Consider the following 57388-nt stretch of genomic DNA (forward strand, 5'->3'; position numbering starts at 1 on the left):
TTTCAACCAACCAAAGGATCGTTCAACTGATCATTTGCTTAACTGATCGGAGTTAGCCGAAGTGGCGGGTTTTGAATGGTTGTTTATGTGGTGGCGTTCCTTATAGCGAGATAAAAATACCAGCCAAACATGCACTCATTAGGTTCGCTAGCGTACCAGCCGCTACCGCTTTCAGACCCATGTTCGCTACGTCTTTACGACGCTCAGGTGCCATTACACCAATAGAACCAAGTTGAATTGCAATAGAACCGATGTTCGCGAAACCACACAATGCAAACGTGATGATCACTTGCGTATGTTCAGTCAGCGTTGCTTTGTGTTGGACGAAATCGATGAATGCAACGAATTCGTTCATTACGATTTTCTGACCGATGTAAGAGCCTGCCGCTAATACTTCGTGACCCGGAACGCCGATTAACCAAGCTAGAGGGGCAAATAGGTAACCAAAGATGGCTTGTAGTGTGATGCCCGCAAAGCCGAACATTTCGCCTAGGTTTTCCAGACCCGTGTTCACCATTGCAATCACACTCACGAACGCGATCAGCATCGTACCTACCGCAACCGCGACTTTCATACCGCCCATCGCACCACTTGCTAGCGCGTCGATCACGTTGCTCTCTTCAGACTTATCCAACTCGATGTTGTTGTAATCACTTGGCGTTTGACGCTCTGGCACGATGATTTTCGCCATCAAAAGGCTACCAGGAGCAGCCATGAAGCTCGCTGCGATTAGATACTTAAGCTCTACACCTAGACCTGCATAACCACCCAGAACACTACCCGCGACTGATGCCATACCACCAGCCATTACCGCGAACAGTTCTGAACGAGTCATGTTTTGCAAGAAAGGGCGGATAAGAAGTGGCGATTCGCCTTGAGAGAGGAAGATGTTACCTGTCGCAACAAGTGATTCTGCTTTGCTGGTACCCAAGAATTTTTGGATTGCACCACCGATAAATTGAATCACTTTTTGCATGATGCCCAAGTAGTAAAGGGCAGAGATAAGAGCGCTGAAGAAGATGATGATAGGAAGAACGCGAACCGCGAAGATGAAGCCTGTAGAAGCAAGGTCACCGAAGAGGAATTTGATGCCTTCATCGGCAAAACTTAATAACCCTGCAACCCCATTACTCAAACTGGCTAGCGCCGCTTGTCCCCATGGGAAGTAAAGCACTAAGGCTGCAAAACCCATCTGAAGCAGCAATGCACGAGACACGGTTTTCCAATTGATTGAAGAACGGCTCTCTGACAGCAGGAACGCACAACCTAACAGTGCAACAATACCAAATAGACTAAATAGAACACTCATGAATCGGACCTACTGAACGTTGAAAAAGAAAGGAACGCCAAAAGCATTGGCAGAAGAAAGGGACAACGCATCGAGTGACAGCGCACTCGCAGATCCAGATTGGAGGAAGAACGGATAGTTCGACATCTTATTTTTACCTTATACAAGCAATTGAACGTAGCTGGTCCGGTCCGTGGGGTCATTCACTGCTGGAGAGTTCTCGACTCATCCCGCTCCATGTGACGGCTTGTATGGGTAAGGGTCCTGAACAATGAACCCTAATTCCCGCTTAAACGGGTCGCAAGTATAGCCATCAAAACGAGAGTTTCATCACATTTATTTACGCAAACGTTCAAGCGTTCATTATTTAAGCAAACATGCCATTTTGTGGTCATACTTGTAGGGAAAATAGGGGTATTGAGAGGACAAGTAATGGTAAAACTGCCAAAAGCGAACAATAAATGTTCAGTTGAACACCAAAGACCAAAAATGAGCAATTTTACTCTCGCCAATCTATGGATTTTGGATATACAATTTGGAACGCTTCATTCAGAAGCCTCTGTGTATTCAGAGCATCATGATGCCGAGATGGTGAAATTGGTAGACACGCTAGCATGAGGTGCTAGTGCCTTAGGTGTGAGGGTTCGAGTCCCTCTCTCGGCACCATTCCTTTCTTTCAAAGAATTTAGAGTGTAATGCAAAGTTCTAAACAGGCAAAACAATCCGCTGACGCTAACCAACTACTTAGCGAACTAGCGGTGCACGCCTTATTACACCTGCACTTCAAAATCCACGCATCATCGCGAACGCTTCCCCTTAAAGAACGTAACGATCTACTGCAAAAGTGGCTTAAGCCTAAGCTCAAAAGCAATCGCTACAAACTGATTAAAAAGCCATTAAAGTCTCTGACTCAACAGGCAAAAGGGGAAAATGGCAATTTAGAAGCTTTACTTGAACGTTGTGTAGGTGCCGATAAACCTGGTAACCCGCAGCCTCACCTTGATAGCTACCTGCTGCTGATCAACGAAGTCGAGAAAAAATTAGGCACGACGGTAATGCTATCTCGTCCTGAAGATGTCGACTTATCTCACGACCAACACGGTTGTTTGCTGTGTGTACTGTCTGATAACTTAAACCAACACTTCGACGATAATAACGCCCTAATCGCACCTATTTCGATGCTTTTCCGTGGCCCTATGAGTCAACGCTCTCTGTTCCTGGGTAGTATATACGCGAGCAACACCTTCAATTACGAGGTGCTGTACCAAGACGAGCAATTTGTGCGAATAACGCTAGATTTGGCGTAATACGACACTCAGATGAATCAAAAAAAGCCGCGAGATTCGCGGCTTTTTGCTTAGTTAACGTTTATCAATGTCAGTAGCGACCCACAGAGTTATCAATCCAGTTCGCGGAAACGAGCTGTGAAGTGGCGAAGCACTGGTGGTTCGTATTCAAACGTCAATCCTTTCAGTTCATGAGCACGGTTCTTCAACTCGATGATCGCATCAGCGATGTAATCCATGTGATCGTTGGTGTAAACACGACGTGGAATGGTCAAACGCATCAACTCAAGTTCTGAAGCTTTTTGTTCACCGGTTTCCGGATCGCGACCAAGCAACAGTGACCCAATCTCTACCGCTCGAATTCCCGCCTCTAAGTACAAAGCATTACACAACACTTGTGCAGGGAATTGCTCTGGTGGGATATGTGGCAGAATCTTAGCCGCATCAACAAAGACGGCATGACCACCTGTTGGGTATTGGATTGGAATGCCACCCTCGCGCAGACGCTCACCCAAGTATTGCACTTGGCTAATGCGGTAGTGAAGGTAATCCTCATCCGCACCTTCATACAGACCACGAGCCAAAGCTTCCATATCACGACCCGCCATACCACCGTAAGTCACAAAGCCTTCCATCGGAACGCATCGTGTTTGTACCGCTTGGAATAGCTCTTGGTGATCGCGAATACAACACATACCACCAATGTTCACCATTGGGTCTTTCTTCGCAGACATGGTGAGCATATCACCGAACTGGTACATCTCACGGATGATTTCCAGAATCGACTTGTTCTCGTAACCCGCTTCACGCTGCTTTATAAAGTAAGCGTTCTCGCAATAGCGAGCCGAATCGATCACCACAGGGATGTCGTACTTGGTTGCGATTTCGTACACGCTGCGCATGTTTTCCATCGACACAGGCTGACCACCAGAACTGTTACACGTGACCGTTGTGATGATCGCACAGATGTTATGAGAACCATGTTCTTCAATGGTTGCCACCAACTTATTAAGGTCAAAGTTACCCTTCCAGTCGTATGGCGTGGTGGTATCAAACGCTTCTTCCGTCACTACGTTAATCGCTTTACCGCCATTGAGTTCAATGTGGCCCGCTGTAGTATCGAAGTGGTAGTTTGAGATGAACACTGGTGTCTCACCTCCACGGACCTGACGCATACGCTCAATCAAAGCTGGGAATAAGATTTGCTCCGCGCCACGGCCTTGGTGTGCTGGCACTGTGAGCTTGTAACCAAAAAAGTGCTCTACCGCATCACACAAGTTGTAGTAGTTGCGACTCCCCGCATAAGACTCATCACCCATCATGATGCCGGCCCACTGATTGTCACTCATAGCACCAGTGCCAGAGTCGGTCAGCAGGTCGATATAAACATCATCACTACGAAGAAGAAATGGGTTAAAGCCCGCTTGCTTAAGGGCAACTTCTCGGTCAGCCAAGGTCGTCATTTTGATTGGCTCAACCATTTTGATACGGAACGGTTCTGGGATACGTTTCATTGTTAATTTCCTTATACGCATGACCCTACGCATTTAAGCGTAAGATTAAAAACAAACTGATAAATTGCTTTTCAATGCGGGAGCATTGAGGAAATTAACGCGCAGAGATTTTACTAAGAAGAGACAAGCAGTAGTCTAGGTTGTACCAGAACGACAGCACCAAACGGCTATCGAGAATATCCTTAATTCTCATCGTCTTCGTCCTCCTGATAAAAAGAAAAGCCAGAAACCCCATGTCTCTGACCTTTTCAATATAGTGCAGTTTTCAATCAAATTTCAGTGAAGCTTACCTCATTTTACGAAGGTCTCACCCTTTTCATTCTGCGTTTGATGTTGTTCTCTTTGACCATGTAGTCGAACAAAGGAGCAAACAAGTTGGCAAACAGAATCGCTAACATAATGCCTTCCGGATAGGCTGGGTTGAGTACACGGATAAATATCGTCATCACACCAATCAAGATACCGTAAGCCCACTTACCACCATTAGTAAACGCAGCGGATACTGGGTCTGTCGCCATAAAGAAGGTACCAAACGCAACACCACCGATCACGAAGTGCCAGTAGAACGGCATAGAGAACATGGGATTTGTATTCGATCCAATCGCATTAAGCAGTAGCGAAGTTACGGCTAAGCCAACAAAGACCCCTGCAACAATTCGCCACGAAGCGATCTTCATGAAGATCAGCACTAGACCGGTGAGCGCAATAAGTAAGGTCGAGACTTCCCCCATCGAACCGGGCAGATTGCCAACAAACGCGTCCATCCACGAGATAGGCTGCCCCGTCATGTTGTTCGTCAAGGCACTCTGACCACCTTCATACCATTGGCTCAGCGGTGTAGCGCCAGAGTAACCATCTGCCGCAACCCAAACAGCACCGCCAGACATGTTAGCGGGATAAGCGAAGTACAAGAAGGCTCGCCCTGCTAATGCCGGGTTTAAGAAGTTTCGCCCCGTGCCACCAAAGATTTCTTTCGCTACCACAATACCAAAAGTGATACCTAAGGCGGCTTGCCACAGTGGAATGGTTGGCGGCAGAATCAATGAGAACAAAATGGAGCTCACGAAGAAGCCTTCATTCACTTCATGTTTGCGGACGATGGCAAACAGAACTTCCCAAAAACCACCAACGATGAATACCGTCGCGTAGACAGGCAGAAAATAGGTCGCGCCAACAAGCATTTTGCTTGCCCAACCTGCTTGGCTCGCGGCTTCTACCGAACCCCAAACCCAGCTTAGCCCCCAAGAGGCATCAATAGCTTGCTGCGCTGCCGCTTGGTCAAGGCCATAGAGCAACGCGTCACTGGATTGCTGCCCTATGTTGTACATCCCCCAAAACATCGCAGGGAAAACGGCTAGCCACACCATAATCATGATCCGCTTTAAATCGATGCTGTCTCGAACGTGAGTAGCGCCGCGATTCACTTTACCTGGCGTGTAAAAAAGGGTTTCGACAGCTTCAAAAAGTGGGTAGAACTTTTGGTATTGGCCTCTCGGTTCAAACTTTGGTGAGACCTTCTCAAAATATTGCTTCAGACTCATAACGTCTCCTCCTCTAGAAGTGTTACGAGTGCCACTCAAAAGCGATCTTTTTTTACTCTTTTCACTCTTCTGTTCCGTACCTACAAGTTGAACCGTAATTCCTTGCAATTATGTAAACCGTGAAAGTCGTGCTTATACTCAATCAATAACAAAACAACGGAGTGAATTTATGAAGTTAAGGATGATGTGGACGACCATTGTGGCGATTACCGCGCTTCCATTCGCCAACAGCGCAACAGCAGTCGACAAACAAATGTCACCGGCTTTGAAAAAGAAAATGCAAGCGATATGCGGCGCACAAGGTGGCGTTCCAGGAGGGTGGCAAGTAGCGAAAGTCACCCCTGATGCAGAGCGTTCTCTCAGTATGATTTTGTATCAAATGAATGCCACGGATAAGCTAAAACAAATCAATGATGTGAGAACCCAAGTCGTCGGCGGCATACACTATGCGATGGAGTTTGAACTCAAAGACGGGCAAGTGTGGAATGCGATTGTTTTGCACAGTGCCCGAGGCGATTACATGATTGAAAGACACGCCAAGAAAGGCGAACTTTGCCCTAAAGAAGGCGAGTCATAAAGGCTCTTCCAAATACAGCAAAGGCGACAGTTACGTCGCCTTTGTTTTATACCGTTTTCGCCTCTATCTTCTCATTCACTTTATCGCAAATGTACTCCCCAATCGGCATTGCAGATGTCGCTGCAGGAGAGGGGGCGTTGCAAACGTGCAGGCTTCTTGCGCTCTCGGCAAACAAGAAGTCATGAACCAAGGTTCCATCGGATAACACTGCTTGCGCACGAATACCCGCAGGATATGGTTTGAGATCGTCTACCTTGATGCTTGGGCAATATTTGTTGACCAATTTCAGATAGCCCGGCTTCCACCACGAGTTCTTAAACTCATCCAGTCCGGTTTTTAGATGCTTTTGTGTCACCTTCCAAAAGCCGGAGAAACTGAGCATTTGCATGGTATCTTGCAGGCTGAAGTTAACCTTGTCGTACCCTTCTCGCTTCCAGCCTTGCACCGCATTTGGACCAACGGTCACACTACCATCAATCATACGAGTGAGGTGGACACCCAAAAAAGGCAAATCAGGATCTGGGATTGGGTAAATAAGATGATTCACGACTTGGTCGTGCTTACTATCCAAACGGTAGTATTCGCCGCGATAAGGGATGATTTGGAAATCGGTTAGAATACCCATCATCTTAGTCATGCGATCCGCCATCAAGCCACTGCAAGTAACCAAGAACTTGGTATTGAGCTGCATGGTTTGACCGTCTGAAATGCAGGTAAGTTGGACTTCTTCATCCTTCTCTTCGGCAGCCACTACTTTGGTTCTCAGGCTGATTTGACCACCGAGCTTTTGGAACTCTTCCGCCATCTGCTCAGTGACCAAACGATAATCGACAATACTGGTGGTTTTGACATAAATCGCGCCCAAGCCTGTGATGTTTGGCTCAGCCAGCTTGAGTTGAACTTCATCGAGTAGCTTTACGTCGATGCCGTTGACATGGCAGCGCTCATAGAGGGCATTCATACGTTCGACTTCTTGCTCATTGGTAGCAACCAGTAACTTGCCACAGTTCTCCACCGGAATATCGTGCTCGGCGCAGAACGAAATGGTTCGCTCTACCCCTCGCTTACAAAAATCTGCCTTTAAGCTGCCCGGTGCGTAGTACACCCCGGCATGAATCACGCCGCTATTGTGTCCGGTTTGGTGCTTGGCAAAACCGGACTCTTTCTCAACCAATAAAATGGATTTGTCTGGGTGACGTTGCTGCAGTTGCCATGCTGTCGACACACCAACGATACCGCCACCAACAATGATGTAGTCATAGACTGATTTCATACGACCTCTTATAAAACCGATAGTTGAGATTGTTGCAATTTGAACTTACGACCACTGTAAATAAAAATCGCGACAAATACTGCGCAGCTTGCTACACGAACCAACATTGGGATGTCGTGCCAAACAAGCAATGTACCCACCACAATCAACACAAGACGCATCAGAATGTTTAGTGGACCTTCCAAGTAGCCTTCAATCGCACCAATCAATGCATAGGTACCTATGATGGCAAAGAAGCCCACGGTAATCACCGACGTCACATCCCAACTGACTAAGCCTGTGTAGGCAATAAGTAGCGGCACAAGATACAAACCTTTGGCGATTTTCCACGCCATCAAACCGGTGCGCATCGGTGGTGTTTTTGCAATGGTTGCTGCTGCAAAAGCGGTCAAACACACTGGTGGTGTTACGTTACTGTCTTGCGATAACCAGAAGATGATGAGGTGAGCAGCCAGCAGTGCTAAACCTACCGCTTCCATACCCAAACTTTGCTCTAATAGGGTTTCCATAAAGTCCGCAGGTACTAGCGCCACCATTTCTTTCGCGGTTTCCAACGCCATTGGTGCATTAAGCAGTTCCAGCTTTTCTGGCGCCGCCAACATAAAGATGGCTTTTGCTTGCTCTGGCAATTGACCCGACACCATTAATTCAAGCAATTGGTTTTCCGCAATCAACTTGTACAGCGCAGGAGCAGATAGTGTACCCAAAACAATGTAAGCCGCCGTTACTGGTAAACCCATGCCCAATACCAGAGAGGCGAGCGCAATAAGAACGATCATAATGAACAAGTCGCCATTCGCCCAGCCGTCGATCATCAATGAGAACGTGTTACCGATGCCCGTGGTGCTGATCACGTTGACCACCAAACCAATACCCACAAGCAATACGGCGGTTGTCGCCATGTTTTTCGCACCTTGCGAAAGCGCTTCGATGATCGCTTTTGGTCCCATTTTGTGATCTTTTGAGAACCAAGAAGCCACCACAACAGAAATGATCGATAGACCCGCCGCGTAAGTTGGCGTAAAGCCTTGGACCAAAAGAGTAACCAATACAGCCAGTGGGATAAGGTTGTGCCAGCCGCTGACTACGACTTTAAGTAGAGATTCATCACTGGTCGTGATCTTCTGAACACCGCTGCGTTTAGCTTCGATACGCACAAAGAACGCCACAGACAAGAAGTAGATAAGAGCTGGAATGAAAGAAACCGCGATGATATCAACATAAGGAATTTGCGTGTAAGACGCCATGATGAAAGCACCCGCCCCCATCACTGGTGGCATCAACTGACCACCTGTCGAGGCCGCCGCTTCAACGCCCGCAGCAAAGCGCGAAGGGAACCCCGCTTTTTGCATCAAAGGAATACTGATAACACCGGTTGAAACCGTATTTGCTACGCTAGAGCCCGATACAGAGCCCATCAAACCCGAGCCAATTACCGCGATAAAACCGGGACCGCCAATGATTTTGCCTGCCGCCGCACGTGCCACATTGATGATGTAATCGCCGACGCCAGAGCGAACAAGAAACGCACCGAACAGAATGAACATGAATACAAAAGTCCAACTGATGCGTGAAATAGAACCGAACATGCCCTCTGAAGAATAGAAACTGCGGTAAAGTAAAGTTTCCATACTCAAACCCGGGAAGTGGAAAATACCGGTTGCCCACTTACCCCAAAGCACAACGTAGCTTAAACACACCACAATCAGCACTGGAATAAACCAGCCCATAGTACGTCGAATCAGTTCGATAACAATCAAGATGGCCAAGATGGCGAACACCCAATCGCTGGTCACGAACTTCACACCGCGTTCGTACAGCGCGTCTTCGGCATAAGGAATGTAGAGCAAGCACGCGACGGCCCCCAAGGCAATCAACACATCAACGCCCAGTGCAATCTTACTCTGCTTGAGAGAGATATGGGCCGGGTACCAAAGCGCACAAATTACTGCAAAACCAGCAAAGTGAGTGGCAGAAATCCATAACTCCGGTAACGTCGATAAGGTATTAAACCAAATGTGCAAAACAGATAGCACCACGGCAAACACTGTAATTGTGGTCGTTACCCACGGAAAGTCTGTGCGCGTGGGCAGCTCAAACTTCTGCAATTCCTTCTCTATTGAGTCGCTCATCTTATACTCCAAGCTCTAGCGGCTTTTTTCGTTTTAAATCGTTTGTAGGGATTAAATACCCCAAGCCAACGCTCGGGGCGAGCTGACGTTATTTCGCCATTAGGTCTGATGGGATTTCGATGCCCATTTCTTTGTAGTAACGCGCTGCACCTGGGTGAAGAGGTACAGGCAAGCCAGCAATTGCTTTTTCCATTGCCATTGCTTTGGTTGCTTTGTGGATGCCTTGTAGGAATGGCAAGTTCTCGTATATTGCTTTGGTTAGCTGGTATACGTCTTCTTCCGAGATGTCTTCACGAACGGCCAAGAAGTTTGGCTGTGCGATAGTCGTGATCGGCTTGTCCAGACCTGGGTAGGTGTTGGCTGGGATCTCGTATTTCGTCCAAAGGTTATAGTGGCCATTCGCCTCTTTGATTTGTTCGTCTGTAAACGAAAGAATCGAGATGTCTTTACCTAGCGCAGCAAAAGCTTGAGTGACCGCCCCAACGGGGACACCCGCAGGCGTGTTCATGCCGTCAATAGTGCCGTTTTGAAGCGCACTCGCGCTACCGCCGTAGCCCATGTAGGCTAGATTGAATTTATCTGGGTCGACATTCAGACCTTTCATGATTTGACGACCAGAATTCTCTGTACCAGAGTTTTTCTTACCGATAGAGAACTTCTTACCATCTAGATTATTCAGGTCAGTCACCGTACCCGTTTTTGCTAGGTCAGAGCGAACAATAAAGTGCTCAACGTTTTGCCACAGCATAGAGACTGAGCGCAGCTGCTCTTGGCGACCGCTCTTCTCATAAGGGCCTTCGCCAGACCAAGCCCACGCACCGTATAAGCCCTGCAGAATCGCGAACTGGGCTTCGTTTTCGTTCAGTAGTTTGACGTTTTCACCAGATCCAGCAGAGCTAATAGCAGAAAGTGAGAAGTGATGTTTAGGTGCCAATTTCACTTTACTTAATGTCGCCAGTGCTACGCCCACAGGGTAGTAAGTTCCGCCTGTCGATGCCGTTGCAAGAATGTAGCTACGCTCTTCCGCTACTGCATTAGCAGCAATACCAAAAGAAGTCACAGCGACAGCTAAAGCTTTTACCAGCTTATTCATTTTCATTATTACTCTCCGTGTAGTCGTTTCACGATTTGAATTTACAAGGCATTAAACCTTGATTAACAACAAATAGCCTAGAGCAATAGAAATGCCAACTTTTAAGCTATTGTATTTATTGAGATAAAGATCAAGACCCGATATAAATGAGCAAAATCATGCTGATTTGATAACAAAGCAATAAGCAAGATATTGCCTATTTCTGAGGATAAATTTGTGCAACTACACAGCAAAAGGTTAATGAAATGTGATCTGGAATGAAAAAATGCTCCGTTTGCCGATGAGCAATATCTTGCCGATGAGATCTTGGGCTGAACCGGAGCTAAAGCGTCTTAACAATAAGAAGAAAAAGCGCATCATTCTAAACTGCTCACTTTATCGGCGGAGATTTGCAGCCTAAATGACTACAAATAGCGCAAAAATACAGCAAAACAAGCAATGTTACAGAAATGAAAAGTCATTTATTCTGATTTTGAATTTAAAAACCAGTTCGATCCACCAGTTCAGAAACAAACATTGACCGTATCAACTTATTTTCTTCTTCGGGGTTGTGCCAATGGCCCCATGTTCGTTAGGGTAACAACACGCCAAGGCAAACGTATTCCTTGGTATTTTTTCGTCATTAAGGATCATCCATGTCAGCAACTGCGCAATCACAATTCGCTTTAAAACGCCCATCTGGCGTTGCTGCTGCGATCCTCCTGCTCTCTCTGGAACTGATTCAGAGCTGACAGGCTATATCTAAACTTTCTGTCAGCTTGAGAAGAAGCTGACGGGAACACCACATACTCCTCCCATTCCTTTCAGTTTCTTCCAAGCGAAACATAAGAGGAATAACAATGTTAAGCGCACGCAATATCGCCGCTTTGGGCTTCATGACTTTCGCCATGTACTTAGGCGCGGGTAACCTGATCTTCCCTCCATTTTTGGGTTATCAAGCAGGTGAAAACTTTCTGAGCGGGATGTCTGGCTTCCTCTTGACGGGCGTAGGTCTGCCTGCAATGGCACTAGTAATGGTGGCTATCGTTAACGGTTCAGACAAACTAACCACAGCCCTACCTAAACCTTTGGCAACCAGTTTTTGGGTGATGGTGTTTATCGTGATTGGCCCTGCGTTTGTGATTCCACGCGCGATTACTGTGGCTTACCAATTTAGCTTTGCACCAATGTTTGGTGATGCCGCTTTGGTGCCTTTCACTGTTGCCTTCTGCGTTATCACCATTTTATTCGCCCTATATCCGGGTAAGTTGGTCGACAACCTAGGTAAGATCTTAACTCCTGCTTTGATGGCTATCTTGGTGATCATGTCTGTGACCGCATTGGTTTACCCTGCTGGCGAACTAACCACAGCAACAGGTCCATACGTATCTGGCGCATTTGCTGAAGGCTTAACCCAAGGCTACATGACAATGGACGCGCTAGGCTCTATCGGTTTTGGTTGGATTATTTTCCGTGCGATTCGCAGCATGGGGGTAGATTGTCCGAAAGCCACCGCAAAATACACGCTAATCGCCGCTTTGATGTACGCGGTTGCGATGGCATTTGTTTACATCTCATTGGCTTACATTGGCTCGACGAGCTCATACTTAGGTTCTGAATTCAGTAACGGTGGCGATATCCTAACGGCGTTCACCTTCAACCACTTTGGTGCGTTTGGTTCACTATTGCTAGGTGCCGTAATGGTATTGGCTTGTTTGACTACTGCTATCGGCGTAACCACAGCAGGTAGTGAGTTTTACGACAACACTTTCAGCAAAGTGAACTACAAAGGCTGCGTTATTACGACCATGGTGTTGGCAGGTTTGATTGCTAACGTAGGTCTGGAGCAACTATTGGCTATCACATTGCCTGCGGTTGTGGTGCTTCACCCAGTGGCGATTGCATTGATGATCATGGCACCAGTGCGCAACAAGATGTCACAGTTCATGGTGGTAGCGACGGCGTTCACTGCTCTAGTGTTTGGTTGCGTTGATGCGCTGCACATCCTAGGTTACATGCCAGAAGCGGCAAACCAATGGTTAGACAGCAATATGCCGCTGTACCACTACTTTGCAAGTTGGATTGTTCCGACGATCGCTATGGTGGTTGTGGGCGTAGTATTTACCCGCAAGGCAAGCCAACAACGCGCCGAATTGGCAAACCAAGCCTAAATTGGCGAGTACCTTAACAAATAAGTACCTCAACAAAAAACGGCTTCCTAAGTGAAGCCGTTTTTTCTATGTGTAATCAGAGCGATTCAACCCAAACTTCTGCATCTTTTGGTTGAGGGTTCGGCGTGGTAAATCTAATTCGACCATCACATCCGTAATTCTTCCTTGGTTTCGAACTAACGAATCATGCAGCACCTTGCGTTCAAAATTATGCAGCTGAATCACCAACGGCACCCCTGCATGTGTCTCTTCGTTTGTCGAGGAAGGGCGACTAGAGAGAATTTCCATAACCGAAATGGTGTTGTCTAACGCGAACCTTATGGCCACGTTTCTTAGTTCCCGCACATTGCCCGGCCACGCATAAGCAAGAATGGCTTTTCTATCGGCTTCACTCACAGGTCGGCAGTTTGGGTTGTTCTTCAATGTGAAATGTTCGAATAAGATCAATGCGTCTTCTTCACGCTCTCTCAGTGGCGGTAGATAGATCTGCGCCACATTAAGGCGATAATATAAATCCTGACGAAACTCATCATGATCATTGAGATCTTCTTTCGCAGCGGCGATCACCCGTAAATCAACAGAGATTTGTTGGTTGCCACCTACTCGCTCTATGGTGTGTTCTTGAAGAGCGCGCAATACTTTCACTTGCATTGAAAGGGGCATGCTTTCTACTTCATCAAAAAACAAGGTGCCCTTATCTGCGTATTCAAGCTTACCAATGCGCTTTTTGGCCGCGCCGGTAAATGCGCCAGCTTCATGGCCAAATAATTCGCTCTCGAACAGTGTTTCAGGAATTGCACCACAGTTAATGGGCACAAAGTGATGGGCTCTCCGTTGGCTCTCATTATGCAAACTGGTGGCCACCAGCTCTTTACCACAACCTGTTTCACCATAAATGATCACGTTAGTATCAATTCGCGCTAGTTTGGCAACTTGCTCCCTTAGTTTTTGCATCACTTTACTTCGCCCAACCAACACTTCTTCTAAGCCGCTAATGCTAGAAAGATACTCTTGACGATCTTGAGTAGAAGTTTGTGCGCGATAACTCTCAACGGCCTCAGTCACGCGTTGAGATAGACGCTCTGGCTGGAAAGGCTTCTCAATAAAATCAAACGCACCGCGTTGTAAGGCACCAACGGCCATATCGACATCACCGTGGCCAGTGATCAAAATAATCGGGGTTTGAATATGGTTGGCAATCAGGCTTTCTAGTATCGATAAACCGTCGATGTCTGGTAGGCGAACATCACTCACAATGGCATCAAATTCTTGGCTAAGAATGGCGGCTTTGCCCTCTTCCCCCAGACTGAATGCCGATACATCAAATCCCGCCAGCTGTAACCATTGGCTGGTTGCCTGACGAACAATGTCGTCGTCTTCGATAAGTGCAATTTTAGGGGAGTCGTTAAAAGCCATACGTTACTGCCTGATTTATAAGTATAGGAATTCATCGTGGTGTGCTAACGGTAGCAAAAACCACTGTGGAGAAAAGGAGCTAGATCTCACTTCTTGCTTACAAGTCTTTAACATCCAACCAGTTAGGCGCACTCTTTCATAGTCGAAAAAAGATCAATACCAGTATGGGGTCGGTATGCAGCGCAGAAGAATTGGCAAAACATGGCTTGTAGTCGCACTTGCATCCATGCTGATTTTGTCTTGCTATATCGCCAGTCGAGAGGTTGCTCGTCAATGGTTGAGTGTCGAGACTCAAAACGAAGCTCAACAAAAGTTGCTCGACTATATCGGTGAAGTTCGCCGAGCTCTTAAACGCTTCTATCACCTGCCTTACCTTGTTACCAATAACCCGGAAACCATCGCGTTTGTAAAAGGGAATCTAACTTATTACGAGCCGCTACAAACCCAATTGACTCAACTGGATAAAGCCGCTAACACAGAAGGTTGGCTGATCCTGTCTAACTCTGGTGAGGTATTGGTGTCGAGTTTAATCGAAGAGCGCTTCAGCCTGTCTGACCGAAAAGCGATTGTGGAACAAATTCACAACCAAGGCGGCGGTGTCTCCTTGGTGAACAAAACCAAAGGCTCCAGCCCACTGTATTATTTGGCCGCTCCTATCTATGACGGCTTAGATATCGCTGGCATTGTGGTAGTACAAATCAACCTGAGCCTATTGACTGAGCAAACCATTACCAGTCAAGACATCATCACATTGCAAAATCGCCAGCAGCGTTTCTTCCTATCGAGCAGCCCAGTCTATAACGCAGACTGGTTTAACGAACCGAACAACACAGTCCAGTTAGAAACTCAGCGCTTATACGACAACACCAATATCAGAGCATGGACACTCAACCATCAACGCTATTTTGCGCACACCGTGAAGCTGGATGACTTGAACTGGTACGTCAGTTACCTCACCCCTTCCAAACCGATTCAACAAACTATCAATGTGATTGGTTGGAGCGTAGCGGCACTGCTCCTATTGATCGTCTTGCTTGTCATCATTGGCTTGCAACGTCGCCAAAAACACATCAACCAACAACGGATTCAAGCCCTTTTGGAAGAGTCCCAACGCCGCTTGAAGCAAATGATCAATAAGACTCACGTCGGTTTGTTATTGCTTGACGAACAAGGGCAACTGTTTGACCTCAACCCGATGGCGAAGCGTTTGTTTTGTTTGCCAGAGAGTGTTAATCGACACACTTTTGCTTGGGAGCTATTTGATGCCGGTAACCCAAATTCAACCACTCTCAAGTTACTTAAAGATCTACCTAAACATAAAGAGCTAGCAGAGATCAGCACGGTCGAAACCATCGCCAAAAGGAGTGATGGCAGCGTCTTCCCTGTTCTGTTCTCCCTGACCAGTTTCCCTTGGCATGGCGAGCAGTATTTTCTTGCAACGATCATAGACATCAGTAAGCGGAAAAAAGCCGAGCAATCATTGCAACAGGTTAACCAAGAACTGGCACAACGTATAGAAGAGCGAACTCAAGCGCTAAAAGAAGCACAAAACCAGTTAATTGAATCGAGCAAAATGGCAGCCTTAGGTCGCATGTCGAGCGCGATCACTCATGAACTTAATCAGCCGCTAACGGGCTTGCGTACTCTGCTCACCACTAATGAGCTATTGGCTGAACGCGGTGAAACCGACATGATGAAAGCCAATAACGTCTTGGTACAGAAACTGATTGATCGCATGGCAAGCATGACCAGTCAGCTAAAAACGTTCGCTTACAACAAACCAGAACGTTTACAAGCGATTTCCCTTACCTCTGCACTCGAAGAAACATTGCGTGTTTACCAATCTCAACTAGACAAGGTGGATGTACGGGTCCGTGTTCCTCGAAATTTAACCAAGATCATGGGAGAAGAGCAACGACTGCTGCAGGTGCTTGGCAACCTTGTATCGAACGCATTGGATGCGATGGGCAACACCACTAATCCTCAGCTCAACTTGATCGTCAACCCAACGGCAAATCAGGTAGAACTAACGGTGAGTGACAATGGCTGCGGCGTCTCAGATGAGATGCTCGAATCGATGTTTGAACCCTTCCAAACCTCAAAGAAAATTGGTGAGGGGCTAGGGCTGGGTTTAGCGATTACGGCCAACAATATGCGTGATATGAACGGAAATATTGCGGCAAAAACAAATGCCGAAGGTGGAATGACTTTTTCCCTCAGGTTTCAAATATCCAAATAATCCTCTACTTCAATCAACTCCTCTTATTAAAAAACATCACTTTCTAAAATTTACCGCCTAATCTACGCTTAAGATTGTTGAATAAGCAACCACTTGTTCATTAAAAATGCAGTTTACTCCTCATACGTAACATCACCAAACAGACTTAGTCTGTTTTCAAGCAATGGAAATGCTATGAGAAAAACAATCTTATTTACGACTTTTACTGCCTTAACAATTTCCACCCAATTACTTGCCGCTCCCTATGTTGCTGATGCCCGCAGTCATGGCATGGGTAATACCGGAGTCGTATCAGCTGACTATTTGACGGCCCCCTTCCACAACCCCGCATTAGGCGCTTTGTATAGAGAAAACGACGACATAGGACTGCTAATTCCAGCAGTCGGAGTCAACATCAATGACAAAGACGACGCATTATCAACCGTGGAAGATGTGCAAGACGTATATGAAAGCTTACATGGTTTCCCTACTCCCGAAGAAGAAGCCCACATTAACCAGCTTCTAGACCAATTAAGTCAAAGTGTGCCCGTGGTTATGAACGGTGGAATAGGCTTCGCTATTGCAGTCCCTACCCAGCATGTATCGGTAAATTTGTTCAGTTCCGGTTACGTCGAGATTCTTGCTCAGCCGGATATTGCAGACTCTGACAACACACTAGAGCGATACCTTGACTCAAAGGTAAACCTCGCTGCATTTGGCAATATTGAGTACGGGTTGTCTTTTGCGCGAAATTTTTCTTTTCTCCATCAGAATGTGGCTATCGGAATAAGCCCTAAGTACCAACAACTCCGAACTTACACTCAACGAACCTCGTTGGATGACTTCGATATTGACGACTATGACAAAAGCGAAGTGTCTAAAGATGTGTTTAATCTAGACTTAGGGGTTGCGTGGTATCTAGACAAGTTTCGTGCAGGTTTGTCTATCAAAGATATTTTTGAACAAGAGATAAAGACTGAAATTGGTGATTACACTTATGAGTTAACACCACAAGCTACATTAGGTTTAGGCTACGTGGGTGACTACATCACCTTCAGTCTAGATACTGATCTTACCAAGCAAAAACGTTTTCGAGAGTTGGAAGATGATACTCAATTTATCCGCCTAGGCCTCGAAGGTAATGCTTGGGGTTGGGCGCAAATCCGGGCCGGTTATGAACTCGATCTTGAAGATAATTTGGAAGACTCCATCACTGGGGGGCTGGGTATTAGCCCTTTTGATGTATTCAGTATTGATCTAGCGGGATCATATGCTGGCGACAACCAGTTTGGTGCCGCTGCAAATCTAGCCTTTACGTTTTAATCATGTCGCTCCAACTCGCAATTCGATGTTGGAGCTTCTTGCTCAAAATGCGTTCAATTGTTTCAATTCTCCCCAAGGACTGAGAAAAACACGATCTCGATACAAGAATCCCACCTTGACCTACACTATTCTCAAACACAGAAAACACATACTGCAAAACAATAAAGAGTGAGAAACATGATTACGTTTCCTGAACATTTTCTTTGGGGCGGTGCTATTGCTGCAAACCAAGTAGAAGGGTCGTACAACCTTGGGGGTAAAGGGTTATCGACATCAGACATGCTGCCAAACGGTATTTTGAGTCCGCATCAAACCCGTGAAGAACGTACGCCGGGTATCAAAGACGTGGCGATCGACTTCTACAATCGCTACCCAGAAGACATTGCGCTATTCAAAGAGATGGGCTTTAACTGCCTGCGTCTGTCTTTGGCATGGAGCCGCATCTTCCCGAACGGCGACGAACTTGAACCGAACGAAGAAGGTTTGGCGTTCTACGATAAAATTTTTGATGAACTGGCGGAGCACGATATCCAACCTTTCGTAACCTTATCTCACTACGAAATGCCTTACGCACTGGTCGAGAACTACGGTGGTTGGGGCGATCGTCGCGTGATCGAATTCTTCGAGCGTTATGCTCGCACCGTGCTTGAACGCTACAAAGACAAAGTGAAGCTGTGGTTAACGTTCAACGAAATCAACATGTCTCTGCACGCACCATTTACCGGTGTCGGCTTGCAGGAAGACGCCAATGAACAAGAGATTTACCAAGCGATTCACCACCAGCTAGTGGCAAATGCGAAAGCGGTAAAACTGTGTCAGCAAATCGTACCAAACGGCAAGATTGGCAACATGCTGCTTGGCGCGCTCAACTACCCATACACCTGTAACCCTGATGACGTGCTGGCAGCAATGCACGAAAACAACAAATGGTTGTTCTTCGGTGATGTACAAACTCGTGGTCAGTACCCAGGCTACATGAAGCGTTACTTCCGCGAAAATGGCATTGAAATCGAGATGGAAGCGGGCGACTTAGAAGAGATCGCATCAGCAAGTGTCGATTTCATCTCATTCAGCTACTACGCAAGTGGCTGTGCAAGTGCGGATCCGAAACAGAAAGAAGTAGGTAACATCGTCGATAGCGTGCCAAACCCGTATCTTGAGAAGAGCCAATGGGGTTGGTTGATCGATCCAAAAGGTCTACGCGTTCTGCTTAATTTCCTACACGATCGCTACCAAAAGCCACTATTCGTCGTAGAAAACGGCTTAGGTGCACGTGATGAAATCGACGAAAACGGCGAGATTCAAGATGATTACCGCATCGCTTATTTGAACGACCACCTTGTGCAAGCACACGAAGCGATTCTTGATGGTGTTGAGTTGATGGGCTTCACGAGCTGGGGACCAATCGATTTGGTCGCAAACTCAACCGCTGAGATGAGCAAACGTTACGGTTACATCTACGTTGATCGCCACAACGATGGCCAAGGTACGTTAGAGCGTAAACGTAAGAAGAGCTTCTTCTGGTATCAAGATGTGATTCGCACTGCAGGCGGTTCTCTAAAAAGCTAGCCTTAGTAAGCAACTCATCAGAAACAACAAAGCCCTGCAAACGCAGGGCTTTTCTTATTCCCGATTTTCAGTCATATGACCTATTGGTTAAACACCAATTTCACCACCGTCTTCACGGCGAATCACCACCGTTGCTGCACGTGGACGCAGTGTCATCCCCGCTGGTGTCTCTTCCGCAGCATTGTCGCTATAAGGCCAGTTACCTGGGTGCTGAATGTTTACGAACAAAGACTTGTAATCGGGGCTGATGGTAAAGCCCGTCACTTCACAGCCGTTAGGACCAACAAAGAAACGCTTCAACTCAGCTTGGTTTTCTGCGCCGATCACTTCTTGTGTGCCGTTTTCATCCGTCAGCTTTGAAGGTACAACCGCAAGCATTTGGTCATTAGTGTAAGACGTCACTTCATCTGCACCGTTATCCGTTTGAATCCACAGAATGCCACGAGGATCAAACGCTAAGCCATCCGGGCTCGCAAATTGGTTAAGCTCGGTCAAGCTCGAACGGTTAGTGTCCGCATCGCCATTTGCTGGAGAACCAAACACGAAGATATCCCACGTGAAGTCTGTTGCCGCTTCGCCTTCGTCCCAGCGAATTACATGACCAAACTTGTTGTTCAAACGTGGGTTTGCAGGGTTAGTTTCCTCTGTGCGCTTGGTGTTGTTCGTTAGCGTCAGGTAAACCGAGCCTGTGAATGGATCCACGGTACACCACTCTGGGCGATCCATTGGCGTCGCACCAACAAGGTCGGCTGCGCCCGCCGTATTCAGGATGATTTCTGCCAACGAATTGAAGCTATCTGCCAAAGTGCCACCAGAAACTGTCGTGCTATCTAGTGTCAGTGGCAACCAAGTACCAGAGCTGTCTTCGTTGAAGCGCGCCACATACAGTGTGCCTTCATCCATGTACTTATCGCCCGTCGCCAAACGGTTTGCTGGATTAGCATCTGCTGGGTCCCACGCTGCTGCAGATTCAAATTTGTATAGGTACTCAAAGCGAGAGTCGTGGCCAGAGTAAAAGACCACAGGCTTACCTTCTTCAAGCTTACCGAAAGTACAACCTTCGTGACGGAAGCGACCTAGTGCCGTACGCTTCTTCGCGCGTGAGTTTTGCGTGTAAGGGTCGATCTCAACGATGTAACCATGTCCGTTCGCTTCATTACGGTAATCATCTAATGCACTTGCGCCCGTAGGCTCAACATTGAAGCGCGTAAACTCGTCCAAGCGTTCTTCAGCGTTGCCCGCCAACGTTTCCCATAAGTAGCGAGTTCGTTCATCATCTACACCAATACGATCTTGCTCTTCAGTGCGAACACCTGCATTGACGAAGTAACCCGGCCAGTTCTCTTCACACGTTAGGTACGTACCCCAAGGCGAGAAACCATTACCACAGTTGTTCAGTGTGCCACGTGCTTGGCTGCCATCTTGAGAGAAGCGAGTCACAGCCAATTCTGTATTTGCCACAGGACCAGATAAGTCCATAACTGTCGCGCCAGTGTAACGGCGGTTTAGTGGATCGGTATCCACCAGCTTCCACATGTTGTCTTCAAGTTGAACGCGAACCACGGATACACCGTGCGCGTTAATTTCTTTACGAACTTCGTCGACAATAGTACGCACACCGCCCACAACGGTTGGACCGCTAGGATGCAATGCTGAAGTATCAATGTACTCGTGGTTAATACACAACAAGCCATCAGTATCACTGTCATTTAGTGAGAAGAAATGCATGCCGTCATGATGCATACCAAGCGCATTGAGCTGATCAGCACTCGTATTGCTGCCATCGTCTTTCCAAGCATTACCTTGTGCATTTAGAGGTGTGCCCCAAGGTACCAAAACTTGTGCGACATAACCTTGCGGAATCGAAACTGCATCCGTCAGAGAGCCCGGAATAGAATCAAAATTCAATACTGCGCTAGACACGTTAGACCCATTGCCAGCTGAAGTGCCAGAGCTAGAATCGTTGCACCCAGATAAGCCAAACGCACCAAAAGCGGTCATCGCACTGATACCTAGGCCACCTTTTAGGATACTGCGTCGAGATAGGCTCGCTTCCAGTACTTCTTCAAAAGGCTTGTTATTACTCTGGTTGTAACGCGTCGCGTCGAAGGTTTCCTTACTCATGGTGTTGCTTTCCCAGTGTTAGGTTGAATTATAAGTTTGTTAATTATCAAGCGAGAGGAAGTTTGGAAGAGAAAAGTGACAGAAGTAGTCCATCTTTATGAACTTTGTGTTTAGAAAATGTTATAAAGCACCCATCTATTCTATGAACTCCCAATTTTGCTTGGGCAAAGCCTGTTTTGGGGGTATAAGGTGTACTCAAATCATCCACGAGAGATAATCATGAAACTAGATAAAATCGATAACAAAAATCGTCGTCTACGCAAAAAGCTATTCCTAGGTGAATTCGCAATCCTAGGTTTTGAAATCAGCTGTGAAACAGACATCAACGACTTCGACCGTTACGATGCATTCGTTGATGAGTTTATCGACTATATTGATGGTCTAAACCTATGCTTTGGCGGCGGTGGTCTAGAGCTGTTTGAAGGCTTCCTATGTTCAACAGAGCGTTACGAAAGCGCAACTGAAGAACAGAAAGCGCAAGTTTTGGCTTGGCTACAAGCTCGCCCAGAAGTAAGCAGCGCAAAAGCTGGCGACTTGGTTGACGCAAACTACCTGTAATTGCGGAATCACTCTGTAACACAGAGTTGAGCAAGTAATAGAGAAAGCTGGTCTTCGGACTGGCTTTTTTGCATTTAAGGCGATGGTTTTGTGCTGAAATGTTGAATCTAGAAAGAGTGGAACGTTTGGTTGTTTTGGAAGCTTTGTTTAGGAAAGCAGGAAGCTTAGAGTCTTGGAAAGTATCGATGTGCCAGATAATTTTAGAGCTGGCATGTTATGGAAGGTAATTCGTCCATTGCCAGCTCAGTGTCACGAGTGTGGTTAACTATGCTTTTTTGGTAGCGTCAGTTTTTGTGTCTTTCCAGTATTGAATACGTACACGATGCAACTGTGCTCTTCTCATCTTTTTCATAGCAATCTCCCTCATCTATATAGGTAGCGCTCATCATGAGCTTATTGTCTAAGGTTGTTTCCCCTTCAATCTATCGGGGAACGAATAAATTAACCGTGATTGATTTCACAACATAATGACAAAACACGACGAGTTGCAGTCAATTTTTGAACAGTTCGTCTGTGTTTTATCGTATGGCAAGGGTTAACCTATCCACTGAATATGACAGATTAATGGCAATCAAGTTCCCTATTTCATCTGTCATTGAATCTTAATAATGATTCTTCAACAACCTGGCAAATAATATACCAGTTGCACATAAATTCTCACTCGACATCAAAAAGAGGGCACACCTACCAAAACTAAGCAAGAGGCTAGGGCTGAATGCGTTGCTGGTAATGTTGTCGGTAATCTCGCGGGGTAAGCCCTTTGTAAGTTTTGAAATGGCGATTAAATAAAGCTTGATTCCGATACCCTACTCGCTCAAACACAATCCCGATCGGTAACTCAGTCGATTGCAGCAATTCCGCAGCGTGATTAATACGCAGCTTCATCAAGCGCTGGCTAAAAGGTTCTTTAAAGTGCTTTTGAAATAATCGAGTCACGGCACTTTCACTGAGCGATAAATCGTTCGCTAAGTCGGCAAGGGTTATTTTACGAGCAAAGTGCTGCTCAAGATACGCATTGACCTTAGCAACCCGCTCTCTTTCTTGTTGCTCATGTTCACTCAGCGAGAGGTAAGAATGCGTCATCAGTGTTTTTGCGGCTTCATCATGGGCAAGCAAAGAAAGAACGTGAATAAAACGGGCAAGCTGTTCCATTGCAGGGACTTTCATCAGCTCATGCATCAAGTCCACCACTTGTTGGGCCGTTCCCTTAGAAAAGACCACACCTTTATTGGCCGCTTTTAATAACGGGTCCAGTTTACGTAGCTCCGTGCAATAAAACATGAGATTGGAAATCCACTCACGCTTAAACCAAACCACGTGTGTCTCACAATTGTCTTTCGAAGACGTAGAGCAAAAAGAATGCGGAACGCCAGGGGCAATCAACAACATCTGATTATGTTCGATATCCATCTCGCAATGGCCGACATTTAACACTCCATCAAAATGACGATGAATAACCAACTCATACACATCATCATGAAAGTGTAAATCAGACTGCTTTGTTGACTCATCAATTCGACGATAACGCCAAGAAAAGCCTGGTCTCTGAGGTATTTTTTCAATGTACGCCATTCATCACCCTGCTAGATAATATTGCTCTACGCGTAAATAGTATCAGTAATACAGGTCGATTCTTCATTACGCCTCAATAGTATTGATATTGAGCGGCATACTATCAACTTGGCCTCACTTCGATCCTTATTCTTGCCTCGTAAAGACAAGCTAATTAAGGAGCGGCTATGAGTAACTTAAAAACCAAACTACGACAAATCATTCGAAAAACTCGCGATGAATGGGCCATGTTTGCAGTAAAAGAGATGGGGATATCATCTGAAACTGTCGCTAAATCTTATGGCTACCGTTCGAGCTGTGATCTTGAGCAAACTCTTAAACAAGGCGAAAAAGACGCTGATTCGTACATTGGCTCGGAGTCTTGTGCGAGATCTCTTACAAGCGATGTAAGTAAAACGACCATTTTTGACTAAGAACAAATCGAACAACTAACCTAAACATATGAAAAATAATAACTATCCTTTTTTAAGCAATATTCGCTGCCAAAGTTTTTTTATCTAGCTGATTGAGAGTAATCAGCAAAACAACAATACTAAATGTGTCGACAGGATGTTGGCGGGAACAGGAAAAAAGCCTAAAGGATTGGGTATCTTCAGGATGAAGATTTGGTAGCTTAGGATGAGTTATCAGCAAGGATGTAGTTAAACTCTAGGACAGAGTTCGCCCGTCAGGATGATAGGCAAGAATGGACACCGCTAGGAAGGCGATGAACAAGGAACTCGGTTAAAGGATTTAGCCACAATCAAGGATAGATGCAGGGAGCACCTATTAGTAGCCGGATTGCTGCGAAAAAGAATAAGCCCCGTCTGGGAAACCAGGCGGGGTTTTATTTTGCCTGTCATTTATCTGCCATTCTGCGTTCTGCTATGCATCATGCTATTATTTCAGCAATTTCTCTAGCAAACGACGTCCTATGCTGAATCCTGTTTGGTTACATACATTCAAAACTCTTGTCGAAGTCGGTCACTTTACTCAGACGGCAGAAAAGCTCTACATGACCCAGCCCGGTGTCAGTCAGCACATAAAAAAGCTTGAGCAAACTTGTCAGCACCCATTGATTAAACGCGAGAACAAAAGCTTCGAGCTCACTGAGCAAGGCCGCATGGTGTATACCTACGCGCTAGAACTTGAAGAAAAAGAAAAAAGCCTACTAGAAGACTTAAGCTTTGATGACCCACACGCAGGATACTGCAAACTCGCCTGTTCTGGCGCACTTGCTTTGATGCTGTTTGATCCGCTACTTGAAAAGCAAAAACGACATAAAGGCTTATCGATTCACCTAGAAGCAGCGCCTAACCAATCTATTCTTAATGGGGTTGCAGAAGGGCGAATTGATTTGGGCATCGTGACTTACTCACCGAATAAAAGCGTGTTCCAAAGCGAGCAAATTGGGCGAGAGACATTATGTTTGATCTTGCCAAAATCCTACCAAGGAAAAACGCTCACACCAGAGCTACTAAAAAACTGTGGTGTGATTGGACACCCAGACGCCGAACATTACATGACGCTCTTTTTCGATCAATGCGCAGAACCCTTATTGAAAGAGATCAAAGTCAGTGACATGCCACTCTCTGGATATGTGAACCAGTTAAGCCAGATCTTATTGCCAGTAAGCAAAGGACTCGGCTTTACCGTTTTACCGCGCAGTGCGGTGGAGAGCTTTTCGTTAAGAGAAGAGTTGTATGTCGCCGAGTTGAAACAACCGGTGTATGAAGATTTATTTTTGGTGAGAAAACGCAGCCGCACATTGCCACTGCGCTACCAAACCATCAAACAGGTCTTACTGAATGTAATGAGTAGCGTTGCAAATCAATAAAAATAGCCACCTAAACGGCTGAACTCTTTCCAAATCACTCTCAATGCCAAGAGAAGTAAGCGGTCAAATGGCCGCTTGTTTCAGTTTTCCTACTTCGAAAAGTGATGAATTTTTGGTTCAATTTTCTTTTTCTCACCCTTGACAGTCGCACGCAGTAAGGCGTGAGAGTTCAATAAATTATTTTTGTCGTGTCGACGATATTTTTTCGTTTTCATATAGTGAGAAAACGCCCTAAGGTGCGCACCTCTGACGACGTGGTTGTCCAACCACAATTCTAAATCGTTGAAGCGAGTGGATGCTGTCACATCAATTAAACCCACTCACTATACTCTATGTTTATATTTTTAATTTGGTACTGACTTACTAAGGAATTGCCATGCGTATTGCTATTCTTTCTCGTAATGAGAATCTATATTCAACCATGCGCCTAAAGCAGGCGGGTGAAGAGCGCGGACATCAAGTTGATGTTATCGATACTCTGCACTGTTATATGGATATTACGAGTAACAACCCTAAGATTCGTTACAAGGGTGAAGAATTGCCAAAGTATGACGCGGTTATTCCACGCATCGGTGCATCTATCACTTTCTACGGTACAGCGGTTGTACGTCAATTTGAAATGATGGGCACATTCTGTGTGAACGAGTCAGTAGCAATCAGCCGCTCTCGTGACAAGCTACGCTCTATGCAGCTGCTATCGCGCAAAGGCATTGGTCTACCTCGCACAGGTTTTGCTCACCATCCTGACAACATTCAGGACGTGATCAAAAACGTTGGCGGTGCACCTTTGGTTATCAAGCTACTTGAAGGTACTCAAGGTATCGGCGTTGTACTTGCTGAAACAACAAAAGCGGCAGAAAGCGTAATCGAAGCATTCATGGGTCTAAAAGCGAACATCATGGTGCAAGAGTTCATTGAAGAAGCAAATGGTGCTGATATCCGCTGCTTCGTTGTAGGTAACAAAGTTATCGCAGCAATGAAGCGTCAAGCTAAAGAAGGTGAGTTCCGTTCTAACCTTCACCGTGGTGGTTCTGCTGAGCTAGTAAAACTAACCAAAGAAGAGCGCGCAACTGCGATCAACGCAGCAAAAGTCATGGGTCTAAACCTATGTGGTGTTGATATTCTTCAATCGAAAAACGGCCCTGTTGTGATGGAAGTGAACTCTTCTCCTGGTCTTGAAGGCATCGAAAACGCAACAGAAAAAGACGTTGCAGGCATGATCTTCGACTTCATCGAGAAGAACGCAAAACCAAACGCTAACCGTACACGCGGTAAAGGCTGATAATTGTTTGAGTGAGAGCCTATAAACTGGGCTCTCTTTATCACTCATCGCTAGGATGACACTATGAATCAGAAAATGATCATTGGGAACGCCGAAGCAATTTGCTTACCTGAGTTAGGGATTACTCATCTTGAAGCGCGTATTGATACAGGCGCACAGACTTCTTCTCTGCACGTAGATAACCTAGAGTGCACAGAGCAAGACGGTCAGTCATACGTAGAATTCGATCTACACCCAGATGTTTACCACTTAGAACAAGTGGTTCGCTGTAAAGCTCCACTGAAGGCGAACCGCAAAGTGAAATCATCAAACGGAACGTTCGAGCACCGCTGCGTGATCACGACGATGCTACGCATGGGCGACCAAGAGTGGCCTATCGACATCACGCTGACTAACCGTGAAAAGATGACCTACATGATGTTGCTAGGTCGTCAGGGTATGGCAGACAAGGTTCTGGTAGACCCGAGCCAATCTCACTTATTGGCTCCATAATCCCCGTAGCTTCAGATGAGCGAACTCCGTGGTCGCTCATCTGGCTCTTCTAGCTATCCTTTTCCTTTTTATCCCTCTCCTTTTTCACATTCTTACTTCTCAGTACAGAACGCATTAATCCTTTCAGTTTTATCTTCGTCACTCGCCAGTGCGTAATCGGTCTAACCGGTGCAGTATTGATGATGTGTTGATAAGCATCTTCATCAAACTCAACTTCACCGCCATGAGCCGCCAACAAACAACTCGGATTCATCTCAAAAACGCGCTTTAACGAACGGCGATATTGGTTGGGGTGAAAGATAGGAAACGGCGCAATCAAATGGCTTTTTACCTGCACCATCAAATCCGCGACATAAAGCACATCTTGCTCAGCATGATAAACCGATAAATCTCTATCAGTATGCCCCGGTGTTTCCAATATCTGCCAATCAGTAAAACCGGGAATCACTTCTCCATCCACTAGCTCGATATCCGGTCTTAGTTTTCGCGAATACCAAAGGTTACACTTAGGTTTGCGCATTCGGTTCGCCATCCAACGCGCCAAAATCAAATCCGTAAGATGCATCAACCAACCATCAAAACCACCATACCAATGCGTGTCTCGTTTTGCTGCCAGAAGCTGACAACCAGTGAGATCTCTTAACTTGTGCGCTGCACCAGCGTGGTCTGGGTGCATGTGGGTGACGACGACCAGTGTTAGGTCAGTGAACGGTCGATTGAGCTGATGCTCGATGAAATCTTTAAGATGAGGGATATCCGCTCGACTTGCACCATCAAGCAGCATTAATTTGTCTGGATACTCGGCAAGATACATGGTTTGGATGTATCCCTGAATTCTGTGCAGCTGCAAAACATGTCCTTGTTTTGTTGAGTCTTTGTTCTTATTTCTTATCGACCAAATCCTTACTGGTCAGACCAACTATAACAGTAGAGTGGACACTCTGTTAAATAAATGTTTACACCGCAGTTCGACAATAGTTATTAATCGAAAGCATAAATTTTAATCATTAGACTCTGGTTGAGTTTTATCCGTTAATGCGCGCACACGGAGTTCGTGTCAGGGTATGAGGTTAGCGCCTCATGATTTGCTTTTTTGTATTTTCTCCTCTACTTCCTATGAGGGCTTAAATACATTTTTGTGAGAATCGAGTTGGAAAAAGCAACTAAATTAGACCGCATCCGCGCGGACTACAACGTTCACTACTGGAGCCAAGGCTTCTACGGAATTGATGACCAAGGCGAGGTATACGTATCTCCTCGTAGTGACCGTGCACACCAAATCCCTTTCAGTGCGATTGTTAATGAGCTAGAAGCTAAGCAGCTGAACCTGCCTGTATTAGTGCGCTTCCCGCAAATCGTGCACCAACGCGTGCATGGCATTTGCCAAGCTTTCAACCAAGCAATTGAAGAGTACCAATATCCAAATAAATACCTGCTGGTATACCCAATTAAAGTAAACCAACAGCGTGAAGTGGTTGATGAGATCTTAGCGAGTCAAGCACAGCTAGAAAACAAACAACTGGGTCTTGAAGCAGGCAGTAAGCCAGAGCTATTAGCCGTATTGGCATTGGCTCAACAGGGCAGCTCCGTGATCGTGTGTAATGGCTACAAAGACCGTGAATACGTGCGTCTTGCACTGATCGGTGAAAAGCTAGGTCACAAAGTATTTATCGTACTAGAGAAGCTATCTGAGCTTGATCTAGTACTTGAAGAAGCAAAAAGCTTGGGCGTAACACCACGTCTTGGCTTGCGTATCCGCCTTGCATCTCAAGGTGCGGGTAAATGGCAAGCAAGCGGCGGTGAGAAATCGAAGTTCGGTCTATCGGCATCTCAAGTATTGAGCGTGATTGATCGTCTAAAACGCGAAGACCAGCTGGACACCATGCAGTTGGTTCACTTCCACCTTGGCTCACAGATGGCAAACATCCGTGACGTGCGTAATGGTGTAAACGAATCGGCACGTTTCTACTGTGAATTACGTGCCATGGGTGCAAACATTGATTACTTCGATGTTGGCGGCGGTTTAGCAGTAGACTACGACGGCACACGTAGCCAATCTTCGAACTCGATGAACTACGGCCTTGCAGAATACGCACGCAACATCGTGAATACGGTAGGTGATGTGTGTCAGCAGTACGAACAACCGATGCCAGTGATCATCTCTGAATCGGGTCGTTCTCTAACGGCACACCACGCGGTGTTGATTTCTAACGTTATTGGCACAGAAACGTACCAACCAGAAGAAGTATTCGAGCCAGCGGTAGATGCTCCATTCTTGCTACAAAACATGTGGCGAAACTGGGAGAACCTGCAAGATGGTACGGATGCGCGTGCATTAATTGAAATTTACAACGATACCCAAAGCGATTTGGCTGAGGTTCACTCACAATTCGCTACTGGCGTACTGAACCTTGAACAACGTGCATGGGCAGAGCAACTGTCGCTACGCATTTACTTCGAGCTAAGTCGTCAAATGAGTACCAAGAACCGTTTCCACCGTCCTATTTTGGATGAGTTGAGCGAACGTCTTGCGGACAAGTTCTTCGTGAACTTCTCTCTTTTCCAATCCCTGCCAGATGCATGGGGTATTGATCAGGTATTCCCTGTTCTGCCTCTTTCTGGTCTTGGTGATGTGGAAGAGCGTCGTGCGGTGATGTTGGACATCACTTGTGACTCCGATGGTGTGATTGACCATTACGTTGATGGCCAAGGTATCGAGAGCACACTACCAGTACCAGCATGGAGCAAAGACAAACCGTACCTAATGGGCTTCTTCCTAGTAGGCGCATACCAAGAGATCCTTGGTGACATGCACAACCTATTTGGTGATACCCACAGTGCAGTAGTCAATGTTGATGAAGAAGGTCAGTTTGAGATCAGCTACATCAACGAAGGTGATAGCGTAGAAGACATGATGCGCTACGTTCATATCGACGTAGATGCGATTCGTGATAATTACAAACAATTGGTTTCAGCACGTGTTGAAGCCAGTGAACAAGAACAAATCCTAGCTGAACTAGAACAAGGTTTGGCAGGCTACACCTATTTAGAGGACTTCTGATATGAATGATTTGTTTACTAAAACCGATTATTCGCTTTACTCCAACTCTATGTCGTTTCTACGTCGACCGTACGTCAAAAACCCAGTATCGGTAGACGCAGACGTTGTGGTGCTCGGGGTTCCTCTGGACATGGCGACTTCTGGTCGTCCTGGTGCGCGTATGGGTCCAGATGCGATCCGCCGTGCGTCAGTAAACCTTGCTTGGGAAGGCAAGAAGTTCCCTTGGGAATTCAACGTATTTGATAAATTGAAAGTGATCGACGCGGGTGATCTTGTGTTCGATTGTGGTGATGCTGAAGATTTCACTTACCGCCTAGAAGCGGCAACAAGTGAGATACTAAAGAGCGGTAAGACAATGCTAGGCTTAGGTGGTGATCACTTCATCACGCTACCAATCCTACGCGCTTACGCAAAACACCATGGTCAAATGGCACTGATTCACTTCGATGCGCACACTGACACATACGCAAACGGTAGTTCTTACGACCACGGTACTATGTTCTACCATGCACCAAAAGAAGGTCTGATTTCTGCGAAGAACTCAGTTCAGATTGGTATTCGTACTGAATATGACCAACAAGATCACGGCTTCAATGTGATCAACGCGATGCAAGCGAACGACATGTCGGTAGAAGAGATTCTGGCAGAGATTCGTCGCACGGTTGCGGATAAGCCTGTGTATGTCACTTTTGACATCGACTGTCTGGATCCTGCGTTTGCACCAGGTACAGGTACACCCGTTTGTGGCGGTCTGAACTCAGATAAAATTCTGAAGATCATTCGCGGTTTCGCTGGCATGAACATCGTAGGTATGGACGTGGTGGAAGTCTCTCCTCCTTACGACCACAGCGATGTGACGGCCTTGGCTGGCGCGACTATCGCACTTGAGTTGCTTTACGCCTACGCTTCAGGTCGCGAATAACGAAAGTTGTTCTAAAAAAACGCAAGATTTCAAAGGGAGCTTCGGCTCCCTTTTTCGTTTTCAACCCCCAACAAAAATAGATTAGATTTTCTAATTCAAATCATAGATTTTTATCTTGCTCAACTTCACATTTTTTGATTGCTAAGTCAGCACTCAAGCTCTAATATCTCGCGCCTAGATTCCCTAATCACTTTGTTTATTTGGCTCTCCTATATGGAGCGCTAAGGCTTTTTACGTCTAAAATTTCTGGAGAGATACGCAAATGTCCGCCTCGTTTCCATTAGCGAAACTTACCTTTTTAATCGCAATTCTGACTGCCGTAGGTCAAATGACTCAAACGATGTACGTGCCTTCTATCGGTCATATGGCGGGTGAGTTCTTGGTGTCAGCGTCTTCACTTCAAGCTGTGATGGCGTGTTACCTGATCCCTTACGGTCTATCGCAGTTTGTATACGGCACGCTGTCTGATCGCCTTGGTCGTAAGCCAATCATCATTGCGGGTTTGATCATCTACATTCTTGGTACTTTGGTGGCGCTATTTGCTCATGAGTACGAATGGTTCCTAGCAGGTAGCTTTATCCAAGGTTTGGGTATCGGTTGTGGCGGTGCGATGTCTCGCACACTGACTCGTGACTGTTTTGAAGGCGCAGAACTGCACCGTGCAAACAGCTTGATCAGCATGTGTGTAATTTTCTCGCCATTGATAGCCCCTGTACTAGGCGGTTACCTAACTGAAGCTTTCGGCTGGCGTTCTAGCTACTTATTCCTTGCACTGTTTGGTATCGCAGTAGTGATCACCATGATGACAAGCATGATGGAAACGTTGCCGAAAGAGCGTCGCAAACATGAATCTGTGGCGAAGAGCTACAAGTTCGTACTGTCAGACAAACGCTTCCAAGGTTTCTTGCTGGTATTGGTGGCAACGTTCGCAGGCGTGGCAGTATTTGAAGCAGCAGCGGGTGTACTACTAGGTGGCGTACTTGGTTTACCAGCAACCACCGTAAGCTTATTGTTTGTCTTACCGATTCCGGGTTACTTGGTCGGTGCAGGTTTATCAAGTTACATTGCACAACGTCGCTCTGAACGCCGTGCTCTGAACGTTGGTCTAGTGGCGATCTTAGTTGGCTCTGCTGTCGTGTTAATTCCTGGTCTGTTTGGTCTCACAACGGCGTTGACTCTGATTGGCGGTGCAACCATTTACTTCTTGGGCGCTGGCATTTTGTTCCCAGCGGCAACAACCGGTGCACTTTCACCATTTCCATACCATGCAGGTACTGGCGGTGCGATTTTAGGTGGCATGCAGAACCTAGGTGCGGGTATCGCGACGTTATTGGCTTCGTTCTTCCCAGCACAAGATCAAATGCCACTTGGTTGTTTGATGATGGCAATGTCGATCATCGCCATGCTTGGTCTACGTTGGGTTAATCGCAAGCACGACCATTCAAACGAAATGCCACTGGCGATCTAAAATCTGATTCTCATCCCCACCAAGATAAAGAAAAGGGACATGCTGCAAAGTGTGTCCCTTTTTTGTTACACGCATCTTACCCTTTAGCTCTCATCCACCAGCAATTGCATTTAACATCCCATCCAATCTTTGCTAAAAAGAACAGTTGCTTATACAGAAGTTATTCGTTTGCCATTCGATATAAATACATTCACTGGAAGAACACAAACGTACTTTTACTCGCAAGATAAATGAATGGCGAAAAAACACGAGAAGAGTACACAATAAGGATACACAGATGCGTTTCACTTTAACCACGTTGGCCGTATCGGTCGCGCTAGTCGCCGGATGCAGCAATCAAGGATTACCAACCATGAACCATTACTCCCAATCGCAACTCGTTGCTCAACAAACCCAAGCACCCGTTGCTAAAAAAGTCCCTCATGCAATGAATATTCATGGTGATACACGAATCGATAATTACTACTGGATGCGTGATGATGAGCGCCAAGACCCAGAAATCTTGCAACACCTTGAGCAAGAGAATCAATACGCAGAAACCGTTTTAAAACACACCGAAGCAATGCAAGAACAGCTGTTTGAAGAGATCAAAGGTCGTATTGCGAAAGATGACAATTCGGTTCCAGTTCGTAAAGGCAGTTACTACTACTCAAATGAAGTGACGGGCGATAACGAATACGAAGTACACCTGCGTGCAAAAGACTTTGCCGGTACAGACAAGCAAGTCATTCTAGATGTTAACGAGCTGGCAAAAGAGCATGAGTTCTTTAGCATTGGCGGCCTATACGTGAGCCCAAATGAAAACATGCTGGCTTACGGTGAAGATACGCTGAGCCGCCGTATTTACACTATCAAGATCAAAGACCTCACGACGGGCGAATATCTAAAAGATGAAATTGAAGGCGCCTCAAGCGCAATCGCATGGCAAAACGATAACCAAGCCTTCTACTACATCAAGAAAGACCCGCAAACACTGTTGGGTTATCAAGTTTACCGCCATGTCTTGGGCACACCTCAAACAAGCGATGAGCTAATCTACGAAGAAACCGACAGCGCTTACTACACCTTCTTGAGTAAGAGTAAAGACGGTGAGCAAGTTTACATTTGGCACTCAAGCACAGAGACAAGTGGCGTATCTGTGATTGATGCTAACAACCCGAACGCCAAAGCCGAAGCTTTCTACCCTAGAGAAACTGGCATTGAGTACAGCATCGCTAAATTAGGTGATTGGTACTACATCTACACCAACTACCAAGCCGTAAACTTCCGTTTAATGAAAGTGAAAACTGGAGAGATGCATGACCGCTCTAAATGGGTCGATGTCATTCCTGCCGACGACAACACCCAGCTGGTCGATTTCGACTTGTTCGACGACCACCTTGTTTACGAGCAACGCACAAACGGCTTATCCACCGTCAAGGTTCGCCAACTATCGACGGGCAAAGAGTTCCCGCTTGAATTTAATGACACCGCGTTTGCGGCGTACCTGACAGGCAACTACGAATTAGATAACTCAAAAGTTCGTATCTACTACAGCAGCCTAACAACACCGGGTACTTACTATGATTTCGACCTGAATACAGGTGAATCAGAAATCATGAAGCAAACACCAGTACTGGGTGACTTTGATGCTGATAACTACCAGTCAGAGCGAATCATGGTGACTGCTCGTGATGGTAAGCAAGTACCAGTCTCATTGGTTTACCGCAAAGACCTATTTAAGAAAGACGGCACCAATCCAATCTACCAATACGGCTACGGCTCATACGGTTCAACTATTGAACCAACTTTCCGTTCAACCCGCCTGAGCCTACTTGATCGCGGTTTCGTGTACGCCATCGCTCATATTCGTGGTTCGGAAATGCTAGGGCGTCCTTGGTATGAAGATGGCAAAAAACTGACTAAACAAAACACCTTCAATGATTTTATCGATGTAACCAGAGGACTGGTTGAAGAAGGCTACGGGGCCAAAGATAAAGTCTTTGCTGTTGGAGGCTCAGCAGGTGGCCTGCTAATGGGTGCAATCATCAACCAAGCACCAGAGCTTTACCGTGGTATTGGTGCGCATGTGCCTTTTGTCGACGTTGTAACAACCATGCTGGATGAGTCGATTCCTCTTACCACCAACGAGTACGATGAATGGGGTAACCCAAATGACAAAACCTACTACGACTACATGCTGAGCTACTCACCGTACGATAATGTGAAAGCTCAAAACTACCCGAACATGTTAGTGACAACGGGTTTGCACGATTCACAGGTGCAATACTTTGAGCCAATGAAGTGGGTAGCCAAACTTCGTGAAATGAAGACAGACGATAACGTCTTGTTGTTCAAAACCGATATGGAAGCAGGCCACGGCGGTGCTTCTGGTCGATTCAAACGATTGAAAGAAGACGCGCTTGAGTACGCTTTCTTCCTCGATCTGTTGGAAACCAAATAAGCTTTAGTTGTCATTCGCTATTAGCCACCAAAAACAATGCCAGCTTTTATGCGGGCATTGTTCAATCTGGGCACTTTGTTATATGACTCGGATTAACTTAATAGAAAGAAAAACGCCTACTCACCGCGAGTAGGCGTTAACACAATAAATGTGTTTAGGCAGTAGAAACTGTCCTATTAATTAGAAGTAGTAACGAGCACCTAGAGTCCAGTAGTCGTTTTCTTCTTTGTTGTAGTCGTTACCTAGGTCAAACTGGTAAGCAGCAAACGTGTAGAAAGATGGAGTCACAGCGTACTCAGCTTGTAGAGCCGTTTCGCTAGTGATTGTTTTGCTGTCTTTATCGTTTTCTACGCCTTCGTAGTTAACACTGAATGTCCAGTCGTTAACACCGTAAGCTAATAGACCTTCAAGCTGAGTCGTTTCTTCTAGACCAAGGTAGAAGTAGTCGTTCATACCGTATACTAGAGCCGCGTATAGGCCTGAGCCATATTTACCGTAGTTAGCAGAAAATACGTGAGAAGTTGCTGACTCTGACTTAGTGCCAAACTTAACATCACCACCACTGTATACGTAGCCTAGACCGAAACCAGCAAGCTCTGTACTTAGCGCGATTTGACCACGATCATCAAAGTCACCATTCTGACCCTGCCAACCTAAACCAAGGTTTAGGCCAAAACCTTCACCAAACTCAAAACCTTTGCGGTAGCTTACCATTTTCTCAGCACGAGAAGAGCCTAGCTCGTAGTAACCTGGAGCGTATAAGAAGTCGTTGGCAAACGCGATTGGTAAATCTGCAACACCCGCTACGTCGTAGTAAGGAGACCATTGCGTACCGACAACTAAACGGCCGTATTGATCATGAGTAGCACCGATGTAACCTAGACGAGTAGAGAAAGAGTTGTCACCACCATTAAGGTAGTTCAGAGACCATTCGCCTTTAGCGTCAACAGTTACACCATTACCAAGGTCGTGCTTACCACCAACGTTGATACGTGGAGACACCTGATGAACCTTAACGTCTTCTTCAAAGTACTCACCAACGCCCACAGAAACGTGGCCGCCGATAGAAAGAGATGTGCCATCGCTGTTGTAAACTTCTGCTGCGAAAGCTTGAGAACCACATGCTAGTGCCGCCACTGCAACGGCTAGAGTTTTCATTTTCATTGTTAACATCCATATAGTTGTTTGTATTGGTTCGCCCCGACAGCAAAATAAAACTAATCAATCGCAACGAACAGGTAACAAGGTAGTAATGAAATATAAATGAAACAAATACTTTCTTATGCAACAGGTGGTATTTGTGATTGTTTTTTGATCTAGCTCCCATAAAAAAAGGGAACTTTTCAGTTCCCTTCATAAATTTCGTGGTGTTTTTCGTGTTACAACTGCCAGCGTGCGAGTGGCTTCTCAGTTTTGATACCTTTATTGCCCCATCGGTCAATAACATCAATTTGCAGTATGCGATCCTGTGAAACCAATGAAATTAACGTTTTTGACGGACGTTTGCTGGTGAGCAGCCACAGAGTTTCATCTTCCTCAAATTGAGCTTTTAAAGATAGTTTCTCTGCTTCGGACCATTCCAATTCAGGTTTAAATTGGCGGTCAACAACAAACAATTGATTACCTGATGCGAAATCTTCTAACGATTCACCCAACAATACCACCGAATCGATCTCTTTTTCGAAAATAACGTCTTGTTGCTGATTGATCAGTTCACGCACATCTAGCATTAGAGCTTGTTGGTTCTTCTCTATCTGAGTTTGATACTGAGGATACACTTTTTGCAGATCCTCACCAACGATGGCAGCCATCCGAATCAAGTTCGTCGGGTTCATCCACGCAAATTTAGACGTTTCACCGTTTTCTAGTTTCAACGCTGCAACCCCTTGCGCCTTTGGCGAAATAGCCTGAGAAGCATCAATTTCAATCAAACGTACGTTACCCTGACGAGCGTAAACAAAGGTAGGATCTTGATGCCAAATAGCCCCCAACGTGATCGCAACTGTTGCATCCTGTCCCGCTTTAATCACTTGTTGCTGACCCTTGCTCCCAAACCAGTTAACTAAACGCTCAATGCCATATCGCTTAGGTGGTAAGTAACTGGTTTCAATGCCTGTGCCTTGCATCAACTGCTGTGACAGCATGTAAGTGACAGGGGTACTGGTGAGAATATCTTTAGCAACAGTAAGTGGCGTATATGCGCTCGCTGCTATTATGCCCAACCCGATGATTAGCTTTTTCGTATTCATATTTAGATACCTGACTAGGCTTTACGTACGATGCGGTACATCGTTGCGGTTAAAAAGAAAATGGCAGAAACGATAATGATCGAAGCGCCAGATGGCACCGGAAGTTCCAACTCCATCGGTAAGACCGTCCCCACCAAGCACGCGATGGTTGCGAGTAAGGATGAGAGCAACACAAAGCTCCCCATTCGCTTAGTGAGTAGACGTGCTGTAGCCCCTGGGATAAGTAGCAACGCACCCACTAACACGGCACCAATGATCTTCACTGCCGCAATGGTGACAAGCGTGATCATCATAACGAACAGGTAATCATAGAAGCTGGTATTAAAGCCTCGAACACGAGCAATATCTGGGCTGATGCAAGTCAATAAAATGCGGTTAAATGTCGGGATCAGCAGTAATAAAATGATCAAGCAACTCACCGCCAAAATCGTAATATCTCTGTCTGTCACCGTCAGGATTGAGCCAAATAGAACGTTCTCTAACATGTGGATATTGATTTTCCGTGCCACATACATCAGCAAGGCAGCACCAACTGCCAAAGCCAGCGCAAGGAATACCCCGACGAGTGTATCGTAAGGAACATTGGTTCGATTTCGCACGAAATGCAGCAATAAAGCGAAGATCATGCAGAAACTAAACAGTCCAATAAATGGATTTTCTGGTGGCTCGCCCAGCAGGACACCAATCGCAATACCAGTCAGAGCTGCGTGACCGACGGCTTCAGAAAAGAACGCCAAACGCTTGGCAATCACCAACGTGCCCAAACCGCCCAACAAAGGACCCAAAATTAACGCAGCGACAATCGCGTTAACCATAAACGCATAAGCAAAACTGTCGCTTAACCAACCCGCTTCAACGCCATGCAGGGCCAGTTCTCTTAACCAATCCATTACGCAGCCTCCACTTTCGCGGTGTAGTGCTTAAACAGAGACTCAATTCGCTCTGGGCTTAACACTTCAGAGTGATGTCCTGACGCAACTATCTGACGATTCACAACATGAACTTGGGCATCTAAACGACGCACAGCCGTTACATCATGATGTACAGCAAGAACCGTCTTCCCTTCTGCGACCACTTCATGAATCAAACCCTCTAGGTAACGAACCCCTTGCTCATCCATGCCTGTTGTTGGCTCATCTAGGACAAGTAAACTTGGGTCGTCCAGTAAAGCTTGAGCAAACAACACCCGCTGTTGTTCACCACCTGATAGTTGTCCCATGCGACGGTCACTGCGCGCTGCCATCCCCACACGCTCTAACTGAGCCAGTGCTTGTTGAGTTTGCTTAGACTTACGTCGCCAAAACAGCGGAACGCGTGTTTGATTCAGCAATACAAAGTCCATGACAGTCAGTGGCAGACTGGCTTCAAACATAGCCTTTTGAGGCACATAACCAATTTGTCCTGCTTGTTGCGTCTGCTTTAGATCTGGCCAATTTACCGAGATATCCCCCGTAAAAGGCGTTAGGCCCAAGACTGAACGCAACAGGGACGTCTTACCACCACCGTTAGGCCCCATAATGACGTGGCATTGTCCCGCCTCGAACTGGGTTTGAATACCTTGCAGAATGAGGTTGTCACCATATTTCAGGCTTACCCCGTTAAGAGAAATAGAAGGGCCTGGCATCACGCTTTCTCCTGCGCGTGTTTGCTTGCGACGAACTTCATCGCTTCAATAAGCGTCGCGACGTTTTCACGCATTTCAACTTCAACCTTATTGGCTTCGTACTCGCCATGGGTCATATGAGAAAAACGGTAAAGCTGTACACCTGTCGCTTCTTCAATCGTATCGACAAAGCGGTTAGGCATATTGAGTTCGTAAAACAGCACGTCAATACCGGATTGACGAATCTTCTCGATGGTTTCTTGAAGTTGGCTAGCACTTGGCTCAACACCGTGTGCTGGTTCAATCACCGCTGCAACATCGACACCGAACTCTTGCAAGATATAACCGTAAGCATTGTGCGTGGTCGCAACCTTCATGCCTGCCGTATCTAACTGACCAAGTGACAACATGGCATCACGCTTTAGAAGGCGAAACGCTTTTGCGTACTTTCGCGCATTTTTTCGGTAAAAAGCGGCATTTTCTGGGTCAAGTTTACTCAGTTCACTCGCAATGGTGTAAACCTTTTGAATCGTAGTCGATAGGCCAACAAACGTATGTGGATTCACCGCGCCTTTGCCGACTGATTGCCCCATTGCTGGTAATAGCGGTACTTCTTTGTTTGCTTCTATCACCACTAGATCATCACGTTGAGCCGCTTGGATCACTTTTAGTGCAAAATCGTCATGGCCAATCCCATTCACGACAATCACATCCATTTGGTTCAAACGCTTAAGATCATTCGGTTGCGGCAAGTAGTTATGAGGATTAAAGCCCGCATCGACCAAAGGAATGATCTCCGCTTTGTCTCCGACCACCGCTTTGACATAGCTGTAGTAAGGCTGCAAGGTAATACCTATGTTCAGCTTCTCTGCGAAGGTTGAAGTGGATACGGCCAGTAATGTACATGCCGTTAGAATTCGACGTAAGAAGGCGCGTTTCTTCATAGTTGTTATCATATTGATGGTTACTTATTGAACGTAATGACTTGTTGATCGCAATATTGATGGTTCATAACGACTTAGTGGGCATGCGTAGCAGTGGATGAAGGCATTAAGACAACCTGATACCAGCCATTTTGCTTTCGCTCTTCTTGCTGGATAAGGTGACTCAACTGTTCCGCTGACGCTGATGTAGAGAGCCAAATATCGGCTTGCTCATGACGACTGTCTAGGAGCATCGAAGCCGAGCCCTTCTCGCCTTGTCTCACACCAATGTAAAGACCCGTATCCAGCTTTTGCCAATGATGAGAGCCTTTACGCTGCCAGCTTTGGTCTTTAACAAATGGAGCAACCCAAAACTCTTCCAGCTCACTGATTTCTGGCCATTGACCTTCATCAATATGAAGATCACGGATTTCCTCATGAGCAAGTTTGAGCTCAGCAATCATGGCAAGTTCTTCTTGTTCAAGATCGGTAATCAATACTTGATGTGCGAGTGCTTCAGTGTGCTCTGATTCGGTTTGATGATAAGGCAGCAAAAGCGTTGATATAGCGAGAATGCCAGCAATGGTCAGAGCAACCCATTTGCCTTCACGACTGCCATTATCTGGGCGAACTTTCTGCGTAATCATTTCTCTTTTAACTCAACCACATCCACTTCTACTGGGTTTTCATGACCAGCATCGAAGACAAGGTAGAAGTCCGTTTGAGGATGAGTAAATTCAGCAATCGAACGCTTGTCTGTAGTTACTTTGGCAATCAAGTTGTCATCGTAATCGTACATCTCAACATCGTAATCCACTGCAGTTGAACCATCAGAGTAGCCCGCTTCGCAGATCACTTTTTCTTGCTCTAGATGGCAACTCATCAATGGAAAATGCGCCGCTGCTTGATAGGAAATAAAACCAGCAAAAATAGCTGAGACTTTAAGAATTGAAAGGTTTTTCATGGTGTATCCAAAATGGCTCAGTATTTCACTGAGCCAAGCTTTGATTAGTTAAGTTGCGTTTCAAAAGTCAGATGAACATTCGCACTGGCTTTGTCTGCTAGTGGGTCATTTTTCAGCTCACCTTTGTAGTTGGCTTTCATCAGGTAACGGCCCGCCACTTCTGGCGTGAATGTAATTTTGCCGTCTTTATCACTCACTACGTCGATTTGCTCTTGATGGTTGCGGTAAAGCGTACCTTCACGAGTAATTTCTGCAGTCACACCTTGTTGAGGTTCCCCATTGAAGAAAAATTGGAAGATCACTTCTTCACCTTCAATGATGTCTGATGGGTGCGTAAGCGGCTTCATCTCAAGCAACTTACCTTCAATCTCAAGTGCTTTTTCTGTTGGCATGCCCACTGTTACGTAGCTTTCTGCGCGGGTGTAGCTTAGCTGAGTCACCACATCGCGTGCTTTTTCCGGAATAACGCTCGCACGGTCAGCTTTACTCGCTTTTGCCCATTTAACCGTGTCACGACGGCCTGCTTTATACTGGGTGTAATAGCTAGGTTGATTGTTGATCGCGACCTTGTGTGTGCCTTCCTCTTCGAAATAGAAGTCAAACATCGAGCGGCGTTTGCCACGCACAACAAAGTTAGGACGCTCAGAACGGCCATCGGGCATAATCACGAATGCTTGCTCGCTGCCTGCTGGTTTATCAAAAACAAACGTCCCGTGAGATGCGGTTACATCGAACGTCAGCCAATCACCGCCTTCTTTTGATACCGTGAAATGAGAAGGAAGAACCCAACGAGGGTGCGCTTGTGCCGTTGTCGCCGCAGCTAAACCCATCGCCATTACGCTTGCTAGTGCCACCGCTTTCATTTTGGTTTTCATTATTATTCCTTCTCTATCACTTAACTTGGTAATTGACGGTGATTAAGCCCGTCTCTTCCGTTGGTTTGATTTGGTAGCGTGCTTCTTTGTCCGCTAACTGAATTTTTTGACGCAGGTAGTTGCGACCACCATGCTCACGCACCACTTCCACATGGAGCGTGTAATCACCTTGCTCAAGGCGCTGACCATCGTCGTTGGTACCATCCCAAACAAAGCGATATTGACCTGCCGGGCGAGTGGCTGAGGTTACGGCATCGACCAATTCGCGATCGTAACGACCCACTTTGCGCCACCAGCTGCGAAGATCTTTTAACCACTCATCTTTACCTACCCAAAGCTGAATGGTTTTGACTGGTTTACGCTTTTCATCTTCGATCCATACTGCGACATAGGGCCTTGCATACATCGAGGTATCAATCTTTGGTAACTCAAACTCAAAGTCGACTTTGGCATTGTCTGGAAAAGGAGCGGCCATAAGCGGCAAAGGAGATAAAGCCGCGATCAATACGGCTTTACTAAACGGGTGACGGCGAAAAATTCGGCCCATGTTTAACATTGGTTTTTCTCTGAATAGGCTGTTATGGCACAGCGAAAAAATAAATAACGAGTGATAACGCAGTGCCAAAACTCATCCACTGCATTGAGGTTCTAAAAGTCTTTTTCTTTGGAAGCAGCAAACACACACCGGTCAGCACAAAAAACACCATTAGCAGGGCTGTTATGTCGATAAACCATTTCCACGTATCACCACTGTTGCGACCTTTATGTAGGTCGTTTAGTAGCGCAACCATGCCGTAGTTAGTGGTTTCAACTTCAGCTTCACCCGTCGTCATATCGACGAAAACGGTGGCGTTGTAGCCTGGGCCTTTGAAATCTAAAGAGAGTTCACCAATCATCAATTCACCATCCTCAACCTCGGTATACACATCGAGTGCTGATGGTGTGCCTCGTAGGGCTGTTTCTTGTGTTAAGAAACTCAACAGGGCAGAACGATTGGGTTGGAAGCTTCCCTCGTTAGCAAAGAGTTGTTCATTCGGAATGGTCAGCGTGTGTTGCTGAATGATGGGTTCGCTGCGCTCGAACAGTTCTGGGCGATTTAATGTGATACCAGTTAACGCAAAGAATAGCGTCACCAATAAAAGAGCCATCGAAATGTAAATGTGCAGACGGCGTGCCCAAGTTTGCACACCTTTGCTTTTGAGCAACATAAAAAACAATCATCACCAGTAAATGAGTGAATAATTTAGGTGATAATCATTCGTATTGGCATTTAATTTACATTGTTTACGTTTAGAGGCAGAGTCAGGCTCCCGGCAGAAACGACGGGAGCACATGAAGAGAAGCTTATCGAGCTAAAATGGGATAAGTGAAGAACACCAAATGGCAGAAGTTAAATAAGAAATGGGCTAACACCGCGCACCACAAGCGACCAGTGAAATGAAACACCAGCCCGTAGCCTAGTCCCGCTAACGTTGCGAATGCGATAAGTAGAGGACCACCAGCAAAGTGAGCCAAGCCGAACAAAATGCTAGCGATAACCAAACCTAGTCGCCAATCAAAACGGCGGGATAATGATTGCTGTACAAACCCTCGGAACAGCGCTTCTTCAGCCACACAAGTGAGTATTAGGTTGTTCAACGCAAATAGCCACCACCATGATGGCAAACTGAACTCCGGCTTTAATGCACCAAGCATAGCGGCAATAGGCAGCAGCGAAAGCAACGGAATAATCACCAGCAATGCAGGTTTTACTCTGCCTTTAGCCTCACTCCCCAGCAAAAAAGGATAAGCGAGAAAGAGAGCAAAAAGAGCCAGCGGCTTATCTAAGTTCAGATACATCGAGAAAGGTGCGCTCAGTGGGCCTGCCGTCACTTTGTCGAGAACTTGCAGATTATTAAATCCCGGAATGAGATGCACAAAGAGCATCACACACCAAATGATCACAACGCTCCAGCCCAAATAATAAACGAGCTTCATTTTTTGGTTCGACGCCAACATAGGCAATCGATACGCAACACCCAAAACCACCAAAGTACTTACGAATGCGATCAACTCTATCCGACCGATAAACAGTGCACTCAGCAACGTGAGTCCAAGTAAAGCTAGAGCAACCGCCCTTTGCCGCAAAAATACCGCACCTATCGCGAGAATAAGTGGTAACCATAGCCAGATAGCAGAATCGAGAATCATAGTATTGTCCTTATAAGAAAAACTGACGTTCCAGTCTTAACGCTGGATGAAGGTAATATAACGTTATGATATTTAAAAAGAGATCGAACCAGACTCAATATTTACAAACAAAAAGACCCGAGAGTTACCCCGGGTCTTTCGAGCATTAACACATAGCCTGTTTACAATTGGCTTAGCTATTCTGACTCGTTTTTGCTTTGCGTAGTTGAGACAAGTATTTCACCCAGCTCTCAGCTTGGGTTGATGGTTCAATCTCGTTTGCACGTTTGGCATTCGCTAGTGCATCTTCTAGGCGTTTCAGCTTGTAGTAAGCGCGAGTCTTAACTAATGCCACATCGGCTTTACGCCCAGAAACCTTGTCCAAAACAACCAGCGCGTCTTTGTATTGACCTTCTTGAACAAGCAGTTGAGACAAATTCCAGTAGTATTGACGATCCAACTTTGCAGCCACTCGCCAACTTGCTATCGACTTATCCCACTCCTTAGCCATCTGCCAAAAAGTCGCTTGTTGAGCTTTCAGTTTGCTATCTGAGTTAATGTCATCGAGCTCGCCCAACACTTTCGCAGCTCGCTCTGGGATGCCGCGCTTGCCATAAAGCTGAGCAAGAAGTCTTAAGTCATCTTGGTTCAACGCGACACCTTGTAATTTAGCAAGAGCGAGAGAATCCAGCGCACGCTTGTCATCATCAACACGTAAATACAGAGCAACAAGCTGACGCCACCATTCCACACGCTCAGGCTCAATCGCAATCAAGCGTTTGATCGTGCCAGTTGCAGGCCCCCACTTTTTCAGTTCAAGCTCTGCAGACAATTTGATTGACAACGGAGCCATCTCATCTGGCTGGCCCAATTTCTCGTATCGAGCCATAGCAGAAAGCACTTTGTTCCATTGACTTAACTGGTAATGAGACTGTGCGATACGTAACCAAATATCGTGTGCTTTTTGCGTTTTAGGTACTGCTTTACTCAAGTCGTAGTAATGAGGCAGAGCTTTAGAAAATTGCTGCTCGTTGAGCAACATATCCGCCAACATCTTACGTGTTTGCCAAGCTTGCTCGTCTTTCAAAAGACCGCTATTCACAGCAATCTCCAGTTGTTTGATGGCAGGATTAACTTGCTCATTTTGCCAGTAGAAAATACCCAGCATACGAGCAACAAACGCTTGATCATACTCACGAGATAAGTCGAGACCTTCGAGCGTGGAGATGGCTTCTTGCAGCTTTTCTTCTTGCGCCAGGTTGTGAGCACGCTGAACACGAGTCGCCGTGTACTGACTCAGTTCATTCGCGACAGTGGTAAAAGCACTCAGGCTTAACACCGCTCCGATAAAGAATTGCTTCATCATTTGGGTAACTTGAACTCCACTCTTCTGGTTTGCCCAAAGCGCTCAACCGCGACACCGTTTTCGACTTTAGGTTGGTACTTCGACTTCTTCAATGCACGAATAGCGTCTTTCTCGAACACTCTCTTAGGTTTAGCATCAATCACTTCAACGTCTTTAGGGCGGCCTGTCGCATCAATGGTAAAGCGCATCACTACATAACCTTCCATTTTACGTTTTAGGGCTTTGCTTGGATAACGAGGCTCTGGGCTGTAAAGCATTATCGCCTGTTGGTTGCCCATGGTGCCTTTTAAGTTCGGCGCACTGATCGCGATACCATCCAGCGCAGTATTCAAACCCAATGCGCTGATTGGCGTTACTTGGCTCATTGGCTCTACTTGGGTTTCCGCTTGAGACAGATCCATCGGCTCTGGCGATTTTGGTGGTTCAGGCTGCTCAGGTACAGAGCGTTGACGACGTTGAACATCAGCATCATTCTCTACCATCACCATATCAAAGCGCACCGCCTCCGAAGGTTTAGGTGCACGTTGATTGCCCTTATCGACCATCCACGCCATAAAGCTAAACAGGCTCACCGCAATCATTATTGATGCTGGTAGTGCGAGTAACAGCCTGCCCATTAAGGTTTCTCCGCCGCCAAAGCAATGTTCTTCACGCCAGCACCCTTCGCCGCATCCATGACTTTCACAACCGTACCATTGTAAGCATGCTCATCCGCTTGAATCACAAGCGATGCATCTGGCTGCTCAAGCAATAGGTGCTCAATGGTGGCTTCGACACGCTCGATGTCCACCAAACGTTTATCGATGTACACGTCATTTGCTGCGGTTACCGCAATAAAAATACCCGCATCTTTTTGACTAACGACATTCGATGCTTGAGGGCGATTCACTTCCACACCAGACTCACGTACAAATGAGCTAGTCACAATGAAGAAGATCAACATGATGAAGACAATATCCAGCATCGAGGTCAAGTCGATCTGTGCTTCATCCTGTCGATTGGTTCTACGTCCGAGTCTCACTTCTGACTCCTTAAAGATTGTTCTAACTGGAGGGCTTTGCGTTCACACACTTTGCTTAAGCGCGCATGCACAAACATGCCAGCAAGTGCTGCAACCATACCTGCCATGGTTGGCAGCGTCGCAAGTGAAATACCAGAAGCCATCAATTTTGGATTGCTGCTACCTTGTGTGGCCATCACATCAAAAACCGTAATCATACCTGTTACCGTTCCTAATAGACCTAACATTGGACAAATGGCCACAAGAACTTTAATCGTTGATAGATTTTGACGCAGTTCAATGTGCGCTTTGGCAATCCATCCTTCGCGGATTTGATGCGCGTACCAAGAGTGATGATCAGCTCTTGCTGACCACTGCTCACAAAGCTGTTTCTTCACCTTTGGAAATTCCGTTGTTAGGTAAAGTACACGCTCCATAACCAGTAACCAGCACACCGCAACAACGGCTGCCAACCACCATAGGATTTGACCACCTTGCTGCATAAAACGCATCAAGGTTGAGGCCCAATCCTCACTGATCAAACCCAATGTGTTGAGTAGGATCTGCTCCATTACGCTGCGTTCTCCGCTACAGTATTCGGTGCTTTTTGACCTTTTGGCATATCACGCTCAGCTTGCTCTGCCACAAGGCCAATACCTTGCTTCTCAAGAATATTGCGAATGTTCTCTGCTTGAGAGCTCAATACGTTGTGAGCAAGAAGCAATGGCATTGCCGCAACAAGACCAAGAACAGTGGTAACTAGCGCCATAGATATGCCACCAGCCATGACTTTTGGATCGCCGTTACCAAACTGAGTGATCACTTGGAACGTTTCGATCATGCCTGTTACTGTACCCAGTAGACCTAGCATCGGTGCCAGTGCTGCAAGCAACTTCAGCATCGACAAACCTTTCTCAAGGTGCGTTTGTTCATCCACGACCGCTTCTAATAAGCGAAGCTCTAACGCTTCAACGCTACGATGTTTGTCTTTTTGGTAAACCGCTAAGATACGACCGAGTGGATTATCTTCTGGTTGAGCTGGGCTCTTAAGCTGTTTGGCGATTTTCTGACGAGCAATCATTAGTGACACTCCACGAACCAACGCGATGATCAAACCAATCGCTAGCAAGCCAAGAATGATCTTACCAACCACACCACCTGCGTTCAGGCGGTCTGCCATCGTTGGTGAGTTTGCTAGTTGCTCAAGTAGAATGCCACGAGATGGGTCAATCACTACGGCATCAATTTCACCAGCCTTTACGCTGCTTGCCGTTGGACCATTTTCTGGTTGGCGCAGGTAATTAACCGCATCACCGCGCTGACCATTCCACTTCACGTAACCTGCGTCGTCCAACAGTGCCATTGAGCCAAGACGAACACCATCAACCGTTTGCTCACGACCTTCACCATCGAGCAATGAGAATGATACGTTCGCCAGCTCACCACTTGCTTTAACTTGCTCTTCCATGCTGCGCCACATCGCTTCAAGCTGCGGCAACGTTGGTAGTGATTTAGCGGCAACGATATCATCGATATTTTGCTGGTATGAGTTTGCGTCTACACCAGTAACAGAATGCTTAAGTTCTGCTTCCAGCTCTTTTGCGTTTTGACGAACAACGCCAAACAACTCACCTAAACTGCCAGTTTCAAGGCGTAGTTTTTCTTCTAGCTGAGCCAGTTCAGCTTCATTTTCACTGAATGTCACACCGAGGGTGTCAGCTTCTGCTTGCAGTGCCGCTCGCTCTGCCACAAGCTTGTTCTTCATTGCTTGCAGCTCTTGTTGGGTTTGCTTAAAGCCAGACTCACGAGCCACATTGTGTGACTGTTGTTGGTGGTTTTCTTGCTGTGCTTTCTGCAGCAAAGTATCGCTTGCAAATGTAGTGTGCGGTAGAAACGCAGCGCCAGAAATCAATGCGACTGATAGCCATTTCTTCATCATTTATTTGCCCTCCGCAACGTTTAGAGACACAGGCAAAGTAAGCATGCTCGGTGCTATCTGTTTGTTCGCCATAGCAAATGCGTTATCGAGTTCTGCTTTCTGTTCCGTTCCAACGGCTTGCCATTCTTTTTGTTGCTGAGACCAACTCCAGAAATGCTCACCAGACAGGCTACGCGCAATAAGTGACACACGGCCTAAGTAGAGAATATCGGCTTCAACTTGGTCGTTGCTGTCCAAAGCGATCTTACCTTGGTAAACACCAATCTTAGTGCCGTAGTCCATTTCAATTTGGTACGCTTCTAGAATTCGACGGAATTTTTCAGCATCCGCAACGTCAGCTCGGGTCATCATGGCATCAAGTTTTTCAATGCGCTCTTCACGTTGTGCTTTGCGGATAGGTTTATCATTCGCCACAATCGTTTTAAGGCCATCCAGCATGTGATACATCAAAGGCACTACGCCTTGACGAGTCTGAGCGATCTGCTCAATCTGCTCGTTCAAACTTGCGGCTTCGTCATTCTGGCTATCGACAAGATTTGACAGGTGATCGCGATAAATCTTCAAGTTGCTGACTTCTTCTTGCAGCTGCTCAATTTCAGCTTCTAGAGACAAAGATTTCTCTGCACTTGCATCAATGCGCTTTTGGCTCACTGCCGACGCTTGGTTGGTTTTACCCTGCACTGCTTGTGCATCGTTAAGATTTTCCGCTTGAACGGGAATCAAAACCGATGAGATCAACAGAGCGATACTTGATTTCATTAGATTCATACGAGTTATATTTCTGTTTTCCAAAAACGACTAAAGGGGAAGACCACTCTTCCCCTTTAAAAATCAGATTGTTATCAGTACTTGAACTGGATAGTCGCCATGTAGTTTCGGCCTTCGCCAATCACTACGCCACTCGCTCCATCTTGCTTACTGTTGGTGCTACCGCCACCTGCTAGGTATTCAGTATCAAACAGGTTCTCAACATTGAATCGAGTTACGATGTCCAAGTTCTCATCATACTTGTGTGTGTACGACACGCCCATATCAATACGTGCATACCCATCTTTCTTAAATGTGTTCGCCGCGTCACCGTAGCGCTCACCTTCATAAATCAAACCTAGGTTCACGTTGGTGTTGTTCTGAACTTTGTAGCTAGACCAAACACTTGCTGAAAACTCAGGAACGTCTGCCGGACGGTTGCCTTTGTAATCTGCGCTTTCAGTGATTTCAGCATCTAGGTACATTGCAGAAGCCGTTAGTGAAAGCTCCTCAGTTACAAAGCCCTGCGCTAGGATTTCTGCACCACGGTGCACTTGTTCACCATCTTGCGTCTTCTTGTACATCACATCGCCGCCAGCATTAACACCGTCTTCCACATCTAGCGCGATGTTTTCAAGGGTGATATCGAATAGCGCACCCGTAACGTATAGACGCTCATCAAATAGCTCCCACTTGGTACCCACTTCGTACGAGATACCGCGTTCTGCATCTAGCTCTTCACCATCGTTAGTGTAGTCCGTGCTATTTACTGTACCTTGAGGCATAAAGCTCTCAGAGTATTGAACGTAAATCGAGCCGTTACTTGCTGGGTGGAAAATCACACCTAGCTTTGGTGAAACCTGACTTTCTGTCAGTTCATCACTGCGTTTCTCATCATAACGAACACCAGCAAGTACCTGCCAGTAATCGTTAATTGTCATCATGTTTTGCGCGTAAATACCCCAAGTGTCGTATTCGCTAGTCGGCCATTTTTTAGAGCTCGTTGGCTGAGGCTTCGCGACCGTTTCACCCGCAGGAACATACTCACCGTCATGGAAAGCCATAAAACGGTCGTAACTGTAATCTAGGTAGTTTGCGCCGACTAAGAAGGTGTTGTCTGTACCAAACAAAGAGAAATCTGTCGTCACATCTACGTAAGCAGTATCAAATACCCAGTGGTCTGAACGCTCGTTACCCTTGTGCTTGATCGTACCGTCTTCTTCGTACATATCGAATTTCGGGTAAGATTCCACATCAAAGCGCTTAAAGTCTTGACGGTTATAGCCGGCTTTCACATTTACGCTATCTGTCACTTGTGCATTGATATCGATGCCGTAGTTTTCTACATCGTTGTCAATGTTTGACCATTGTGCATCCCAGATGTACTTGTCACCACGGACTGGTTTACCGTCCACAATGTAGGCACCTGAATCAACACTACCGTCATCTTTAGTACGGTCGTAGTGAGCCGACACCATAATATCTTCCGTGATGTCATATTCCACAACCAGACCACCTACTACGCGGTCAGTCTGTGGCTCAGTGCCATCACCGTATTCACGCCATGAGCCGTAGCTCTCTTTGGCAAGAATCGCACGCGCACGCAGCGTTTCTTCTTCATTCAGGGCACCACTCACATCTAATACTGTGCGTGAGTGATCATTTGAACCAATATCTTGGCTCAAGCTTGCTTGCGTTTCTGTTGTTGGCTTTTTCGAAACCATGTTCACAAGGCCACCCGGCTCAGACTTACCGTAAAGTAGGCCTGAAGGACCTTTAAGAACTTCAACTCGCTCTAAAAGCTCAATTGGTTGACGGTAGTGAGACCAGTGCTGACGTCCATCACGTAGGAAGCCATCCGAGCTGCTTAGTTCAAAACCACGTAGTGAGAAACGCTCGCGGTTACGGCTTGTACCACCTGCGCTAACACTTGCGTCATTTTGTAGAACCTCACCTAGTGTGCTTGCACGCTGCTCATCGATGACTGCTTCATCGATCACAGCAACCTGCCCCGGAGTTTCCAGCTGCGTCATTTCCATACGCATTGCTGTGCTGTTGGTATCCGCTTTGTAACCAAACTCACGGCCTTCTACTACTAGGTGTTCATCTGTTGTTTGAACTTCTGCCACTGCAGGCGCTGCTAGCACCGCACCGATCACTAATGCCAATTGGCTCTTAGTAAACATATCCTTTCACTCCGACTATTTTCGGGTCGCACACTCTATGATGTGATTCCCTTGTATTTATTTCGGCAGTGAATATAAATGACAACTATTACCATTTGCATTAAATTTACATTCTTTGCATTCGTAAAGATTTGTAAAGAGGCCGTGTTCAATTTGATTCATGAACTAGATGCGAGTCACATTATTACTCGTGAGCGTGATTTCGCTTACTGCCGAAACAGCAAAGTAACGGCAAGTCCACCTTCAGGTCGATTTGATGCGACAGCCTTGCCCCTCATCATTCTCATCGACTCTTTGACTATCGCTAGCCCTAGACCATAGCCCCCTAACTTCTTGTCACGAGAGGCATCTAAGCGAGTGAATGGGTCGAATATATCTGACAACTTATTTTGTGGAATACCCGGACCGTTGTCAGAAATCGTTACCGCCAAGTAACTCTGTGTATCAGAAACTTTATTCGATAAGCGAACATCTATTTGAGCAGAGTCCCCTGCATACTTAATCGCATTACCAATCAGATTGTTTAAGCATCGCACCACTAGAGTATCATCACATTGAGCCTTAGCCCTTGTCGCGTCCGAAACAAATGAAAGGCTTTGGCGAGCTTTTAAATCTATCTTGCATCGTTCCACTTGAGGAGCAAGCAAGACCTCGAGATCACTGCGCTTTAGCTCTGTGTCGTAACGAGCATTCTCTAATCGGCTGAATTCCAGAATCTCGCCAATCAAGTGGTTAAGTTCATTGGCTTCTTCTTCCATTCGATTCACTAAGCTCTGTTCACTGTCACCGACACGCTTTCGCAATAGATGCAGTACGAGATTTTGTCGAGCAAGAGGCGTACGCAATTCATGGGAAACATCACGAATTAACCGGCGCTGCTTCTCCGCCAATGAATGGATCTCTTTAGTCATGTGGTCAAAATCTCGTGCGAGTTCATTAAATTCTCGCGTATTCGATTTCAACTCGTCTACCACACTGACATTGAAGTCACCATTAGAAAGCTTCTTGCTCGCCTCTCTCAAGCGGTCCAAAGGCTGCTGTAGATTACGCGCCATCAGCAATGAGAACAGTGCCAATATCACTCCAGCAATCACAACCTTTAGAATAGAAAAATAAAGAATGAAATCATGTGCCGGGTGTAATTGGTGTGGCAATTGGATCATCAAGCTATTATTGCCAACCAAAGGGATGCTAAATATTGGGCGACTTACTCGGCCTTCTAGTTGCTCGTCCAAGCTTCTTTTGAATTTTAATTTGAACTCAAAGTGAGGGTGCATCATGCGGTGCGTCAGCGGATGTTGGTTTTCGTCGAGCACGAATAGATAGAAGTGTTGTGCATTTGCCCAGTCCGCCAGTTCATCCATGTCGCCTTCCTCAATGAGGATATTTGCCTGATGAGCGAGCTCTAGCATTTCAACTTTTACACTTGCTGGCACTTTAAGCATGGCTTTCACCAAAGCTTGTTCAGCAACCGCTTGAACAGCCAAAATGCTAATGACAATAGCCGTCATATAACTAAAGAGCTGAAACGCAAGACTGTCTCTGCGCTTAGCGATGTAGGATGGGCAAACGAACTTCATTAACTCGTTACCGCTTCAAGGTAGCTGTAGCCTTTCCCACGAAACGTTTTTATATGCTGTTTGGACAAGCCAGCTTCCACTAATTTTCGACGAATATTGCTGATGTGCATATCTAGATTGCGATCAAAAGGGCTGAGCTCTTTCTTCAAAACTTGGGTCTGTAGTTCAGCTTTAGAGATGACAACACCTTGGTTTTTCACCAAGTAGCAAAGTAGTTCCGCTTCCGTGCCAGTCAGAGGCAAACTGTTCAACTGGCCGCTGATACTTTGAACCGTATTACACATCGCTTGCCTCTGGCGCTCTAACCCTACGCGGCGAAGAATTGCTTTTATACGCATCAACAGTTCTGCAACGTTAAATGGCTTACCGATGTACTGGTCAGCTCCCGCTTGATAACCATCTAGCATTGAGTTCTCATCATTGAGCGCAGTCAGCATCAAAATCGGCGTGGCAAAACGTTGGCAAATGCGACGAGCAACTTGCATCCCGTTTAAGTTTGGTAGCATTACATCAAGGAGAACGAGATCAACTGGTGTTTTTTCCATGTACTGCAGTGCACTCTCACCGCAGTGTACCGATGAGACCGTGTAGCCTTCTTCTTGCAGCACAGTTTCTAACAGTTCGCACAACGGAACGTCATCATCAACGATCAAAACTCGAGACATTACCAACCACCATTAAATAAAAATGGTTCGCATTCTATTACTCATTTGCAAATTAAACAACCATAGTTTTTGTGGTTTTTATTTCGGTAAATGGCTCAAAAAAAGCGCGTCTTTCAGCAAGTTTCTTCGTATCCGATTCGTCCTACATAACGCCTTAAAAAATCAGTACGTCAAACCCGTTACTTTGAAAAATCTTTCAACGACTTGAATAACACATAATACGTTTGCAGCAATCTCATAAACGGCATTTTGTCTTCAGCGAACAACCCGTATCTTGCTTGTATGATCGCCTTGATGAATTTATCGGTATCAATACGAACCAATAAAAATCCTCATACATTTGAACGCTTTGATCAGCCGTAAAAAAGAGTACAATTCTCTGCAGTTTCTTATTGAGAATAGACGTATATGAAAACGCTACTGATAGGTCACCGAGGTGTGGCAGGTAAATACCCGGAAAACACAAAAGTCAGCGTTCAAGCTGCTATTGATATGGGACTGACTTGGGTTGAAGTTGACGTGCAGCCAACCAAAGACAACGTACTAGTAGTTTGCCACGATCATACCGTGAATCGTTGCAGTAATGGCAAAGGTCGTATTGATCAAATGACCCTTGCTGAGCTCAAGGCGTTAGATTTTGGTCGTTGGTTTAGCAATGAATTTGCCAACGAATCCATCATGACTCTAACAGAGCTACTAGAACTCGCTGCGGCAAATGGCCTAAACCTGAATATCGAAGTGAAAGTCGATCATCATTCAGCGGAAGATGTTGCCAAGATGGTCACTCATACTCTACTAGAAGGCCCATTAGCTAAAGACCACATCCTTTTATCAAGCTTTAGTCACGAGGTTATCAGGGCACTACACAAGCACTGTGAAGGCTATAGGCTAGGTGTTTTGAGCGAGTTTTTTACTCGTAAGGACCGATTGTTATTGGAAGAAGTTAGTGCTTACAGCTGCAACCTCAATATTAACTGGGTGCGTTCTCGTCAAATCAAGAAGCTGCAACAAGCGGGTTATAAGGTGATGTGTTATACCGTGAACAACCCCAACAAGCTAAAACACCTACCTGCATTGGATGGTATCTTTAGTGATCACCCAAGCCGTTTTATGCCTTAAAATTAAAGTCGGAAATGGGGCTCCACTACCACTCGATAGTAATCGGAGTTCCCATTTTGACGAGCCTGATAAATTCATCCATCTCTTCATTGGTAATGGCGATACAACCATTGGTCCAGTCAAAGCTCTGAATAAACTGTGGAGCTTGAGTCTCTCCATTTTTTAGGCCGTGAATTTTAATCGCACCACCAGGAGAAACTCCTCTTCGATGCGCCTCCAAACGATCAATTGCATCTGGGTAACTGATATGAACGGAGCGATAGAAAGCGGAGTCGTTAATCACGTAATCTAGCGTGTAATCCCCTTCCGGCGTTCTATTGTCACCCTCTTCTTGCTTGTGTCCTTTCGGATTAGCCCCTAACGCAATCCGATATTCTTTAACCACTTCGCCATTGTCCATCAGATACATTCTGCGTTTTGACTTATCAACTTTGACCAAGTCAACCGCAGCCTGAGCACCGGACACAAACGTACAACATAAGATTAAAGACAACCATTTTACTGACATCGCCAGAACGCCTAACTCACCCACTCATAGGGAAAACAAAAAAGAGAACCCATGCTAGTCAGATGGTGATTCTAAAGCAAACTGAATGTGTGCAAATTTCGCTACTCTTTGTAACGAACTTGGATTACTTTATAAGGATATTACTTTATAAATCCAGCACAAATAGAGAGGGTATTATGCTCAACATCGCTTTTTTCAGTGCAAAATCCTATGACGAAGCGTCTTTTAACAAAATCAAAAATCATCGTGATTTCGAATTCCATTTCCATGATTTTCGATTGACCTCTAAGACTGCCAAAATGGCACAAGGCTGCGAAGTGGTGTGCGCATTTGTAAATGACGATTTGTCAGCTCCAGTACTTAAACAGCTCTCTCTCGGTGGCACTAAGTTGATCGCCATGCGTTGTGCAGGCTTTGATAAGGTAGATTTAAAAGCAGCAAAAGAGTTCGGGCTGCAAGTGGTGCGCGTCCCTGCTTATTCGCCAGAGGCGGTCGCAGAGCACACCGTCGGTATGATGATGTGTTTAAACAGACGCCTACATAAAGCATACCAACGTACTCGTGATGCTAACTTCAACTTGGAAGGCTTAGTGGGTTTTAACTTCCATGGCAAAACCGTAGGCGTCGTCGGTACCGGCAAAATTGGTATCGCAACCATGCGTATCTTTAAAGGTTTGGGCATGGAAATACTATGCTATGACCCATATGAAAACCCACTTGCGTTGGAAATGGGCGCACGCTACTGTTCCCTTGAAGAAATCTATGCAGAGGCCGATGTTATTTCTTTACACTGCCCGATGAGCGAAGAAAACTATCACCTCCTCAACGAGAATTCCTTCTCGCAAATGAAAGATGGCGTAATGATCATCAATACCAGCCGTGGCGAGTTACTAGACTCCGTGGCGGCCATCGAAGCATTGAAACAAGGCAAGATTGGTGCACTTGGTTTGGACGTCTATGACAATGAGAAAGACTTATTCTTCCAAGACAAATCAAATGACGTAATTGTTGATGACGTATTCCGCCGCTTATCTGCATGCCACAACGTATTGTTCACTGGCCACCAAGCATTCTTGACTCATGAAGCTCTGAATAACATCGCGTCCGTGACTCTAAGCAACGTGGATGCTTTCTTTACCGGCAACCCGTCAGGTAATGAACTGATCAACTAAATCAATAGATCGAGCAGTATAGTAGAGCGTTGAATTTCAGCTATGCTATACTCCTCGACCATTAAAAATTTGAGTCCAATTACCATGAGCATAAAAACCGATATTCAAAAGCTGCACAACCGTTTAGATACTTGCCAACGCAAACTGGATGCGGCACGTTCTCGTGGTGATCATGAAATGATTACTAAGTTCACGAATGAAGTTGACGATCTAACCAAGAAACTAAATCAACTTAAGCACAAGCAAACTTACGAGCTAAACAAAGAGCGTAAAAGCCTGCTTGATATGCCATTCTCTCGTGAAATCACTAAAGCAGAGCAAGCAGATATCGGCAAGCTTAAAAAGCGTGTACGCGGCCTAGTTATCGTTCACCCATTGACTAAAGTGGGTAAAGAACTGCGCCTAGACGTAATGACAGGTTTTGCTCCAAAAGAGTTCTAATAACTCTATTAAGCAACGGATATTGAAAAGCCCAAGCAGCTAGCTTGGGCTTTTTTGTAATTTAAATTCAGTGAGTTGGGTGTTGGTTGAAATCCATTTAAACGGCGAGTGACAGTGCAACATGCGCAGTTTTCAACTTATTAGAAGATGAAACCTTAGATAACTTTCAAATGCTAAAAACGACGAAAGCGCACTGATTTCTCAACAGGCCTTCTAAGTATTGTCCGATTTCTGGTGCGCCTAGTCTGGGGTTACGACTGACTGGGACTTGATAAAAATCTCTTCTAATTCTCAAACATCAGAAATGAAAAAAGCCTCGCTATTTCTAGCGAGGCTTCTTAATAGTGGCGGAGAGATAGGGATTTGAACCCTAGATACGCTATTAACGTATGCCGGTTTTCAAGACCGGTGCTTTCAACCACTCAGCCATCTCTCCACAAATTGTTACTAAAACTTAGTCTTACTTATATAGTGCTAGGTTTAGTTTTGCCTTTAGATTTTTTAAAATCTAAAAACAGTAAGCAAGCCTGGCGATGTCCTACTCTCACATGGGGAAGCCCCACACTACCATCGGCGCTAATTCGTTTCACTTCTGAGTTCGGAATGGAAATCAGGTGGGTCCAAATCGCTATGGTCGCCAAGCAAATTCTTGCTTTTACTTTCAGCTTTTTCTAAAAGCTGAAGGCAAAAAATCTGGAAAGCTGTTTCAGTTCTTAACACATTCAATTCGTTCTTGCTTTGAGTCCATCAAAACCCCTTGGGTG

At 45.9% G+C, this 57388-nt stretch carries 50 protein-coding genes, 2 tRNA genes and 1 rRNA gene; 20 read left to right on the top strand and 33 right to left on the bottom strand.

What is annotated here, in order from left to right; all coding sequences use genetic code 11:
- Positions 1–100 precede the first annotated feature (100 nt).
- On the bottom strand, positions 101–1309 hold the full coding sequence (locus GXP65_RS19795) for a NupC/NupG family nucleoside CNT transporter (RefSeq protein ID WP_005432553.1): 1209 nt from the start codon (positions 1307–1309) through the stop codon (positions 101–103).
- A 468-nt stretch (positions 1310–1777) separates the two neighbouring features.
- Between GXP65_RS19795 and GXP65_RS25430 the strand changes: the two genes are divergently transcribed.
- The 3 genes from GXP65_RS25430 (at position 1778) to GXP65_RS19810 (ending at position 2595) form a co-directional block, all read left to right on the top strand.
- Positions 1778–1906, top strand: a complete 129-nt coding sequence (locus GXP65_RS25430; protein ID WP_256867211.1) for a hypothetical protein — start codon at positions 1778–1780, stop codon at positions 1904–1906.
- Positions 1871–1954, top strand: a tRNA-Leu gene (locus GXP65_RS19805). Before GXP65_RS25430 ends, GXP65_RS19805 begins: the two co-directional genes overlap by 36 nt.
- A 29-nt stretch (positions 1955–1983) precedes the next feature.
- A complete protein-coding gene (locus tag GXP65_RS19810) occupies positions 1984–2595 on the top strand; it encodes a DUF2913 family protein (protein WP_050913278.1) in 612 nt (203 codons plus the stop codon).
- Between the two features lie 92 nt (positions 2596–2687).
- On the opposite strand, the gene GXP65_RS19815 is transcribed toward GXP65_RS19810, so the two are convergent.
- Together GXP65_RS19815 and GXP65_RS19820 are read right to left on the bottom strand one after the other, a co-directional pair.
- The gene (locus GXP65_RS19815; RefSeq protein ID WP_162093541.1) at positions 2688–4088 is read right to left on the bottom strand and encodes a tryptophanase; all 1401 of its coding nucleotides are present in this window, start codon (positions 4086–4088) and stop codon (positions 2688–2690) included.
- A gap of 296 nt (positions 4089–4384) precedes the next feature.
- Positions 4385–5629: an NADH:ubiquinone reductase (Na(+)-transporting) subunit B gene (locus GXP65_RS19820; protein ID WP_162093542.1), complete on the bottom strand. Its 1245-nt coding sequence runs from the start codon at positions 5627–5629 to the stop codon at positions 4385–4387.
- 169 nt (positions 5630–5798) lie between these two features.
- On the opposite strand from GXP65_RS19820, the gene GXP65_RS19825 reads away from it, so the two are divergent.
- Positions 5799–6206, top strand: coding sequence for a cystatin (locus GXP65_RS19825; protein ID WP_045396742.1), 408 nt, complete (start codon positions 5799–5801; stop codon positions 6204–6206).
- 46 nt (positions 6207–6252) lie between these two features.
- Here the strand turns inward: GXP65_RS19825 and lhgO are convergent, their stop codons facing one another.
- The 3 genes from lhgO to GXP65_RS19840 form a co-directional block, all read right to left on the bottom strand.
- Positions 6253–7479, bottom strand: a complete 1227-nt coding sequence (gene lhgO / locus GXP65_RS19830; RefSeq protein WP_162093543.1) for an L-2-hydroxyglutarate oxidase — start codon at positions 7477–7479, stop codon at positions 6253–6255.
- Between the two features lie 8 nt (positions 7480–7487).
- Positions 7488–9611 (bottom strand): TRAP transporter permease, encoded by a 2124-nt coding sequence (locus GXP65_RS19835; protein WP_162093544.1) that lies wholly within the window; start codon positions 9609–9611, stop codon positions 7488–7490.
- Between the two features lie 88 nt (positions 9612–9699).
- Complete coding sequence (locus GXP65_RS19840; RefSeq protein ID WP_005432575.1) at positions 9700–10710, bottom strand: TAXI family TRAP transporter solute-binding subunit; 1011 nt, start codon at positions 10708–10710, stop codon at positions 9700–9702.
- 833 nt (positions 10711–11543) lie between these two features.
- Here GXP65_RS19840 and brnQ point away from each other — a divergent pair.
- Positions 11544–12854 (top strand): branched-chain amino acid transport system II carrier protein, encoded by a 1311-nt coding sequence (gene brnQ / locus GXP65_RS19845; RefSeq protein WP_162093545.1) that lies wholly within the window; start codon positions 11544–11546, stop codon positions 12852–12854.
- 66 nt (positions 12855–12920) lie between these two features.
- Here the strand turns inward: brnQ and GXP65_RS19850 are convergent, their stop codons facing one another.
- Positions 12921–14270 (bottom strand): sigma-54 dependent transcriptional regulator, encoded by a 1350-nt coding sequence (locus GXP65_RS19850; protein ID WP_162093546.1) that lies wholly within the window; start codon positions 14268–14270, stop codon positions 12921–12923.
- 175 nt (positions 14271–14445) lie between these two features.
- On the opposite strand from GXP65_RS19850, the gene GXP65_RS19855 reads away from it, so the two are divergent.
- From GXP65_RS19855 to ascB, 3 genes are all read left to right on the top strand, one after another.
- Positions 14446–16509: an ATP-binding protein gene (locus tag GXP65_RS19855; RefSeq protein WP_162093547.1), complete on the top strand. Its 2064-nt coding sequence runs from the start codon at positions 14446–14448 to the stop codon at positions 16507–16509.
- 174 nt (positions 16510–16683) lie between these two features.
- Positions 16684–17811 (top strand): conjugal transfer protein TraF, encoded by a 1128-nt coding sequence (gene traF / locus GXP65_RS19860; RefSeq protein WP_162093548.1) that lies wholly within the window; start codon positions 16684–16686, stop codon positions 17809–17811.
- Between the two features lie 177 nt (positions 17812–17988).
- Positions 17989–19380 carry a 6-phospho-beta-glucosidase gene (gene ascB, locus GXP65_RS19865; protein WP_077202095.1) on the top strand — a complete coding sequence of 464 codons (1392 nt, stop codon included), beginning with the start codon at positions 17989–17991 and terminating at the stop codon, positions 19378–19380.
- An 87-nt stretch (positions 19381–19467) separates the two neighbouring features.
- On the opposite strand, the gene GXP65_RS19870 is transcribed toward ascB, so the two are convergent.
- On the bottom strand, positions 19468–21504 hold the full coding sequence (locus tag GXP65_RS19870; protein ID WP_045396756.1) for a PhoX family phosphatase: 2037 nt from the start codon (positions 21502–21504) through the stop codon (positions 19468–19470).
- A gap of 219 nt (positions 21505–21723) precedes the next feature.
- Between GXP65_RS19870 and GXP65_RS19875 the strand changes: the two genes are divergently transcribed.
- Entirely contained in the window at positions 21724–22062 is a 339-nt protein-coding gene (locus tag GXP65_RS19875; protein WP_005432583.1) for a YggL family protein, read from the top strand.
- Between the two features lie 705 nt (positions 22063–22767).
- Here GXP65_RS19875 and GXP65_RS19880 read toward each other — a convergent pair.
- Positions 22768–23634 carry a helix-turn-helix domain-containing protein gene (locus GXP65_RS19880; RefSeq protein ID WP_005432584.1) on the bottom strand — a complete coding sequence of 289 codons (867 nt, stop codon included), beginning with the start codon at positions 23632–23634 and terminating at the stop codon, positions 22768–22770.
- 167 nt (positions 23635–23801) lie between these two features.
- Between GXP65_RS19880 and GXP65_RS19885 the strand changes: the two genes are divergently transcribed.
- From GXP65_RS19885 to GXP65_RS19900, 4 genes are all read left to right on the top strand, one after another.
- Complete coding sequence (locus tag GXP65_RS19885) at positions 23802–24047, top strand: hypothetical protein (protein WP_050913288.1); 246 nt, start codon at positions 23802–23804, stop codon at positions 24045–24047.
- A gap of 500 nt (positions 24048–24547) precedes the next feature.
- Positions 24548–25450, top strand: a complete 903-nt coding sequence (locus tag GXP65_RS19890; protein WP_162093549.1) for a LysR family transcriptional regulator — start codon at positions 24548–24550, stop codon at positions 25448–25450.
- A gap of 376 nt (positions 25451–25826) precedes the next feature.
- A complete protein-coding gene (gene rimK, locus GXP65_RS19895; protein ID WP_038890593.1) occupies positions 25827–26732 on the top strand; it encodes a 30S ribosomal protein S6--L-glutamate ligase in 906 nt (301 codons plus the stop codon).
- A gap of 63 nt (positions 26733–26795) precedes the next feature.
- The gene (locus GXP65_RS19900) at positions 26796–27224 is read left to right on the top strand and encodes a RimK/LysX family protein (protein WP_005432588.1); all 429 of its coding nucleotides are present in this window, start codon (positions 26796–26798) and stop codon (positions 27222–27224) included.
- A 49-nt stretch (positions 27225–27273) separates the two neighbouring features.
- On the opposite strand, the gene GXP65_RS19905 is transcribed toward GXP65_RS19900, so the two are convergent.
- The gene (locus GXP65_RS19905; protein ID WP_162093558.1) at positions 27274–28038 is read right to left on the bottom strand and encodes an MBL fold metallo-hydrolase; all 765 of its coding nucleotides are present in this window, start codon (positions 28036–28038) and stop codon (positions 27274–27276) included.
- A gap of 336 nt (positions 28039–28374) precedes the next feature.
- Between GXP65_RS19905 and speA the strand changes: the two genes are divergently transcribed.
- The 4 genes from speA (at position 28375) to GXP65_RS19925 (ending at position 35118) form a co-directional block, all read left to right on the top strand.
- Positions 28375–30285, top strand: a complete 1911-nt coding sequence (gene speA / locus GXP65_RS19910) for an arginine decarboxylase (protein ID WP_038890686.1) — start codon at positions 28375–28377, stop codon at positions 30283–30285.
- Position 30286: 1 nt separating this feature from the next.
- Positions 30287–31207 carry an agmatinase gene (gene speB, locus GXP65_RS19915; protein WP_162093550.1) on the top strand — a complete coding sequence of 307 codons (921 nt, stop codon included), beginning with the start codon at positions 30287–30289 and terminating at the stop codon, positions 31205–31207.
- Between the two features lie 262 nt (positions 31208–31469).
- Positions 31470–32675 (top strand): multidrug efflux MFS transporter EmrD, encoded by a 1206-nt coding sequence (gene emrD / locus GXP65_RS19920; protein WP_009705122.1) that lies wholly within the window; start codon positions 31470–31472, stop codon positions 32673–32675.
- Between the two features lie 277 nt (positions 32676–32952).
- Positions 32953–35118 (top strand): S9 family peptidase, encoded by a 2166-nt coding sequence (locus GXP65_RS19925; RefSeq protein WP_162093551.1) that lies wholly within the window; start codon positions 32953–32955, stop codon positions 35116–35118.
- A gap of 180 nt (positions 35119–35298) precedes the next feature.
- On the opposite strand, the gene GXP65_RS19930 is transcribed toward GXP65_RS19925, so the two are convergent.
- The 20 genes from GXP65_RS19930 to GXP65_RS20025 all read right to left on the bottom strand — a co-directional run bounded on the left by GXP65_RS19930 (position 35299) and on the right by GXP65_RS20025 (position 53384).
- The gene (locus tag GXP65_RS19930) at positions 35299–36282 is read right to left on the bottom strand and encodes a porin (RefSeq protein ID WP_038890588.1); all 984 of its coding nucleotides are present in this window, start codon (positions 36280–36282) and stop codon (positions 35299–35301) included.
- A gap of 215 nt (positions 36283–36497) precedes the next feature.
- Entirely contained in the window at positions 36498–37367 is an 870-nt protein-coding gene (locus GXP65_RS19935) for an ABC transporter substrate-binding protein (protein WP_162093552.1), read from the bottom strand.
- Between the two features lie 14 nt (positions 37368–37381).
- Entirely contained in the window at positions 37382–38257 is an 876-nt protein-coding gene (locus GXP65_RS19940; RefSeq protein ID WP_005432612.1) for a metal ABC transporter permease, read from the bottom strand.
- The gene (locus GXP65_RS19945) at positions 38257–38991 is read right to left on the bottom strand and encodes a metal ABC transporter ATP-binding protein (RefSeq protein ID WP_162093559.1); all 735 of its coding nucleotides are present in this window, start codon (positions 38989–38991) and stop codon (positions 38257–38259) included. The genes GXP65_RS19940 and GXP65_RS19945 overlap by 1 nt, the downstream gene beginning before the upstream one ends.
- Positions 38991–39914, bottom strand: a complete 924-nt coding sequence (locus tag GXP65_RS19950) for a zinc ABC transporter substrate-binding protein (protein ID WP_182052551.1) — start codon at positions 39912–39914, stop codon at positions 38991–38993. Before GXP65_RS19950 ends, GXP65_RS19945 begins: the two co-directional genes overlap by 1 nt.
- Positions 39915–39988: 74 nt before the next feature.
- A complete protein-coding gene (locus tag GXP65_RS19955) occupies positions 39989–40540 on the bottom strand; it encodes a hypothetical protein (protein WP_162093554.1) in 552 nt (183 codons plus the stop codon).
- Positions 40537–40857 (bottom strand): hypothetical protein, encoded by a 321-nt coding sequence (locus tag GXP65_RS19960; protein WP_077202118.1) that lies wholly within the window; start codon positions 40855–40857, stop codon positions 40537–40539. The genes GXP65_RS19955 and GXP65_RS19960 overlap by 4 nt, the downstream gene beginning before the upstream one ends.
- A gap of 44 nt (positions 40858–40901) precedes the next feature.
- Positions 40902–41732, bottom strand: coding sequence for a DUF4198 domain-containing protein (locus tag GXP65_RS19965; RefSeq protein ID WP_045396778.1), 831 nt, complete (start codon positions 41730–41732; stop codon positions 40902–40904).
- Between the two features lie 16 nt (positions 41733–41748).
- Positions 41749–42288 carry a DUF2271 domain-containing protein gene (locus tag GXP65_RS19970; RefSeq protein WP_045396780.1) on the bottom strand — a complete coding sequence of 180 codons (540 nt, stop codon included), beginning with the start codon at positions 42286–42288 and terminating at the stop codon, positions 41749–41751.
- A gap of 22 nt (positions 42289–42310) precedes the next feature.
- Positions 42311–42940: a PepSY-associated TM helix domain-containing protein gene (locus GXP65_RS19975; RefSeq protein WP_045417132.1), complete on the bottom strand. Its 630-nt coding sequence runs from the start codon at positions 42938–42940 to the stop codon at positions 42311–42313.
- A gap of 136 nt (positions 42941–43076) precedes the next feature.
- Positions 43077–43922 (bottom strand): type II CAAX endopeptidase family protein, encoded by an 846-nt coding sequence (locus GXP65_RS19980; protein WP_086370326.1) that lies wholly within the window; start codon positions 43920–43922, stop codon positions 43077–43079.
- 172 nt (positions 43923–44094) lie between these two features.
- Positions 44095–45267: a hypothetical protein gene (locus GXP65_RS19985; RefSeq protein ID WP_162093555.1), complete on the bottom strand. Its 1173-nt coding sequence runs from the start codon at positions 45265–45267 to the stop codon at positions 44095–44097.
- Positions 45264–45884, bottom strand: coding sequence for an energy transducer TonB (locus tag GXP65_RS19990; protein WP_045375080.1), 621 nt, complete (start codon positions 45882–45884; stop codon positions 45264–45266). The genes GXP65_RS19985 and GXP65_RS19990 overlap by 4 nt, the downstream gene beginning before the upstream one ends.
- Complete coding sequence (locus GXP65_RS19995; RefSeq protein ID WP_005432634.1) at positions 45884–46288, bottom strand: biopolymer transporter ExbD; 405 nt, start codon at positions 46286–46288, stop codon at positions 45884–45886. The genes GXP65_RS19990 and GXP65_RS19995 overlap by 1 nt, the downstream gene beginning before the upstream one ends.
- Complete coding sequence (locus GXP65_RS20000) at positions 46285–46839, bottom strand: MotA/TolQ/ExbB proton channel family protein (protein ID WP_010453293.1); 555 nt, start codon at positions 46837–46839, stop codon at positions 46285–46287. Before GXP65_RS20000 ends, GXP65_RS19995 begins: the two co-directional genes overlap by 4 nt.
- Positions 46839–48206, bottom strand: a complete 1368-nt coding sequence (locus GXP65_RS20005; RefSeq protein WP_079401968.1) for a MotA/TolQ/ExbB proton channel family protein — start codon at positions 48204–48206, stop codon at positions 46839–46841. The genes GXP65_RS20000 and GXP65_RS20005 overlap by 1 nt, the downstream gene beginning before the upstream one ends.
- Positions 48207–48974 carry a DUF3450 domain-containing protein gene (locus tag GXP65_RS20010; protein WP_079401969.1) on the bottom strand — a complete coding sequence of 256 codons (768 nt, stop codon included), beginning with the start codon at positions 48972–48974 and terminating at the stop codon, positions 48207–48209. It abuts the gene before it with no gap.
- 74 nt (positions 48975–49048) lie between these two features.
- Positions 49049–51139, bottom strand: coding sequence for a TonB-dependent siderophore receptor (locus GXP65_RS20015; RefSeq protein WP_162093556.1), 2091 nt, complete (start codon positions 51137–51139; stop codon positions 49049–49051).
- A 206-nt stretch (positions 51140–51345) separates the two neighbouring features.
- Positions 51346–52719 (bottom strand): sensor histidine kinase, encoded by a 1374-nt coding sequence (locus GXP65_RS20020; RefSeq protein ID WP_103413818.1) that lies wholly within the window; start codon positions 52717–52719, stop codon positions 51346–51348.
- Complete coding sequence (locus GXP65_RS20025) at positions 52719–53384, bottom strand: response regulator transcription factor (RefSeq protein ID WP_012130146.1); 666 nt, start codon at positions 53382–53384, stop codon at positions 52719–52721. Before GXP65_RS20025 ends, GXP65_RS20020 begins: the two co-directional genes overlap by 1 nt.
- A gap of 408 nt (positions 53385–53792) precedes the next feature.
- On the opposite strand from GXP65_RS20025, the gene GXP65_RS20030 reads away from it, so the two are divergent.
- Positions 53793–54503: a glycerophosphodiester phosphodiesterase family protein gene (locus tag GXP65_RS20030; protein WP_162093557.1), complete on the top strand. Its 711-nt coding sequence runs from the start codon at positions 53793–53795 to the stop codon at positions 54501–54503.
- A gap of 25 nt (positions 54504–54528) precedes the next feature.
- Here GXP65_RS20030 and GXP65_RS20035 read toward each other — a convergent pair whose 3' ends face one another.
- Positions 54529–55011 (bottom strand): L,D-transpeptidase family protein, encoded by a 483-nt coding sequence (locus tag GXP65_RS20035; RefSeq protein ID WP_005432644.1) that lies wholly within the window; start codon positions 55009–55011, stop codon positions 54529–54531.
- Positions 55012–55187: 176 nt separating this feature from the next.
- Here GXP65_RS20035 and GXP65_RS20040 point away from each other — a divergent pair, with 176 nt between their 5' ends.
- Both GXP65_RS20040 and GXP65_RS20045 read left to right on the top strand, forming a co-directional pair.
- Positions 55188–56183: a 2-hydroxyacid dehydrogenase gene (locus GXP65_RS20040; RefSeq protein WP_009705143.1), complete on the top strand. Its 996-nt coding sequence runs from the start codon at positions 55188–55190 to the stop codon at positions 56181–56183.
- A gap of 84 nt (positions 56184–56267) precedes the next feature.
- The gene (locus tag GXP65_RS20045) at positions 56268–56624 is read left to right on the top strand and encodes a YibL family ribosome-associated protein (RefSeq protein ID WP_005530256.1); all 357 of its coding nucleotides are present in this window, start codon (positions 56268–56270) and stop codon (positions 56622–56624) included.
- Between the two features lie 345 nt (positions 56625–56969).
- Here the strand turns inward: GXP65_RS20045 and GXP65_RS20050 are convergent.
- Together GXP65_RS20050 and rrf are read right to left on the bottom strand one after the other, a co-directional pair.
- Positions 56970–57060 (bottom strand) — tRNA-Ser (locus GXP65_RS20050).
- 89 nt (positions 57061–57149) lie between these two features.
- Positions 57150–57266 (bottom strand): 5S ribosomal RNA (gene rrf / locus GXP65_RS20055).
- Between the last annotated feature and the right edge of the window lie 122 nt (positions 57267–57388).

The sequence above is a fragment of the Vibrio sp. LB10LO1 genome (assembly GCF_010092875.1).
GTDB classification, from domain to species: domain Bacteria; phylum Pseudomonadota; class Gammaproteobacteria; order Enterobacterales; family Vibrionaceae; genus Vibrio; species Vibrio campbellii.

Bases quoted from the DNA above. Each gene is read 5' to 3' on its own strand.
- GXP65_RS19950 (WP_182052551.1), bottom strand. From the start codon at position 39,914: ATGAAGAAACGCGCCTTCTTACGTCGAATTCTAACGGCATGTACATTA.
- GXP65_RS19870 (WP_045396756.1), bottom strand. From the start codon at position 21,504: ATGAGTAAGGAAACCTTCGACGCGACGCGTTACAACCAGAGTAATAAC.
- GXP65_RS20020 (WP_103413818.1), bottom strand. From the start codon at position 52,719: ATGAAGTTCGTTTGCCCATCCTACATCGCTAAGCGCAGAGACAGTCTT.
- GXP65_RS19965 (WP_045396778.1), bottom strand. From the start codon at position 41,732: ATGAAAACCAAAATGAAAGCGGTGGCACTAGCAAGCGTAATGGCGATG.
- GXP65_RS20025 (WP_012130146.1), bottom strand. From the start codon at position 53,384: ATGTCTCGAGTTTTGATCGTTGATGATGACGTTCCGTTGTGCGAACTG.
- lhgO (WP_162093543.1), bottom strand. From the start codon at position 7,479: ATGAAATCAGTCTATGACTACATCATTGTTGGTGGCGGTATCGTTGGT.
- GXP65_RS20005 (WP_079401968.1), bottom strand. From the start codon at position 48,206: ATGATGAAGAAATGGCTATCAGTCGCATTGATTTCTGGCGCTGCGTTT.
- emrD (WP_009705122.1), top strand. From the start codon at position 31,470: ATGTCCGCCTCGTTTCCATTAGCGAAACTTACCTTTTTAATCGCAATT.
- GXP65_RS20030 (WP_162093557.1), top strand. From the start codon at position 53,793: ATGAAAACGCTACTGATAGGTCACCGAGGTGTGGCAGGTAAATACCCG.
- GXP65_RS19945 (WP_162093559.1), bottom strand. From the start codon at position 38,991: ATGCCAGGCCCTTCTATTTCTCTTAACGGGGTAAGCCTGAAATATGGT.
- GXP65_RS19935 (WP_162093552.1), bottom strand. From the start codon at position 37,367: ATGAATACGAAAAAGCTAATCATCGGGTTGGGCATAATAGCAGCGAGC.
- GXP65_RS19960 (WP_077202118.1), bottom strand. From the start codon at position 40,857: ATGAAAAACCTTTCAATTCTTAAAGTCTCAGCTATTTTTGCTGGTTTT.
- GXP65_RS19885 (WP_050913288.1), top strand. From the start codon at position 23,802: ATGAGTAACTTAAAAACCAAACTACGACAAATCATTCGAAAAACTCGC.
- GXP65_RS19985 (WP_162093555.1), bottom strand. From the start codon at position 45,267: ATGATGAAGCAATTCTTTATCGGAGCGGTGTTAAGCCTGAGTGCTTTT.
- GXP65_RS19955 (WP_162093554.1), bottom strand. From the start codon at position 40,540: ATGATTACGCAGAAAGTTCGCCCAGATAATGGCAGTCGTGAAGGCAAA.
- GXP65_RS20040 (WP_009705143.1), top strand. From the start codon at position 55,188: ATGCTCAACATCGCTTTTTTCAGTGCAAAATCCTATGACGAAGCGTCT.
- GXP65_RS25430 (WP_256867211.1), top strand. From the start codon at position 1,778: ATGAGCAATTTTACTCTCGCCAATCTATGGATTTTGGATATACAATTT.
- GXP65_RS19825 (WP_045396742.1), top strand. From the start codon at position 5,799: ATGAAGTTAAGGATGATGTGGACGACCATTGTGGCGATTACCGCGCTT.
- GXP65_RS19970 (WP_045396780.1), bottom strand. From the start codon at position 42,288: ATGTTAAACATGGGCCGAATTTTTCGCCGTCACCCGTTTAGTAAAGCC.
- traF (WP_162093548.1), top strand. From the start codon at position 16,684: ATGAGAAAAACAATCTTATTTACGACTTTTACTGCCTTAACAATTTCC.
- GXP65_RS19990 (WP_045375080.1), bottom strand. From the start codon at position 45,884: ATGGGCAGGCTGTTACTCGCACTACCAGCATCAATAATGATTGCGGTG.
- GXP65_RS19975 (WP_045417132.1), bottom strand. From the start codon at position 42,940: ATGTTGCTCAAAAGCAAAGGTGTGCAAACTTGGGCACGCCGTCTGCAC.
- GXP65_RS20010 (WP_079401969.1), bottom strand. From the start codon at position 48,974: ATGAATCTAATGAAATCAAGTATCGCTCTGTTGATCTCATCGGTTTTG.
- GXP65_RS19890 (WP_162093549.1), top strand. From the start codon at position 24,548: ATGCTGAATCCTGTTTGGTTACATACATTCAAAACTCTTGTCGAAGTC.
- ascB (WP_077202095.1), top strand. From the start codon at position 17,989: ATGATTACGTTTCCTGAACATTTTCTTTGGGGCGGTGCTATTGCTGCA.
- GXP65_RS19835 (WP_162093544.1), bottom strand. From the start codon at position 9,611: ATGAGCGACTCAATAGAGAAGGAATTGCAGAAGTTTGAGCTGCCCACG.
- GXP65_RS19930 (WP_038890588.1), bottom strand. From the start codon at position 36,282: ATGAAAATGAAAACTCTAGCCGTTGCAGTGGCGGCACTAGCATGTGGT.
- GXP65_RS19855 (WP_162093547.1), top strand. From the start codon at position 14,446: ATGCAGCGCAGAAGAATTGGCAAAACATGGCTTGTAGTCGCACTTGCA.
- GXP65_RS20035 (WP_005432644.1), bottom strand. From the start codon at position 55,011: ATGTCAGTAAAATGGTTGTCTTTAATCTTATGTTGTACGTTTGTGTCC.
- GXP65_RS19820 (WP_162093542.1), bottom strand. From the start codon at position 5,629: ATGAGTCTGAAGCAATATTTTGAGAAGGTCTCACCAAAGTTTGAACCG.
- GXP65_RS19815 (WP_162093541.1), bottom strand. From the start codon at position 4,088: ATGAAACGTATCCCAGAACCGTTCCGTATCAAAATGGTTGAGCCAATC.
- rimK (WP_038890593.1), top strand. From the start codon at position 25,827: ATGCGTATTGCTATTCTTTCTCGTAATGAGAATCTATATTCAACCATG.
- GXP65_RS20000 (WP_010453293.1), bottom strand. From the start codon at position 46,839: ATGGAGCAGATCCTACTCAACACATTGGGTTTGATCAGTGAGGATTGG.
- GXP65_RS19925 (WP_162093551.1), top strand. From the start codon at position 32,953: ATGCGTTTCACTTTAACCACGTTGGCCGTATCGGTCGCGCTAGTCGCC.
- GXP65_RS19940 (WP_005432612.1), bottom strand. From the start codon at position 38,257: ATGGATTGGTTAAGAGAACTGGCCCTGCATGGCGTTGAAGCGGGTTGG.
- brnQ (WP_162093545.1), top strand. From the start codon at position 11,544: ATGTTAAGCGCACGCAATATCGCCGCTTTGGGCTTCATGACTTTCGCC.
- GXP65_RS19880 (WP_005432584.1), bottom strand. From the start codon at position 23,634: ATGGCGTACATTGAAAAAATACCTCAGAGACCAGGCTTTTCTTGGCGT.
- GXP65_RS20045 (WP_005530256.1), top strand. From the start codon at position 56,268: ATGAGCATAAAAACCGATATTCAAAAGCTGCACAACCGTTTAGATACT.
- GXP65_RS19980 (WP_086370326.1), bottom strand. From the start codon at position 43,922: ATGATTCTCGATTCTGCTATCTGGCTATGGTTACCACTTATTCTCGCG.
- speB (WP_162093550.1), top strand. From the start codon at position 30,287: ATGAATGATTTGTTTACTAAAACCGATTATTCGCTTTACTCCAACTCT.
- GXP65_RS19810 (WP_050913278.1), top strand. From the start codon at position 1,984: ATGCAAAGTTCTAAACAGGCAAAACAATCCGCTGACGCTAACCAACTA.
- GXP65_RS19840 (WP_005432575.1), bottom strand. From the start codon at position 10,710: ATGAAAATGAATAAGCTGGTAAAAGCTTTAGCTGTCGCTGTGACTTCT.
- GXP65_RS19905 (WP_162093558.1), bottom strand. From the start codon at position 28,038: ATGTATCTTGCCGAGTATCCAGACAAATTAATGCTGCTTGATGGTGCA.
- GXP65_RS19850 (WP_162093546.1), bottom strand. From the start codon at position 14,270: ATGGCTTTTAACGACTCCCCTAAAATTGCACTTATCGAAGACGACGAC.
- GXP65_RS19795 (WP_005432553.1), bottom strand. From the start codon at position 1,309: ATGAGTGTTCTATTTAGTCTATTTGGTATTGTTGCACTGTTAGGTTGT.
- GXP65_RS19900 (WP_005432588.1), top strand. From the start codon at position 26,796: ATGAATCAGAAAATGATCATTGGGAACGCCGAAGCAATTTGCTTACCT.
- GXP65_RS20015 (WP_162093556.1), bottom strand. From the start codon at position 51,139: ATGTTTACTAAGAGCCAATTGGCATTAGTGATCGGTGCGGTGCTAGCA.
- GXP65_RS19875 (WP_005432583.1), top strand. From the start codon at position 21,724: ATGAAACTAGATAAAATCGATAACAAAAATCGTCGTCTACGCAAAAAG.